Source organism: Enterobacter sp. FB, from assembly GCF_000805795.1.
GTDB classification, from domain to species: Bacteria; Pseudomonadota; Gammaproteobacteria; order Enterobacterales; family Enterobacteriaceae; genus Enterobacter; species Enterobacter roggenkampii.
Genome location: NZ_JSZC01000017.1, coordinates 227,333 through 284,564, shown reverse-complemented (window position 1 = coordinate 284,564; position 57,232 = coordinate 227,333). Strand labels below are relative to the sequence as shown.

Annotated in this window: 52 protein-coding genes and 4 tRNA genes (1 of these 56 only partly in view); 41 read left to right on the top strand and 15 right to left on the bottom strand. The window is 56.9% G+C overall.

Annotation, left to right across the window (positions count from 1 at the left end; genetic code table 11):
* Positions 1-1,275, bottom strand: partial view of a YifB family Mg chelatase-like AAA ATPase gene (locus tag PI91_RS23560; protein WP_023345102.1) — the 5' portion only. 246 nt of this gene lie to the left of the window's left edge; the window shows 1,275 of its 1,521 coding nt (coding positions 1-1,275); the start codon lies at positions 1,273-1,275; the stop codon falls past the left edge of the window.
* 340 nt (positions 1,276-1,615) lie between these two features.
* On the opposite strand from PI91_RS23560, the gene ilvL reads away from it, so the two are divergent.
* From ilvL to ilvA, 7 genes are all read left to right on the top strand, one after another.
* On the top strand, positions 1,616-1,714 hold the full coding sequence (gene ilvL / locus PI91_RS25130) for an ilv operon leader peptide (protein WP_001311244.1): 99 nt from the start codon (positions 1,616-1,618) through the stop codon (positions 1,712-1,714).
* Between the two features lie 86 nt (positions 1,715-1,800).
* Entirely contained in the window at positions 1,801-1,851 is a 51-nt protein-coding gene (gene ilvX / locus PI91_RS26255; RefSeq protein WP_198527874.1) for a peptide IlvX, read from the top strand.
* Between the two features lie 2 nt (positions 1,852-1,853).
* Positions 1,854-3,500, top strand: coding sequence for an acetolactate synthase 2 catalytic subunit (gene ilvG, locus PI91_RS23555; RefSeq protein ID WP_039267213.1), 1,647 nt, complete (start codon positions 1,854-1,856; stop codon positions 3,498-3,500).
* Positions 3,497-3,760: an acetolactate synthase 2 small subunit gene (gene ilvM / locus PI91_RS23550; RefSeq protein ID WP_003860184.1), complete on the top strand. Its 264-nt coding sequence runs from the start codon at positions 3,497-3,499 to the stop codon at positions 3,758-3,760. Before ilvG ends, ilvM begins: the two co-directional genes overlap by 4 nt.
* An 18-nt stretch (positions 3,761-3,778) precedes the next feature.
* Entirely contained in the window at positions 3,779-4,708 is a 930-nt protein-coding gene (gene ilvE, locus PI91_RS23545; protein ID WP_023326297.1) for a branched-chain-amino-acid transaminase, read from the top strand.
* A 60-nt stretch (positions 4,709-4,768) separates the two neighbouring features.
* Positions 4,769-6,619, top strand: coding sequence for a dihydroxy-acid dehydratase (gene ilvD / locus PI91_RS23540; protein WP_039267212.1), 1,851 nt, complete (start codon positions 4,769-4,771; stop codon positions 6,617-6,619).
* 2 nt (positions 6,620-6,621) lie between these two features.
* A complete protein-coding gene (gene ilvA, locus PI91_RS23535) occupies positions 6,622-8,166 on the top strand; it encodes a threonine ammonia-lyase, biosynthetic (RefSeq protein ID WP_039267211.1) in 1,545 nt (514 codons plus the stop codon).
* A gap of 45 nt (positions 8,167-8,211) precedes the next feature.
* Here the strand turns inward: ilvA and ilvY are convergent, their stop codons facing one another.
* Complete coding sequence (gene ilvY, locus PI91_RS23530) at positions 8,212-9,102, bottom strand: HTH-type transcriptional activator IlvY (RefSeq protein WP_023293577.1); 891 nt, start codon at positions 9,100-9,102, stop codon at positions 8,212-8,214.
* Between the two features lie 152 nt (positions 9,103-9,254).
* On the opposite strand from ilvY, the gene ilvC reads away from it, so the two are divergent.
* Positions 9,255-10,730, top strand: a complete 1,476-nt coding sequence (ilvC, locus tag PI91_RS23525) for a ketol-acid reductoisomerase (protein WP_008501571.1) — start codon at positions 9,255-9,257, stop codon at positions 10,728-10,730.
* An 86-nt stretch (positions 10,731-10,816) separates the two neighbouring features.
* Here the strand turns inward: ilvC and ppiC are convergent, their stop codons facing one another.
* Positions 10,817-11,098, bottom strand: coding sequence for a peptidylprolyl isomerase PpiC (ppiC, locus tag PI91_RS23520; RefSeq protein ID WP_008501570.1), 282 nt, complete (start codon positions 11,096-11,098; stop codon positions 10,817-10,819).
* An 85-nt stretch (positions 11,099-11,183) separates the two neighbouring features.
* Between ppiC and rep the strand changes: the two genes are divergently transcribed.
* Complete coding sequence (rep, locus tag PI91_RS23515; protein WP_039267210.1) at positions 11,184-13,208, top strand: DNA helicase Rep; 2,025 nt, start codon at positions 11,184-11,186, stop codon at positions 13,206-13,208.
* Positions 13,209-13,259: 51 nt separating this feature from the next.
* Here the strand turns inward: rep and gppA are convergent, their stop codons facing one another.
* Together gppA and rhlB are read right to left on the bottom strand one after the other, a co-directional pair.
* A complete protein-coding gene (gppA, locus tag PI91_RS23510) occupies positions 13,260-14,744 on the bottom strand; it encodes a guanosine-5'-triphosphate,3'-diphosphate diphosphatase (protein WP_039267208.1) in 1,485 nt (494 codons plus the stop codon).
* A 6-nt stretch (positions 14,745-14,750) separates the two neighbouring features.
* Entirely contained in the window at positions 14,751-16,019 is a 1,269-nt protein-coding gene (rhlB, locus tag PI91_RS23505; protein WP_021242834.1) for an ATP-dependent RNA helicase RhlB, read from the bottom strand.
* Positions 16,020-16,163: 144 nt separating this feature from the next.
* Here rhlB and trxA point away from each other — a divergent pair, with 144 nt between their 5' ends.
* From trxA to PI91_RS23420, 17 genes are all read left to right on the top strand, one after another.
* Positions 16,164-16,493, top strand: coding sequence for a thioredoxin TrxA (gene trxA / locus PI91_RS23500; protein WP_006179218.1), 330 nt, complete (start codon positions 16,164-16,166; stop codon positions 16,491-16,493).
* 345 nt (positions 16,494-16,838) lie between these two features.
* On the top strand, positions 16,839-18,098 hold the full coding sequence (gene rho / locus PI91_RS23495) for a transcription termination factor Rho (RefSeq protein ID WP_008501566.1): 1,260 nt from the start codon (positions 16,839-16,841) through the stop codon (positions 18,096-18,098).
* Between the two features lie 238 nt (positions 18,099-18,336).
* Positions 18,337-19,440 (top strand): UDP-N-acetylglucosamine--undecaprenyl-phosphate N-acetylglucosaminephosphotransferase, encoded by a 1,104-nt coding sequence (gene wecA / locus PI91_RS23490; protein ID WP_008501564.1) that lies wholly within the window; start codon positions 18,337-18,339, stop codon positions 19,438-19,440.
* Between the two features lie 13 nt (positions 19,441-19,453).
* Positions 19,454-20,500, top strand: coding sequence for an ECA polysaccharide chain length modulation protein (gene wzzE / locus PI91_RS23485; RefSeq protein ID WP_008501563.1), 1,047 nt, complete (start codon positions 19,454-19,456; stop codon positions 20,498-20,500).
* A gap of 56 nt (positions 20,501-20,556) precedes the next feature.
* The gene (gene wecB / locus PI91_RS23480) at positions 20,557-21,687 is read left to right on the top strand and encodes a non-hydrolyzing UDP-N-acetylglucosamine 2-epimerase (RefSeq protein WP_039267207.1); all 1,131 of its coding nucleotides are present in this window, start codon (positions 20,557-20,559) and stop codon (positions 21,685-21,687) included.
* Positions 21,684-22,946 (top strand): UDP-N-acetyl-D-mannosamine dehydrogenase, encoded by a 1,263-nt coding sequence (gene wecC / locus PI91_RS23475; RefSeq protein WP_039267206.1) that lies wholly within the window; start codon positions 21,684-21,686, stop codon positions 22,944-22,946. Before wecB ends, wecC begins: the two co-directional genes overlap by 4 nt.
* The gene (rffC, locus tag PI91_RS23470) at positions 22,943-23,620 is read left to right on the top strand and encodes a dTDP-4-amino-4,6-dideoxy-D-galactose acyltransferase (RefSeq protein ID WP_021242837.1); all 678 of its coding nucleotides are present in this window, start codon (positions 22,943-22,945) and stop codon (positions 23,618-23,620) included. The genes wecC and rffC overlap by 4 nt, the downstream gene beginning before the upstream one ends.
* A gap of 4 nt (positions 23,621-23,624) precedes the next feature.
* A complete protein-coding gene (rffA, locus tag PI91_RS23465) occupies positions 23,625-24,755 on the top strand; it encodes a dTDP-4-amino-4,6-dideoxygalactose transaminase (protein WP_039267205.1) in 1,131 nt (376 codons plus the stop codon).
* Between the two features lies 1 nt (position 24,756).
* On the top strand, positions 24,757-26,007 hold the full coding sequence (wzxE, locus tag PI91_RS23460; RefSeq protein ID WP_008501558.1) for a lipid III flippase WzxE: 1,251 nt from the start codon (positions 24,757-24,759) through the stop codon (positions 26,005-26,007).
* Positions 26,004-27,083 (top strand): TDP-N-acetylfucosamine:lipid II N-acetylfucosaminyltransferase, encoded by a 1,080-nt coding sequence (locus PI91_RS23455; protein ID WP_039267204.1) that lies wholly within the window; start codon positions 26,004-26,006, stop codon positions 27,081-27,083. The genes wzxE and PI91_RS23455 overlap by 4 nt, the downstream gene beginning before the upstream one ends.
* Positions 27,080-28,432 carry an ECA oligosaccharide polymerase gene (wzyE, locus tag PI91_RS23450; RefSeq protein ID WP_021242840.1) on the top strand — a complete coding sequence of 451 codons (1,353 nt, stop codon included), beginning with the start codon at positions 27,080-27,082 and terminating at the stop codon, positions 28,430-28,432. The genes PI91_RS23455 and wzyE overlap by 4 nt, the downstream gene beginning before the upstream one ends.
* A 12-nt stretch (positions 28,433-28,444) precedes the next feature.
* The gene (wecG, locus tag PI91_RS23445) at positions 28,445-29,185 is read left to right on the top strand and encodes a lipopolysaccharide N-acetylmannosaminouronosyltransferase (RefSeq protein WP_039267203.1); all 741 of its coding nucleotides are present in this window, start codon (positions 28,445-28,447) and stop codon (positions 29,183-29,185) included.
* A 197-nt stretch (positions 29,186-29,382) separates the two neighbouring features.
* A complete protein-coding gene (locus PI91_RS23440) occupies positions 29,383-30,768 on the top strand; it encodes an amino acid permease (RefSeq protein WP_021242842.1) in 1,386 nt (461 codons plus the stop codon).
* Positions 30,769-30,870: 102 nt separating this feature from the next.
* A tRNA-Arg gene (locus PI91_RS23435) sits at positions 30,871-30,947 on the top strand.
* A 67-nt stretch (positions 30,948-31,014) separates the two neighbouring features.
* Positions 31,015-31,090, top strand: a tRNA-His gene (locus PI91_RS23430).
* A 21-nt stretch (positions 31,091-31,111) separates the two neighbouring features.
* Positions 31,112-31,197, top strand: a tRNA-Leu gene (locus PI91_RS23425).
* A 45-nt stretch (positions 31,198-31,242) separates the two neighbouring features.
* Positions 31,243-31,319: transfer RNA gene (locus PI91_RS23420), tRNA-Pro, on the top strand.
* Positions 31,320-31,825: 506 nt separating this feature from the next.
* On the opposite strand, the gene PI91_RS23415 is transcribed toward PI91_RS23420, so the two are convergent.
* The 5 genes from PI91_RS23415 to hemC all read right to left on the bottom strand — a co-directional run bounded on the left by PI91_RS23415 (position 31,826) and on the right by hemC (position 37,307).
* Positions 31,826-33,037 (bottom strand): MFS transporter, encoded by a 1,212-nt coding sequence (locus PI91_RS23415; RefSeq protein ID WP_039025155.1) that lies wholly within the window; start codon positions 33,035-33,037, stop codon positions 31,826-31,828.
* A 172-nt stretch (positions 33,038-33,209) separates the two neighbouring features.
* Positions 33,210-34,409, bottom strand: a complete 1,200-nt coding sequence (gene hemY, locus PI91_RS23410; protein ID WP_023293568.1) for a protoheme IX biogenesis protein HemY — start codon at positions 34,407-34,409, stop codon at positions 33,210-33,212.
* 2 nt (positions 34,410-34,411) lie between these two features.
* Entirely contained in the window at positions 34,412-35,608 is a 1,197-nt protein-coding gene (hemX, locus tag PI91_RS23405) for a uroporphyrinogen-III C-methyltransferase (RefSeq protein WP_008501550.1), read from the bottom strand.
* A gap of 20 nt (positions 35,609-35,628) precedes the next feature.
* Positions 35,629-36,369, bottom strand: a complete 741-nt coding sequence (gene hemD / locus PI91_RS23400; RefSeq protein WP_039267202.1) for a uroporphyrinogen-III synthase — start codon at positions 36,367-36,369, stop codon at positions 35,629-35,631.
* The gene (gene hemC / locus PI91_RS23395; protein ID WP_032635435.1) at positions 36,366-37,307 is read right to left on the bottom strand and encodes a hydroxymethylbilane synthase; all 942 of its coding nucleotides are present in this window, start codon (positions 37,305-37,307) and stop codon (positions 36,366-36,368) included. Before hemC ends, hemD begins: the two co-directional genes overlap by 4 nt.
* A 349-nt stretch (positions 37,308-37,656) precedes the next feature.
* On the opposite strand from hemC, the gene cyaA reads away from it, so the two are divergent.
* The gene (gene cyaA, locus PI91_RS23390) at positions 37,657-40,200 is read left to right on the top strand and encodes a class I adenylate cyclase (RefSeq protein WP_008501547.1); all 2,544 of its coding nucleotides are present in this window, start codon (positions 37,657-37,659) and stop codon (positions 40,198-40,200) included.
* An 89-nt stretch (positions 40,201-40,289) separates the two neighbouring features.
* Here cyaA and cyaY read toward each other — a convergent pair whose 3' ends face one another.
* Positions 40,290-40,610 carry an iron donor protein CyaY gene (gene cyaY, locus PI91_RS23385; RefSeq protein ID WP_008501546.1) on the bottom strand — a complete coding sequence of 107 codons (321 nt, stop codon included), beginning with the start codon at positions 40,608-40,610 and terminating at the stop codon, positions 40,290-40,292.
* A gap of 135 nt (positions 40,611-40,745) precedes the next feature.
* Here cyaY and PI91_RS23380 point away from each other — a divergent pair, with 135 nt between their 5' ends.
* The 8 genes from PI91_RS23380 (at position 40,746) to corA (ending at position 47,705) form a co-directional block, all read left to right on the top strand.
* A complete protein-coding gene (locus tag PI91_RS23380) occupies positions 40,746-40,949 on the top strand; it encodes a lipoprotein (RefSeq protein WP_021242847.1) in 204 nt (67 codons plus the stop codon).
* Between the two features lie 35 nt (positions 40,950-40,984).
* Positions 40,985-41,809: a diaminopimelate epimerase gene (gene dapF, locus PI91_RS23375; protein ID WP_008501545.1), complete on the top strand. Its 825-nt coding sequence runs from the start codon at positions 40,985-40,987 to the stop codon at positions 41,807-41,809.
* Positions 41,806-42,513 carry a DUF484 domain-containing protein gene (locus PI91_RS23370; RefSeq protein WP_008501544.1) on the top strand — a complete coding sequence of 236 codons (708 nt, stop codon included), beginning with the start codon at positions 41,806-41,808 and terminating at the stop codon, positions 42,511-42,513. Before dapF ends, PI91_RS23370 begins: the two co-directional genes overlap by 4 nt.
* Positions 42,510-43,412 (top strand): tyrosine recombinase XerC, encoded by a 903-nt coding sequence (gene xerC, locus PI91_RS23365; protein WP_039267200.1) that lies wholly within the window; start codon positions 42,510-42,512, stop codon positions 43,410-43,412. The genes PI91_RS23370 and xerC overlap by 4 nt, the downstream gene beginning before the upstream one ends.
* A complete protein-coding gene (yigB, locus tag PI91_RS23360; RefSeq protein ID WP_008501542.1) occupies positions 43,412-44,128 on the top strand; it encodes a 5-amino-6-(5-phospho-D-ribitylamino)uracil phosphatase YigB in 717 nt (238 codons plus the stop codon). Before xerC ends, yigB begins: the two co-directional genes overlap by 1 nt.
* Positions 44,129-44,235: 107 nt before the next feature.
* A complete protein-coding gene (uvrD, locus tag PI91_RS23355) occupies positions 44,236-46,398 on the top strand; it encodes a DNA helicase II (protein WP_039267199.1) in 2,163 nt (720 codons plus the stop codon).
* 149 nt (positions 46,399-46,547) lie between these two features.
* Positions 46,548-46,604 (top strand): YsgD/CorL family protein, encoded by a 57-nt coding sequence (gene ysgD, locus PI91_RS26525; protein WP_212743980.1) that lies wholly within the window; start codon positions 46,548-46,550, stop codon positions 46,602-46,604.
* A gap of 150 nt (positions 46,605-46,754) precedes the next feature.
* A complete protein-coding gene (gene corA / locus PI91_RS23350) occupies positions 46,755-47,705 on the top strand; it encodes a magnesium/cobalt transporter CorA (RefSeq protein WP_008501540.1) in 951 nt (316 codons plus the stop codon).
* 83 nt (positions 47,706-47,788) lie between these two features.
* On the opposite strand, the gene rarD is transcribed toward corA, so the two are convergent.
* Positions 47,789-48,685, bottom strand: a complete 897-nt coding sequence (rarD, locus tag PI91_RS23345; RefSeq protein ID WP_008501539.1) for an EamA family transporter RarD — start codon at positions 48,683-48,685, stop codon at positions 47,789-47,791.
* Between the two features lie 51 nt (positions 48,686-48,736).
* Positions 48,737-49,204, bottom strand: a complete 468-nt coding sequence (gene yigI, locus PI91_RS23340; RefSeq protein ID WP_008501538.1) for an acyl-CoA thioesterase YigI — start codon at positions 49,202-49,204, stop codon at positions 48,737-48,739.
* 163 nt (positions 49,205-49,367) lie between these two features.
* On the opposite strand from yigI, the gene pldA reads away from it, so the two are divergent.
* From pldA to rhtC, 3 genes are all read left to right on the top strand, one after another.
* Entirely contained in the window at positions 49,368-50,237 is an 870-nt protein-coding gene (gene pldA, locus PI91_RS23335; protein WP_008501537.1) for a phospholipase A, read from the top strand.
* Positions 50,238-50,327: 90 nt separating this feature from the next.
* Entirely contained in the window at positions 50,328-52,157 is a 1,830-nt protein-coding gene (gene recQ, locus PI91_RS23330) for an ATP-dependent DNA helicase RecQ (RefSeq protein ID WP_021242852.1), read from the top strand.
* 61 nt (positions 52,158-52,218) lie between these two features.
* Positions 52,219-52,839, top strand: a complete 621-nt coding sequence (gene rhtC / locus PI91_RS23325) for a threonine export protein RhtC (protein WP_010426287.1) — start codon at positions 52,219-52,221, stop codon at positions 52,837-52,839.
* Here the strand turns inward: rhtC and rhtB are convergent.
* Entirely contained in the window at positions 52,836-53,456 is a 621-nt protein-coding gene (rhtB, locus tag PI91_RS23320; RefSeq protein WP_008501533.1) for a homoserine/homoserine lactone efflux protein, read from the bottom strand. The genes rhtC and rhtB overlap by 4 nt on opposite strands.
* 109 nt (positions 53,457-53,565) lie before the next feature.
* Between rhtB and pldB the strand changes: the two genes are divergently transcribed.
* The 3 genes from pldB to PI91_RS23305 all read left to right on the top strand — a co-directional run bounded on the left by pldB (position 53,566) and on the right by PI91_RS23305 (position 56,372).
* A complete protein-coding gene (pldB, locus tag PI91_RS23315; RefSeq protein WP_008501532.1) occupies positions 53,566-54,558 on the top strand; it encodes a lysophospholipase L2 in 993 nt (330 codons plus the stop codon).
* A 31-nt stretch (positions 54,559-54,589) separates the two neighbouring features.
* Entirely contained in the window at positions 54,590-55,390 is an 801-nt protein-coding gene (yigL, locus tag PI91_RS23310; protein WP_021242854.1) for a sugar/pyridoxal phosphate phosphatase YigL, read from the top strand.
* Between the two features lie 82 nt (positions 55,391-55,472).
* Positions 55,473-56,372, top strand: a complete 900-nt coding sequence (locus PI91_RS23305) for a carboxylate/amino acid/amine transporter (RefSeq protein WP_008501530.1) — start codon at positions 55,473-55,475, stop codon at positions 56,370-56,372.
* Here the strand turns inward: PI91_RS23305 and metR are convergent.
* Complete coding sequence (gene metR, locus PI91_RS23300; RefSeq protein WP_039267198.1) at positions 56,260-57,213, bottom strand: HTH-type transcriptional regulator MetR; 954 nt, start codon at positions 57,211-57,213, stop codon at positions 56,260-56,262. The genes PI91_RS23305 and metR overlap by 113 nt on opposite strands.
* Positions 57,214-57,232: the final 19 nt, after the last annotated feature.

Genomic DNA, 57,232 nt, shown 5'->3' with positions numbered 1-57,232 from the left:
ATTCAGCCTGTTTTGACGGGCGTATTGTCGTGCCTGGGCAGCGATCACCCGCCCGCGCACTTTTGCTGAGCTCTCACCCGTTATGCCCGTCTGCCTGAGCAGGCCCGGCGGCGGAAGGGGGATTTCGAGAGACAAATCGAAACGGTCGAGGAATGGGCCGGAAAGCTTTCCCAGATAGCGCAGCGTCTGCTCTGGCGTACAGCGGTTATGGTTGCCCTGATAATGCCCCGTGGGGCTGGGGTTCATCGCAGCGACCAGTTGAAACTGCGCGGGATAGCTTATTTTGGCCCGCGTGCGCGAGATATGTATTTCACCAGATTCAATAGGTTCTCTCAGTGCATCCAGCACGCGACGCTCAAACTCAGGCAACTCATCAAGAAACAGAATGCCATTGTGTGCCAGTGAAATCTCACCCGGTCCGGGGATAGACCCACCGCCGACCATTGCCGTCAGTGAAGCGCTATGATGTGGGGAACGAAAAGGGCGACGGCGCCACTGTTTATGCAACGATGCCGAACTGATGAGGCTATATATGGCGGCGCTTTCCAGCGCTTCATGATTATTGAGCGGCGGGAGCAACCCGCTCAGCCTGCTCGCCAGCATCGTTTTACCTGTACCAGGCGGGCCAATCAGCAGGAGATTGTGTCCACCTGCAGCCGTAATCTCCAGCGCCCGTTTACCTTGCTCCTGTCCCATGATCTCACTGAGATCTTCTGGCGCATCTGCTACAGCCTCGTCGCACTCCTCCGGCTCGGACAGTTCATGTCGGCCTTCCAGCCAGGCACACACTTCCTGAAGATGCCCGGCGATGAGACACCCCTTTTCGGCAATAAGACTCACTTCTGATGCGTTTTCATTGGCGACAATGATTTGCCGCCCTGCACGAATGGCTTCCAGCGCTCCCGATATCGCACCGGGAACGCCTCTCAATGCGCCTGTGAGCGCGAGTTCACCCACGAACTCGTACGAGCCTAGCCTGGTCGTAGTAAGCTGCTCAGAAGCCGCGAGAAGCGCAATTGCGATAGGTAAATCGTATCGCCCGCCCTCTTTGGGCAGATCGGCGGGGGCAAGGTTGATGGTGATCTTCTTCGCGGGGAAGGTATAACCGCTATTTATTATTGCGCTGCGAACGCGATCCCTGGCCTCTTTAACCGTCGTTTCAGGTAACCCGACAAGCGTGAGTCCGGGCAGCCCATTACTCAAATGAACCTCTACGGAAACAAGCGGTGCCTTTACCCCGAGAGCCGCACGCGTATAAACAACCGACAGTGACATTTGCACTACCTCCTGGTGTGACTATGCCAGTGCGCGTTATGCCTGTTTAGCGCTATTTAGCGAATTTACGCTGCCTGTTCAGGGATTTTAAACGCACACTGAAACTATTGCACAATCGTGGAACCCTCCTCGCAAAGCGAAAAAAACCTGTTTTGACGGTTAGCGGAGGAGTAAAAAAGTGAAAAATATTCATTTTCTAATTTCCGTATATAAAACAACGATTTTAAGAAATATGATTCGCGGGCTAACCAAATCCGTCATAAATAAATCTTGTGTTTGATTTAAAAACTGTGATAACTCTTTAGGTATTCCTTCGAACAAGATGCAAAAAGAACTGAAAATGACAGCCCTTCTACGAGTGATTAGCCTGGTCGTGATTAGCGTGGTGGTGATTATTATCCCACCGTGCGGGGCTGCACTTGGACGAGGAAAGGCTTAGAAATCAAGCCTTAACGAACTAAGACCCCCGCACCGAAAGGTCCGGGGGTTTTTTTATGACTAAAAAACGTAAATGAGGAGCAGAGAATGGCGACTAGCACAAAATTCTGTTTCTCCCGATTTATGACGGGGAACTAACTATGAATGGGGCACAGTGGGTAGTACATGCGTTGCGCGCGCAGGGAGTCGAGACAGTATTCGGTTATCCGGGTGGCGCAATTATGCCGATTTACGATGCACTGTATGACGGCGGCGTGGAGCACCTGTTGTGCCGACACGAGCAGGGCGCAGCGATGGCCGCCATCGGTTATGCCCGTGCCACCGGTAAAACCGGTGTCTGTATGGCGACCTCAGGTCCGGGCGCAACGAACCTGATCACCGGTCTGGCTGATGCACTGCTGGATTCTGTTCCCGTTGTTGCCATCACCGGACAGGTTGCCTCTCCGTTCATCGGCACCGACGCGTTCCAGGAAGTCGATGTACTCGGTTTATCGCTGGCCTGCACCAAACACAGTTTTCTCGTTCAGTCACTGGAAGAGCTGCCGCGCGTAATGGCGGAAGCATTCGAGGTTGCCAGCTCCGGTCGCCCTGGTCCGGTTCTGGTCGATATCCCGAAAGATATCCAGGTCGCACACGGCGAACTGGAGCCGCACTTCTCCACCGTTGGAAACGACGACGCGTTTCCGCATGCGGAAGTCGAAGAGGCCCGTCAGATGCTGGCGCAGGCGAAACAGCCGATGCTGTACGTTGGTGGTGGCGTAGGTATGGCGCAGGCGGTTCCTGCCCTGCGCGAATTTATCGCGGCAACGCAAATGCCTGCCACCTGCACGCTGAAAGGGTTGGGTGCGGTAGATGCCGATTACCCCTACTATCTGGGCATGCTGGGGATGCACGGCACCAAAGCGGCAAACCTGGCGGTGCAGGCGTGCGATCTGCTCATCGCCGTCGGTGCCCGTTTTGACGACCGCGTCACCGGTAAGCTGAATACCTTTGCGCCGAACGCCAAAGTTATCCATATGGATATCGACCCGGCGGAAATGAACAAGCTGCGTCAGGCGCACGTCGCGCTGCAGGGCGATCTCAACGCGCTGTTACCGGCATTGCAGCAGCCGCTGGATATCAACGCATGGCGTCAGCATACCGCCGACATGCGCACCGAGCACGCCTGGCGTTACGACCATCCCGGCGAGGCCATCTACGCGCCGCTGCTGTTGAAGCAGTTGTCCGACCGTAAGCCCGCCGACAGCGTGGTGACGACCGATGTCGGCCAGCATCAGATGTGGTCCGCCCAGCACATGACCTACACCCGTCCGGAAAACTTCATCACTTCCAGCGGGTTAGGGACGATGGGCTTCGGTCTGCCAGCCGCGGTTGGCGCACAGGTTGCCCGCCCGAACGATACCGTTATCTGTATCTCCGGTGACGGCTCCTTCATGATGAACGTTCAGGAGCTCGGCACCGTGAAGCGCAAGCAGTTACCGCTGAAGATCGTGTTGCTCGATAACCAGCGTTTAGGGATGGTTCGCCAGTGGCAACAGCTGTTCTTCCAGGAACGTTACAGTGAAACCACCCTGACCGATAACCCCGATTTCCTCACCCTGGCCAGCGCCTTCGGCATTCCTGGCCAGCACATCACCCGTAAAGACCAGGTTGAAGCGGCACTCGACACCATGCTGTCAAGCGAAGGGCCATACCTGCTTCATGTCTCAATCGACGAGCTTGAGAACGTCTGGCCGTTGGTACCGCCCGGTGCCAGTAACTCACAAATGCTGGAGAAATTATCATGATGCAACATCAGGTCGCCGTGCAGGCTCGCTTCAACCCGGAAACATTAGAACGCGTTTTGCGCGTGGTGCGTCATCGTGGTTTTCAGATTTGCTCTATGAATATGGAGACGGCCACCGACGCGCAAAACATCAGTATCGAATTAACCGTTGCCAGCCCGCGGCCGGTCGACTTACTGTTTAGTCAGTTATCAAAGCTGGTAGACGTTGCCCATGTTGCCATCTGCCAGAGCACAACCACATCACAACAAATCCGCGCTTAAGCGTGACAGGACGAAAAAATGACGACAAAAAAAGCTGATTACATTTGGTTCAACGGTGAGATGGTTCGCTGGGAGGACGCGAAGGTCCACGTGATGTCCCACGCGCTGCATTACGGTACCTCCGTGTTTGAAGGCATCCGCTGCTACGATTCTCACAAAGGGCCAGTGGTGTTCCGCCATCGCGAACACATGCAGCGTCTGCATGACTCAGCCAAAATTTATCGTTTCCCGGTTTCTCAGAGCGTGGATGAGCTGATGGAAGCCTGCCGCGACGTGATCCGTAAGAACAACCTGACTAGCGCCTATATTCGTCCGCTGGTCTTCGTGGGCGACGTCGGCATGGGCGTGAACCCGCCAGCCGGTTACAACACCGATGTGATCATTGCCGCGTTCCCATGGGGTGCCTACCTGGGTGCTGAGGCCCTGGAGCAGGGGATCGACGCAATGGTCTCTTCCTGGAACCGCGTTGCACCAAACACCATCCCGACCGCGGCGAAAGCGGGCGGTAACTACCTTTCTTCCCTGCTGGTCGGCAGCGAAGCGCGCCGTCACGGCTACCAGGAAGGTATCGCGCTCGACGTGAATGGCTACATCTCCGAAGGCGCAGGTGAAAACCTGTTTGAAGTGAAAGACGGCATTCTGTTTACGCCGCCATTCACCTCGTCCGCGCTGCCGGGCATCACCCGTGACGCCATCATCAAGCTGGCGAAAGACCTCGGTATCGAAGTGCGCGAGCAGGTGCTGTCCCGCGAATCCCTCTATCTGGCCGATGAAGTATTTATGTCCGGTACCGCGGCTGAAATCACCCCGGTGCGCAGCGTAGACGGTATCCAGGTGGGCGAAGGCCGCTGTGGCCCGGTGACCAAACGCATTCAGCAAGCGTTCTTTGGCCTCTTCACCGGCGAGACAGAAGATAAATACGGCTGGTTGGATCAGGTTAATCACTAAATATAAATTTGGGACGGCACGCACCGTCCCATTACATAGTCAGACGGGAGTAAATAAAGCATGCCTAAGTATCGTTCAGCCACCACCACCCACGGCCGTAACATGGCCGGTGCCCGCGCACTGTGGCGCGCCACCGGAATGACCGACGCCGATTTCGGCAAGCCAATTATCGCCGTGGTGAACTCCTTCACCCAGTTCGTACCGGGCCACGTGCACCTGCGCGATCTCGGTAAGTTGGTTGCCGAGCAAATCGAAGCCTCCGGCGGCGTGGCGAAAGAGTTCAACACCATTGCGGTGGATGACGGTATCGCGATGGGCCACGGGGGCATGCTCTATTCACTCCCGTCGCGCGAGCTGATCGCCGACTCGGTAGAGTACATGGTTAACGCCCACTGCGCCGATGCGATGGTCTGTATCTCCAACTGCGACAAAATCACCCCGGGGATGCTGATGGCCTCCCTGCGCCTGAACATTCCGGTGATCTTCGTCTCCGGTGGCCCGATGGAAGCGGGGAAAACCAAGCTCTCCGACAAAATCATCAAGCTCGACCTGGTCGATGCGATGATTCAGGGCGCGGACCCGAAAGTCTCTGACGAGCAGAGTGACCAGGTGGAGCGCTCCGCGTGCCCGACCTGCGGCTCCTGTTCCGGTATGTTCACGGCGAACTCCATGAACTGCCTGACCGAAGCGCTGGGTCTGTCTCAGCCGGGCAACGGCTCGCTGCTGGCGACCCATGCCGACCGTAAGCAGCTGTTCCTCAACGCCGGTAAACGCATCGTTGAACTGACTAAGCGCTACTACGAGCAGGACGACGCCAGCGCGCTGCCGCGCAGCATCGCCAGCAAAGCGGCATTCGAGAACGCCATGACCCTGGATATCGCCATGGGCGGTTCCACCAACACCGTTCTGCACCTGCTGGCCGCCGCGCAGGAAGCCGAAATCGACTTCACCATGAGCGACATCGACAGGCTCTCCCGTAAAGTGCCGCAGCTGTGTAAGGTCGCACCGAGTACCCAGAAGTACCACATGGAAGACGTGCACCGTGCCGGTGGCGTCATCGGTATCCTCGGCGAGCTGGATCGCGCCGGGCTGCTGAACCGTGACGTGAAAAACGTGCTCGGCCTGACGCTGCCGGAATCGCTGGACCAGTACGACGTGATGCTGACCAAAGACGACGCGGTGAAAAAAATGTTCCGCGCGGGCCCTGCTGGTATTCGTACCACGCAAGCATTCTCGCAGGACTGCCGCTGGGATACCCTGGACGATGACCGCGCTGAAGGTTGCATCCGCTCGCTGGAGCACGCCTACAGTAAAGACGGCGGCCTGGCCGTGCTGTACGGTAACTTTGCGGAAAATGGCTGCATCGTGAAGACCGCTGGCGTGGACGACAGCATCCTGAAATTCACCGGTCCGGCGAAGGTGTACGAAAGCCAGGATGAAGCGGTAGACGCCATCCTCGGCGGCAAAGTGGTGGAAGGCGACGTGGTGGTCATTCGCTACGAAGGGCCAAAAGGCGGGCCGGGCATGCAGGAGATGCTCTACCCGACCACCTTCCTGAAATCGATGGGCCTCGGTAAAGCCTGTGCGCTGATCACCGACGGGCGTTTCTCCGGCGGCACCTCCGGCCTCTCTATCGGCCACGTCTCGCCGGAAGCGGCAAGCGGCGGCAACATCGCCATCATCGAAGACGGCGACATGATCGAAATCGACATTCCGAATCGCGGCATTCAGCTCAAGCTGAGCGACCAGGAGATCGCGGCCCGTCGTGAAGCGCAGGAAGCGTGCGGCGATAAAGCCTGGACGCCGAAAGACCGCCAGCGTGAAGTTTCCTTCGCCCTGCGCGCCTACGCGAGCCTTGCCACCAGTGCAGATAAAGGCGCGGTGCGCGATAAATCGAAACTTGGGGGCTAACGATGGCCGAGTCGCAACCCTTATCCGCCGCCCCTGAGGGGGCGGAATATCTCAGGGCGGTGCTTCGCGCGCCGGTCTATGAAGCCGTGCAGGTCACCCCCCTGCAGAAAATGGAAAAACTCTCTTCGCGCCTGGACAACGTCATCCTGGTGAAGCGCGAAGACCGCCAGCCGGTGCACAGCTTCAAGCTGCGCGGTGCCTACGCGATGATGGCCGGGCTGACCGACGAGCAGAAAGCGCGCGGGGTGATTACCGCATCGGCGGGCAACCACGCGCAGGGCGTGGCGTTCTCGTCTGCCCGTCTGGGGCTGAAAGCGCTGATCGTGATGCCGGTTGCTACCGCCGATATCAAGGTCGACGCGGTGCGCGGTTTCGGCGGCGAAGTCTTGCTCCACGGGGCCAACTTTGACGAAGCAAAAGCCAAAGCGATTGAGCTGGCGCAGCAGCAGGGGTTCACCTGGGTGCCGCCGTTCGACCACCCGATGGTGATTGCCGGGCAGGGGACGCTGGCGCTTGAACTGCTGCAGCAGGATGCCCATCTCGACCGCGTCTTTGTCCCGGTGGGCGGCGGTGGTTTAGCCGCAGGCGTGGCGGTGCTGATCAAACAGCTGATGCCGCAGATCAAAGTCATTGCCGTGGAAGCGGAAGACTCCGCCTGCCTGAAAGCGGCGCTGGATGCCGGGCATCCGGTCGACCTGCCGCGCGTCGGGCTGTTTGCCGAGGGCGTGGCGGTGAAGCGTATTGGCGATGAAACGTTCCGCCTGTGCCGGGAATATCTCGACGATATCGTCACGGTGGACAGCGATGCCATCTGCGCGGCGATGAAAGATCTGTTCGAAGACGTGCGTGCGGTGGCGGAACCGTCCGGCGCGTTGGCGCTGGCGGGCATGAAAAAATACATCGCGCAGCACAACATCCGCGGCGAGCGTCTGGCGCACGTGCTTTCCGGTGCCAACGTGAACTTCCACGGCCTGCGCTACGTGTCCGAGCGCTGCGAGCTCGGCGAACAGCGTGAAGCGCTGCTGGCGGTGACCATTCCGGAAGAGAAGGGCAGCTTCCTGAAGTTCTGTCAGCTGCTGGGCGGTCGTTCGGTGACGGAGTTTAACTACCGCTTTGCCGATGCCAAAGACGCCTGCATTTTTGTCGGCGTGCGTCTGAGCCGCGGCGTGGAGGAGCGCAAAGAGATCCTCAACCTGCTGCATGAGGGCGGCTATAGCGTAGTCGATCTCTCCGACGACGAGATGGCGAAGCTGCACGTGCGTTACATGGTCGGTGGTCGTCCTTCGAAGCCGCTCAGGGAACGCCTGTTCAGCTTTGAGTTCCCGGAATCGCCGGGCGCGTTGCTCAAGTTCCTGCACACGCTGGGCACGCACTGGAACATCTCTCTGTTCCACTACCGCAGCCACGGCACCGACTACGGCCGCGTGCTGGCGGCGTTCGAACTGGGCGAGCACGAGCCGGATTTCGAAACGCGGCTGAACGAGCTGGGCTACGAGTGCCATGACGAAACCCACAACCCGGCGTTCCGCTTCTTCCTGGCAGGCTAAGGGCTGAGCGGCATGTAGGCCGGGTAAGCGCAGCGCCACCCGGCTTTAGTGGTTCGGCAGTATCGTCCAGAACGCATCAATAAGCGGCTCATGCAGCCGCTTTTTTTGTGCGCACACGCCAAGCTCAAACGGCGTTTTCTCGTCGCTGCGCTCTAAAATCATCACGCGATTGCGCACCGGCTCCGGGCTGTTGTCCAGCACCACTTCCGGCAGCAGCGCCACGCCGCAGCCCAGCGCCACCATCGACACCATCGCCTCATGGCCGCTGACGGTGGCGTAAATCGACGGGTTGCTGATTTTCTGACGGCGGAACCACAGCTCAATGCGGCGGCGAACCGGGCCCTGATCGGCCATGATAAACGGCACCGTGGACCAGTCCGGTTTTTCCACCGATACCTGGTTACGCACCGGGCAGGGCAGCGCCGGGGCAATCAACACCACCGCCAGATTTTCCAGCATCGAGAACGCTACCGCGCCCGGCAGGGTTTCCGGCTTCCCGGCAATGGCGAGATCCGCTTCGCCCGTCACCACTTTTTCCATCGCGTCGGCAGCGTCGCCGGTAGTGAGCTTAATTTCAACCGACGGATGCGCCGCGCGAAAGCGGTCAAGGATGGGCGGCAGATGGCTGTAGGCGGCGGTCACGGAGCAGAAAATATGCAGCTCACCGGAGAGTGACGGCCCCTGCTGATCGATAGAGTGCCGCAGCTGCTGGTACTGCAACAGCGTCTGCTGGGCAAAAATACGCAGCTCTTCGCCCGCTTCCGTGAGGGTGACGGTGCGGTTATCGCGCACGAACAGCGGCTGGCCGAGGTCTTCCTCAAGGCGCTGGATCTGGCGCGACAGCGTGGAGGGGCTGACGTGCATCGCCCGGGCGCTGCGGCCAAAGTGACGGCTTTCCGCCAGGTGCAGGAACATTTTCAGATCGCGTAAATCCACCGATTCCACTCCCTCTTTTTACATTGCATAAATTGCAATGTGACGTTGTGAATATATCAATTTCCGCAATAAATTTCCTGTTGTAATGTGGGTACATTCTCGCTGAAACGCGAACCGAAAAATAAGACACACAACATCACGAGGTATCACCCATGGCTAACTACTTTAATACACTGAACTTGCGCCAGCAGCTGGCGCAGCTGGGCAAATGCCGCTTCATGGCGCGCGATGAATTTGCCGATGGCGCGAGCTACCTTCAGGGTAAAAAAGTGGTCATCGTCGGCTGTGGCGCACAGGGTCTGAACCAGGGCCTGAACATGCGTGACTCCGGTCTGGATATCTCCTACGCACTGCGCAAAGAAGCGATTGCCGAGAAGCGCGCTTCATGGCGTAAAGCGACCGAAAACGGCTTCAAAGTGGGTACCTACGAAGAGCTGATCCCGCAGGCGGATCTGGTGGTTAACCTGACGCCGGACAAGCAGCACTCTGACGTTGTGCGTTCCGTACAGCCGCTGATGAAAGACGGCGCGGCGCTGGGTTACTCCCACGGCTTCAACATCGTTGAAGTGGGCGAGCAGATCCGTAAAGACATCACCGTAGTGATGGTGGCACCGAAGTGCCCGGGTACAGAAGTCCGTGAAGAGTACAAGCGTGGTTTCGGCGTGCCGACGCTGATCGCGGTTCACCCGGAAAACGATCCGAAAGGCGAAGGCATGGCGATTGCCAAGGCATGGGCAGCGGCGACCGGCGGCCACCGTGCGGGCGTGCTGGAATCGTCCTTCGTTGCCGAAGTGAAATCCGACCTGATGGGCGAGCAGACCATTCTGTGCGGCATGCTGCAGGCCGGTTCTCTGCTGTGCTTCGATAAGCTGGTTGAAGAGGGCACCGACCCGGCATACGCGGAAAAACTGATTCAGTTCGGCTGGGAAACCATCACCGAAGCGCTGAAGCAGGGCGGTATTACGCTGATGATGGACCGTCTGTCTAACCCGGCAAAACTGCGTGCTTACGCGCTGTCTGAACAGCTGAAAACCATCATGGCGCCGCTGTTCCAGAAACATATGGACGACATCATCTCCGGCGAGTTCTCTTCCGGCATGATGGCGGACTGGGCAAACGACGACAAGAAACTGCTGACCTGGCGTGAAGAGACCGGTAAAACCGCGTTCGAAACCGCGCCACAGTACGAAGGTAAAATCGGCGAGCAGGAGTACTTCGATAAAGGCGTCCTGATGATCGCGATGGTGAAAGCAGGCGTTGAGCTGGCGTTCGAAACCATGGTGGATTCCGGCATCATTGAAGAGTCTGCGTACTACGAATCACTGCACGAGCTGCCGCTGATCGCGAACACCATCGCCCGTAAGCGTCTGTACGAAATGAACGTGGTTATCTCGGATACCGCAGAATACGGTAACTACCTGTTCTCTTACGCCTGCGTACCGCTGCTGAAAGAGTTTATGACCACTCTGCAGCCGGGCGATCTGGGTAAAGCGATTGCAGAAGGTGCCGTGGATAACGCGCAGCTGCGCGACGTGAACGAAGCCATTCGCAGCCACCAGATCGAGAAAGTGGGTCACAAACTGCGTGGCTACATGACCGACATGAAGCGTATCGCGGTAGCGGGTTAACAACCTTGTCGGGTGGCGCTTCGCTTATCCGACCTACAAAACCGTAAGATGTAGGCCGGGTAAGGTGCAGCCGCCACCCGGCTTGTTTATTTGCGGTACAGCACTTTAATCACGTGGTAGCCGAACTGCGTGTGCAGCGGGCCGGTTGGCTCCAGCACCGGGCAGGAGAAGACCACTTTATCGAATGCCGGTACCATCTGACCCTGGCGGAATTCACCCAGATCGCCGCCGCGTTTGCCTGACGGACAGATAGAGTGCTTCTTCGCCAGCTTGCCGAAGTCGGCGCCGTTTTTGATCTGCTCCAGAAGATCCAGAGCCAGTTTCTCTTCTTTAACAAGAATATGCAGTGCTGCTGCTGTTTTTGCCATGATCGTGCCTTGAGTGGTATGGATTAGGCTCGCTATACTACCACGCTGTTATTCTCCCCTCCTGACTTTCATTGAGTGATCATTTATGCGTTTAAACCCCGGACAACAACAAGCCGTCGAATTTGTCACCGGACCGTGTCTGGTGCTGGCGGGTGCAGGATCCGGCAAAACGCGCGTTATCACCAATAAGATTGCGCACCTGATCCGCGGCTGTGGCTATCAGGCCCGGCACATTGCGGCGGTGACGTTTACCAATAAAGCGGCGCGTGAGATGAAAGAGCGTGTCGGTCAGACGCTGGGACGAAAAGAGGCGCGCGGCCTGATGATCTCCACCTTCCACACGCTGGGGCTGGATATCATCAAACGCGAGTATGCGGCGCTGGGAATGAAGTCCAACTTCTCGCTCTTCGATGACACCGACCAGGTGGCGTTGCTCAAAGAGCTCACCGAGGGGTTGATCGAAGATGACAAGGTGCTGTTGCAGCAGCTGATCTCAACGATCTCAAACTGGAAAAACGATCTGATGACCCCGGCCCAGGCCGCGGCGATCGCCAAAGGCGAACGGGATCGGATCTTCGCCCACTGCTACGGTCTGTACGATGCGCACATGAAAGCGTGCAACATGCTGGACTTTGACGACCTGATTCTGCTGCCCACGCTGCTGCTGCAGCGGAACGAAGAGGTTCGCGAGCGCTGGCAGAACAAAATCCGTTACCTGCTGGTGGATGAGTATCAGGACACCAACACCAGCCAGTACGAGCTGGTGAAGCTGCTGGTGGGGCAGCGCGCGCGTTTCACCGTGGTCGGCGACGACGACCAGTCAATTTACTCCTGGCGCGGCGCGCGTCCGCAAAACCTGGTGCTGCTGAGCAAAGATTTTCCGGCGCTGCAGGTGATAAAGCTGGAACAGAACTACCGCTCATCCGGGCGTATCCTGAAGGCAGCAAATATCCTGATTGCCAATAACCCGCACGTGTTTGAGAAGCGTCTCTTCTCCGAGCTGGGTTACGGTACTGAATTGAAGGTGCTCAGCGCCAATAATGAAGAGCATGAGGCGGAGCGCGTGACGGGTGAACTGATCGCCCACCACTTCGTCAATAAAACCGAATATAAGGATTACGCGATCCTCTATCGCGGCAATCACCAGTCGCGCGTCTTTGAAAAGATGCTGATGCAGAACCGTATCCCGTACAAAATTTCGGGCGGTACGTCGTTCTTCTCACGGCCAGAGATTAAAGATCTGCTGGCCTATCTGCGCGTCCTCACGAACCCGGATGACGACAGCGCGTTTCTGCGCATCGTGAATACGCCGAAGCGCGAGATTGGCCCTGCGACGCTGCAAAAGCTGGGCGAGTGGGCGATGACGCGTAATAAAAGCCTGTTTACCGCCAGCTTCGACATGGGGCTGAGCCAGACGTTAACCGGCCGCGGTTACGATTCGTTAACACGATTCACCCACTGGCTCGGCGAAGTGCAGCGTCTCGCGGAGCGCGAGCCGGTGGCGGCGGTGCGCGATCTTATTCACGGCATCGACTATGAGTCCTGGCTGTACGAAACCTCGGCCAGCCCGAAAGCGGCTGAGATGCGGATGAAAAACGTTAACCAGCTCTTCAGCTGGATGACCGAAATGCTGGAAGGCTCTGAAATCGACGAGCCGATGACCCTGACGCAGGTCGTCACCCGCTTTACCCTGCGCGACATGATGGAGCGCGGCGAGAGCGAAGAAGAAGCCGATCAGGTTCAGCTGATGACGCTGCATGCGTCCAAAGGGCTGGAGTTCCCGTATGTGTATCTGGTTGGTATGGAAGAGGGATTGTTACCGCACCAGAGCAGCATTGACGAAGATAACGTCGACGAGGAACGCCGCCTGGCCTACGTGGGGATTACTCGCGCGCAGAAAGAGCTGACGTTCACACTGTGTAAAGAGCGCCGTCAGTATGGCGAACTCGTCCGCCCGGAGCCGAGCCGTTTCCTGCTGGAGCTGCCGCAGGATGACCTGATCTGGGAACAGGAACGCAAAGTGATTACCGCAGAAGAGCGGATGCACAAGGGGCAGGCTAACGTGGCGAACATTCGCGCCATGCTGGCAAAAGCCAAAGAGAAAGGATAATGATGAGTAGGCCGGGTAAGGCGAAGCCGCCACCCGGCAATGTTCAGCGTATTACTTCACTTCCAGCACCCAGTGCACATAGCTCTGCCACTGGCACTCCTGCTCGATCATCTCTGCCCCAAGCGGGTGACGTTCAATCCAGTTTTCCGGCAGCGTCAGCGACAGTTTTTCGTCATCGGCCACCAGATTGATTGCAGGCAGCAAATCATCGCGACGGCGGCTGGCAAACAGAATCGCCAGACGCAGCAGGCGGCACAGATGTTCGGCCACGCGCGGCGGTACGGCGTTTTGCTGATGCAAAGATGAAAGATCAACGGCGTTGGTCTGGTTCAGCAGCAGCGTTGCCAGCAGCTTTTTCTGTGCGGGCGTGTAGCCCGGTAAATCCAGGTTGCGAACCAGATACGCTGCGTGAGCGGGGGCCTGCTTAAAATCAATGCTCAGCCCCACTTCATGCAGCGCACAGGCGCTCAGCAATAAATCGCGGCTCAGATGATCAAGATCCCAGACGTTAGCGACCTGATCGGCGAAGCGAGATGCCAGCTGCGATACGCGTCCTGCCTGATCGATATCAACCAGAAAACGACGCTGTACGTTGCGCAGGGTTCGGCTGCGGATATCCTGATCGACCGACAGATGCAGCATCCCGTAGACCAGGCCTTCGCGCAGCGCGCCGCCGGCAAGGGTCATACACTGGATGTTGAGCTCGGTGAAAATGGCGATCAGAATGGCCAGCCCGCTCGGGAAGACCAGCGCGCGTTCCAGCGTCAGGCCTTCAATTTCCAGTTCTTCCAGGCGTCCGCACTGGATGGCGCGCTGTTTTAGCTGCTGAAGTTTGGGAAGCGTAATCCGCTCGTCCATTCCCTGCGCCATCATGATTTCCTGCAGGGCCTGCACGGTCCCCGACGCACCCACGCACACTTTCCAGCCGTGATAGCGCAGTTCGTCCATCACGGGACGTAATACCTCGCGCGCGGCATTTTCTGCCTCGTCGAAGTTCTCTTTACCCAGATTACGATCGGTAAAATAGCGCTCAAGCCAGGTCACGCAGCCCATCGACAGGCTGAACAGCGACGTAGCCTGCGCGCCGGTGCCGGTCACCAGCTCGGTACTGGCTCCGCCGATATCCACCACCAGGCGGCGATCGTCACCCCCCGTGGTGTGTGCAACACCCTGATAAATCAGACGAGCTTCTTCTTCACCGCTGATAACCTGAACCGGGCAACCGAGAATCTCCTGCGCTCTGGCAATAAAATCCACGGCGTTAACCGCCAGGCGAAGTGTCGCAGTGGCGACAACGGTGATTTGGGCGTGCGGGATATCCTGCAGACGCTCGGCAAAGAGTCGCAGGCACTGCCAGCCACGTTCCATGGCTTCAGGCGAGAGGTGATTGTCGCTGCTCAGGCCCGCCGCGAGGCGGACCTTGCGCTTAATGCGCGTCAGCGTTTGTATGCTTCCCGCCACCTCGCGCACAACCAGCATATGAAAACTATTCGAACCGAGATCAATTGCCGCATAAAGCGAGGTGGAGCTGAGCATATTTTCTTAACCTGAACGACGACGATTACGCGGTGCGCCGCCTGAACGACGCGGACCATTGCCGGAGCGTGGGCGGGTAAGACGCTTAGGCGGCGGCAGTTCGCTTAACAGCGCTTCCGGATTGTATTTGCTCTGCGGAATAGAGTGACCGATGTAGGTCTCAATGGCCGGAAGGTTCAGCGCATACTCTTCACACGCAAGGCTAATAGAGTGACCGCTTGCGCCCGCGCGACCGGTACGACCGATACGGTGTACGTAGTCTTCGCAGTCGTCTGGCAGATCGTAGTTAAAGACGTGCGTTACGGCTGGAATGTGTAAACCACGTGCAGCCACGTCGGTGGCGACCAGAATATCGAGATCGCCGCGGGTAAACTCTTCGAGAATACGCAGGCGTTTTTTCTGCGCCACGTCGCCGGTCAACAGGCCAACACGGTGACCATCGGCAGCCAGGTGGCCCCAGATGTCTTCACAACGGTGTTTGGTGTTCGCAAAGATGATGGCGCGATCTGGCCACTCTTCTTCAATCAGCGTTTGCAGCAGGCGCATTTTCTCTTCATTAGAAGGATAGAAGAGCTCTTCTTTAATGCGGTGACCCGTTTTCTGCTCCGGTTCCACTTCTACGTATTCAGCGTTGTTCATCTGTTCGAACGCCAGCTCGCGAACGCGGTAGGAGAGGGTTGCAGAGAACAGCATATTCAGGCGCTGATTAGCCGGAGGCATACGGCGGAACAGCCAGCGGATGTCTTTAATGAAGCCCAGATCGTACATGCGGTCAGCTTCATCGAGCACCACAACCTGGATGGCACCGAGATTAATGTGGTTCTGTTTGGCGTAATCGATAAGACGGCCAGTGGTACCGATCAGGATATCCACACCGCTTTCCAGCACTTTCAGCTGTTTATCGTAGCCGTCGCCGCCATAGGCCAGGCCCAACTTCAGGCCGGTAGCCTGCGCCAGGGGTTCAGCGTCTGCGTGGATCTGTACCGCCAGTTCTCGCGTCGGGGCCATAATTAGCGCGCGCGGCTGGTTAACTTTGCGGTCTGCAATCGCTGGGTGAGAAAGTAAATAATGAAACGTTGACGTTAAAAACGCCATCGTTTTGCCGGTACCGGTTTGCGCCTGCCCGGCAACATCGCGACCGGCCAGCGTCAGCGGCAGCGCGAGGGCCTGAATGGGCGTGCAGTTATGAAACCCTTTATTTTCAAGGGCTTCAATCACCTTCGGGTGCAGCGCGAAGTCGGAAAACTTCTGTTCTGTTAAATGTGTTTTGCTCATAGTGTGGTAGAATATCAGCTTACTATTGCTTTACGAAAGCGTATCCGGTGAAATAAAGTCAACCTTTAGTTGGTTAATGCGACATCAACGCGTCGTTGGTGGAGACAAAACCAACGTACCAGGCTTATTCCTGTGGAGTTATATATGAGCGATAAAATTATTCACCTGACTGACGACAGTTTTGACACGGACGTACTTAAGGCTGACGGGCTGATCCTCGTCGATTTCTGGGCTGAATGGTGTGGTCCTTGCAAAATGATCGCCCCGATTCTGGATGAGATCGCCGACGAATATCAGGGCAAACTGACCGTTGCCAAGCTGAACATCGACCAGAACCCGGGCACCGCACCAAAATACGGTATCCGTGGTATTCCGACCCTGCTGCTGTTCAAAAACGGCGAAGTGGCGGCGACCAAAGTGGGCGCGCTGTCCAAAGGTCAACTGAAAGAGTTCCTCGACGCTAACCTGGCGTAAGGTTTCTCCGCTGTGCGTTCAGAGCCCCCGGCTAAATGATTCGGAACTCTGGACGCCCGGCTGAAGTCGTGCTAAGTTAGCTATGACTTCGTTTTAAACATATCTTGTTGTTTGAATCTTGTTTTACCCGATACTTCCCGTTGTTAACATGAACAGTGCGTGAAGTGGCTAAATTCCGGGCTTGTCACTCAATCCGTCTTGTCGTTTCAGTTCTGCGTTCTTTCCCTGTGACCAGACAGCGAACAGACATGAGTTGATGGCCGCTAAACAGGCATGGATGACCCTGCCATACCATTCACAACATTAAGTTCGAGAATCACCCCGAGTTTAAGAACCCACACCATTATGAATCTTACCGAATTAAAGAATACGCCGGTTTCTGAGCTGATCACTCTCGGCGAAAATATGGGGCTGGAAAACCAGGCTCGTATGCGCAAGCAGGACATCATTTTCGCCATCCTGAAGCAGCACGCTAAGAGTGGCGAAGATATCTTTGGCGACGGTGTGCTGGAGATATTGCAAGACGGATTTGGTTTCCTCCGCTCTGCAGACAGCTCCTACCTCGCCGGCCCTGACGACATCTACGTATCCCCCAGCCAAATCCGCCGTTTCAACCTCCGCACTGGTGACACCATTTCAGGTAAGATTCGTCCTCCTAAAGAGGGTGAACGCTACTTTGCGCTGTTGAAAGTCAATGAAGTTAACTTCGATAAGCCAGAAAACTCGCGCAATAAGATCCTCTTTGAGAACTTAACGCCGCTGCATGCGAACTCTCGCCTGCGTATGGAGCGTGGTAACGGTTCTACCGAAGACTTAACCGCGCGCGTTCTGGATCTGGCCTCACCAATCGGTCGTGGTCAGCGTGGTCTGATTGTGGCGCCGCCAAAAGCGGGTAAAACCATGCTGCTGCAGAACATCGCGCAGAGCATTGCTTACAACCACCCTGACTGTGTGCTGATGGTGCTGCTGATTGACGAACGTCCGGAAGAAGTGACCGAGATGCAGCGTCTGGTTAAAGGTGAAGTGGTTGCTTCTACCTTCGACGAACCAGCATCTCGCCACGTTCAGGTTGCGGAAATGGTTATCGAGAAGGCAAAACGCCTGGTTGAGCACAAGAAAGACGTGATCATCCTGCTCGACTCTATCACCCGTCTGGCGCGTGCCTACAACACCGTGGTCCCGGCGTCTGGTAAAGTCCTGACCGGTGGTGTGGATGCTAACGCCCTGCATCGTCCAAAACGTTTCTTCGGTGCTGCACGTAACGTCGAAGAGGGCGGCAGCCTGACCATCATCGCGACCGCGCTGATTGATACCGGCTCCAAAATGGACGAAGTGATTTACGAAGAGTTTAAAGGGACAGGCAACATGGAACTGCACCTCTCTCGTAAGATCGCTGAAAAACGCGTCTTCCCGGCAATCGACTACAACCGTTCCGGTACCCGTAAAGAAGAGCTGCTCACCACCCAGGAAGAGCTGCAGAAAATGTGGATCCTGCGCAAAATCATTCATCCAATGGGTGAAATCGACGCGATGGAGTTCCTCATTAACAAACTGGCAATGACCAAAACCAACGACGATTTCTTCGACATGATGAAACGCTCGTAACGCAAATAAAGCCAGCGAACGCCACGTTTTTACGTGGCGTTTTTCTTTTATGGACTATACGCTAGTACCACCTACTCCCAATTTTGACGTGTAGGTGCGACAATAAGACGATTCGTAGAGTAAAAACATTAATAGCTTGAATAATATACAAATGAGGTCACAAGAGGTTTACTTTTACCTTCGGGCTATGAGCCTTCGTGGTTATACTTCCGAGACTAACATTTGTTGAGAATCCATTGTGAACCTATTCGATACGTTTACTGATCTAACCAGTATTTTTTTATTCACCACCTGTTTTTTGTTTATTGCGCGTAAGGTGGCGAAATACGTGGGGTTAGTGGATAAACCCAACTTCCGGAAGCGTCATCAGGGCATGATCCCCCTGGTGGGTGGTATTTCCGTTTTTGCCGGCATTTGCTATGCCTTCGCAATTGCTAACTACTATGTCCCACATGTCAAATTATATCTGATGTGTTCAACGGTACTGGTTATCGTCGGCGCGCTTGACGATCGTTATGACATCAGCGTTAAAATCCGCGCCTTTGTGCAGGCGGCAGTTGGCATTGCCATGATGGTCTCAGCAAAACTCTACTTGAGTAGCCTGGGCTATATTTTTGGTTCGTGGGAGATGGTGCTCGGCCCGTTCGGATATTTTCTGACGCTTTTCGCCGTATGGGTTGCTATAAATGCCTTCAACATGGTCGATGGTATTGATGGCTTGCTGGGGGGACTCTCCTGCGTCTCGTTTGCCGCGATCGGTTTTATTTTGTGGTTTGACGGTCAATATAGTCTTGCTATGTGGTGCTTCGCCATGATTGCCGCCATCCTGCCTTATATCCTGTTAAACCTCGGTGCGCTGGGGCGTCGCTATAAAGTCTTTATGGGTGATGCGGGCAGCACACTCATTGGGTTTACCGTCATCTGGATTTTGCTGGAAACGACTCAGGGGCAAGTCCATCCTATCAGCCCTGTCACCGCGTTGTGGATTATCGCAATCCCGTTAATGGATATGGTTGCGATTATGTATCGCCGCTTGCGCAAAGGAATGAGTCCCTTCTCAGCCGACCGACAGCATATTCATCATTTGATCATGCGCGCTGGATTCACCTCCCGGCAGGCATTTGTTTTGATAACCGTGGCGGCCGCCATCCTTGCGGGAGTGGGTGTTGCCGCGGAGTATGCTCATTTTGTGCCAGAATGGGTTATGTTGGCATTATTTTTGCTAGCGTTTTTCCTTTACGGCTACTGCATTAAGCGCGCATGGAAAGTAGCGCGGTTCATTAAACGTATTAAACGCAGGATGCGTCGTAACAGTGGCAAAAACACAACATTAACTAAGTAAAACCGGGACTATGATGACTCAACCGTTGGCGGGAGCGAAATCAGTGGTAACTGAGAATGAACTGGATATTCGGGGTTTGTTTCGCGTGTTATGGGCAGGCAAACTTTGGATTGCGGGGATCGCGCTGGGGTTTGCACTGTTAGCGCTGGCCTATACGTTCTTTGCAAAACAAGAGTGGAGCGCCACGGCAATCACTGACAAACCAACGGTTAACATGCTTGGGGGGTTCTATTCCCAACAGCAATTCCTGCGAAACCTGGATATCAAAGCTAACCTCGCCACGCCAGATCAGGTCTCCGTTATGGATGAGGCCTATAAAGAGTTTGTGATGCAACTGGCTTCGTGGGATACGCGCCGCGACTTCTGGTCCCAGACGGATTACTACAAGCAGCGTCGGGTTGATAACACCAAAGCCGATGCCGCTCTGCTGGACGATCTGATTAACAATATTCAATTTATGCCGGGCGACGCGCTGCGTAACGTGAATGACAGCGTCAAGCTGATTGCAGAAACCGCGCCGGACGCCAACAACCTGCTGCGTCAGTATGTCGCGTTTGCCAGCCAGCGTGCCGCAAGCCATCTTAACGAAGAGCTTAAAGGCGCCTGGTCGGCTCGTACCATCCAGATGAAAGCGCAGGTGAAACGTCAGGAAGAGGTGGCTAAAGCGATTTTCGCTCGCCGTGTACACAATATTGAGCAGGCGCTGAAAATTGCGGAACAGCACAATATTTCCCGTACTGAGACGGACGTGCCGGCTGATGAACTGCCTGATTCAGAGATGTTCCTCCTTGGCCGCCCCATGTTGCAGGCACGTCTGGAAAACCTTCAGGCCGTCGGTCCTGATTTTGACCTCGATTACGATCAAAATCGCGCGATGCTCAATACGCTTAATGTCGGTCCATCTCTGGACCCGCGTTTTCAGACCTATCGTTATTTGCGAACGCCTGAAGAACCTGTAAAACGCGATAGTCCGCGTCGTGCATTCCTGATGATCATGTGGGGGATTGTAGGCGCACTGACGGGCGCTGGCGTGGCGTTAACGCGTCGTCGCACAAACTAAGAATGCCGTCTACGATGAAGGCTGCGGCCTTCATCGCCTAATCGAAGAGAATCGATGTGAAAGTACTAACCGTATTTGGCACCAGGCCGGAGGCCATTAAGATGGCACCTCTGGTTCATGCGCTGGCCAGCGATCCTGATATTGAAGCGAAAGTGTGCGTCACGGCCCAGCACCGTGAGATGCTCGATCAGGTGTTAACGCTCTTTTCCATCGTCCCGGATTACGACCTCAATATTATGAAACCGGGGCAAGGATTGACGGAGATAACCTGTCGCATTCTGCAAGAGCTGAAGCCTATCCTGGAGTCATTCAAGCCTGACGTGGTGCTGGTACACGGCGACACCACCACGACCGTGGCGACCAGCCTGGCCGCGTTTTACCAGCGAATTCCCGTGGGGCATGTTGAGGCGGGTCTGCGTACCGGCAATCTTTATTCGCCGTGGCCGGAGGAGGCCAACCGCACGCTAACGGGCCACCTGGCGATGTATCACTTTGCGCCTACGGAAAACTCGCGTCAGAACCTGCTGCGTGAAAATATCGCCGATAACAAGATCTTTGTGACCGGCAATACGGTCATCGATGCGTTAATTTGGGTACGTGACCGGGTCCTGGCAAACCACGAGCTTAAGAACGAACTCGCTGCCCGCTATCCATTCCTGCACAACGGCAAAAAAACCATTCTGGTCACCGGCCATCGTCGCGAAAGCTTTGGCCGGGGTTTTGAGCAAATCTGTCACGCGCTGGCTGAAATCGCGGCGCAGAACGACGACGTGCAGATTGTCTATCCGGTCCATCTCAATCCTAATGTCAGCGAGCCGGTTAACCGCATCCTGGGTCATATCGAGAATGTCCTTCTGATTGAACCTCAGGACTATCTGCCGTTTGTCTGGCTGATGAACCATGCCTGGCTGATCCTTACCGATTCCGGCGGCATTCAGGAAGAAGCGCCTTCTCTTGGAAAACCGGTGCTGGTGATGCGTGAAACCACCGAACGTCCGGAAGCGGTCAAAGCCGGTACGGTGCGTCTGGTCGGCACCAACGCGGCACTCATCGTCGAAGAGGTCACGCGCCTTCTGCATGACGACGAAACGTATCAGGCGATGAGCCGGGCTCATAATCCGTATGGAGACGGGCAGGCTTGTGGCCGTATTTTGCATGCACTTAAACACAATCGGGTATCGCTATGAGTTTTACTACCATCTCTGTCATTGGTCTTGGCTACATTGGCTTGCCCACCGCGGCGGCGTTTGCCTCTCGTCAGAAACAGGTTGTCGGTGTGGATATCAACGCCCGTGCGGTGGAAACCATTAACCGTGGCGAGATTCATATTGTCGAGCCCGATTTGGATCGCGTAGTGAAAGAGGCGGTGGAGGGCGGCTTCCTGCGCGCCAGTACCACGCCGGTTGAAGCGGATGCTTACCTGATTGCCGTTCCAACGCCCTTTAAAGGTGACCACGAGCCCGACATGGTCTACGTCGAGGCGGCGGCAAAGTCCATTGCCCCTGTGCTGAAGAAAGGGGTGCTGGTGATTCTGGAATCAACCTCTCCGGTCGGTGCTACCGAGCAGATGGCGCAGTGGCTGGCCGACGCGCGCCCTGATTTAAGCTTCCCGCAACAGGCGGGGGAGCAGGCGGATATCAACATTGCCTACTGCCCGGAGCGCGTGCTACCGGGCCAGGTCATGGTCGAACTGATTAAAAACGACCGCGTCATTGGCGGTATGACGCCCGTCTGTTCCGAGCGTGCCAGCGCGCTGTACAAGATTTTCCTGGAAGGGGAGTGTGTGGTGACAAACTCCCGCACCGCCGAGATGTGCAAGCTGACGGAAAACAGCTTCCGTGACGTTAATATCGCCTTTGCGAACGAACTGTCGCTGATTTGCGCCGATCAGGGGATTAACGTCTGGGAGTTGATTAGCCTGGCGAATCGCCATCCGCGTGTAAACATTCTCCAGCCAGGCCCGGGCGTGGGTGGACACTGCATCGCCGTCGATCCGTGGTTTATTGTGGCTCAGAATCCGGCGCAGGCGCGCCTGATTCGCACCGCGCGTGAAGTGAACGACAGCAAACCTCACTGGGTGCTCAATCAGGTCAAAACCACGGTAGCGGATTGTCTGGCAGAGAGCGGAAAGCGCGCCAGCGAGTTGAAAATTGCCTGCTTTGGTCTGGCCTTCAAACCCAACATTGACGACCTGCGCGAAAGCCCGGCAATGGAAATTGCTCAGATGATTGCCGAATGGCACAAGGGTGAAACGCTGGTGGTTGAGCCGAATATCCATGAGTTGCCGGCAAAACTGGCGGGGCACTGCACGCTGGCTGCGCTGGATGAGGCGCTGGCGACGGCGGACGTGCTGGTGCTGCTGGTGGATCATCAAGAGTTTAAAGCGACGTCCGGTGATGCGGTGCGTCAGAAGTATGTCGTTGATACCAAAGGTGTCTGGCGTTGAACAGCCTGAACGGGGTACTTGAGCCCCTGCAGTGGGAGAGTGCCTTTTTCGGCCTGCCGTCGGCCATTGTGCGTCTGCGCGATGATGCGCCGGTACTGGCTGAATCGGATTTCATCGCCTGGCAACGGATTCAGGCGAAGATCCCGGCGGACCGTACCGACCTGCTTGATGCGCTCCAGCAACGCGGCTTTCAGCTGGTGGAAGGTGAGGCAGACCTTTCCATAACCCTCACCCGGCATGATGCACCCGGCGCTGAAATCGCAACCGAACAGGATATTCCCGTGCTGCGTCAGATGGCGGCTCAGGCGTTTGCGCAGAGTCGCTTTCGTACGCCCTGGTACGCACCTGACGATAGCGGCCGTTTCTATGCCCAGTGGATAGAGAATGCGGTTAAAGGCACCTTTGACCACGTCTGCCTGGTTTTCCGCGCAGGGGACGGTCAACTCCAGGGGTTCGTCTCGCTTCGCAAGCTCAACGTGCGCGAGGCGCGTATTGGCTTATTAGCCGGGCGCGGCATGGGTGAGAAACTTATGCAGGCGGCGCTGCACTGGGCGCAGCAGCAGCAGGTTGAGACGCTGCGGGTGGCGACCCAGGTGGGCAACACCGCCGCGCTTAAACGTTATATTGCGAGTGGTGCCAACATCGACGCCACCGCCTACTGGTTATACAGGTGACAAGATGATTCCATTTAACGCACCACCCGTCGTCGGAACGGAACTCGACTATATGCAGTCTGCCATGGGCAGCGGCAAACTCTGCGGTGACGGCGGTTTCACCCGTCGCTGTCAGCAGTGGATGGAACAGCGTTTTCGCAGCGCCAAAGTACTGCTGACCCCGTCCTGTACGGCATCGCTGGAAATGGCCGCACTGCTGCTGGATATCCAGCCCGGCGATGAAGTGATCATGCCGAGCTACACCTTCGTTTCCACGGCGAATGCGTTTGTCCTGCGCGGGGCGAAAATCATCTTTGTGGATATCCGCCCGGATACCATGAACATTGATGAGACGCTGATTGAAGCGGCGATCACCGACAAAACGCGCGCGATCGTGCCGGTTCACTACGCAGGTGTGGCCTGTGAAATGGACACCATCATGGCCATCGCCAAAAAACATAACCTGTTTGTGGTGGAAGATGCCGCGCAGGGCGTGATGTCGACCTACAAGGGACGCGCACTGGGCACCATCGGCCACATCGGCTGCTTTAGCTTCCACGAAACCAAAAACTACACGGCAGGCGGAGAGGGTGGCGCGACGCTGATTAACGACCGGGCACTCGTGGAGCGTGCGGAAGTGATCCGCGAAAAAGGCACCAACCGCAGCCAGTTCTTCCGCGGCCAGGTAGACAAATACACCTGGCGCGATATTGGCTCCAGCTATCTGATGGCGGATCTGCAGGCCGCGTACCTCTGGGCGCAGCTGGAAGCCGCGGATCGCATCAACCTGCAGCGTCTCTCCCTGTGGCAAACCTATTACGATGCGCTGGAACCTCTGGCAAAAGCCGGGCGTATTGCGCTGCCAACGATTCCGGCGGATTGCGTCCACAACGCACACATGTTCTACATCAAGCTGCGCGATAACGACGACCGCAGCGAGTTCATCGCCTGGCTGAAAGAAGCTGAAATTATGGCGGTGTTCCACTATATCCCGCTGCACTCCAGCCCGGCGGGCGAAGCGTTTGGAACGTTCGCGGGTGAAGACCGTTACACCACCAAAGAAAGTGAGCGGTTGCTTCGTCTGCCACTGTTCTACAACCTCGCGCCAGTTAACCAGCGTACGGTGATTAATACCCTCCTGAGTTATTTCGGCTGATATGTCTCTGGCAAAAGCATCGGTGTGGACCGCCGCGTCCACGCTTGTAAAAATTGGGGCCGGGCTGTTGGTCGTCAAGCTCCTGGCCGTCTCATTTGGCCCGTCAGGAGTGGGGCTGGCGGGTAATTTCCGTCAGCTTGTCACCGTTCTTGGCGTGCTGGCCGGTGCCGGTATCTTCAACGGCGTCACCAAATACGTTGCGCAGTATCATGATGATGCGGCCCAGCTCCGCAGGGTGGTGGGCACCTCGTCGGCGATGGTCACGGGTTTTTCGACCCTGATGGCGATTATCTTTCTGCTGGCGGCGGCGCCCATCAGCCAGGGATTATTCGGTCACACCCACTATCAGGGGCTGGTGCGTCTGGTCGCATTGGTTCAGATGGGAATTGCCTGGGCTAACCTGCTGCTGGCGCTGATGAAAGGGTTTCGTGATGCTGCCGGGAACGCGCTTGCGTTGATCCTGGGCAGCGTCATCGGCGTGATTGCCTATTATTTCTGCTATCGCCTGGGTGGCTATGAAGGCGCACTGCTGGGGCTGGCGCTGGTTCCTGCGCTGGTGGTTGTGCCTGCGGCATTTATGCTGATGCGTCGGGGCGTCATTCCGCTGAGCTACCTGAAACCGCAATGGGACTCGATGCTTGCCAGCCAACTGGGTAAATTTACCCTGATGGCGCTCATCACCTCCGTCACGCTGCCGGTGGCCTACGTGATGATGCGAAACCTGCTGGCGGCGCACTATAGCTGGGATGAGGTCGGGATCTGGCAGGGCGTAAGCAGTATTTCCGATGCTTATCTTCAGTTTATTACGGCTTCCTTTAGCGTTTACCTGCTGCCAACCCTGTCGCGTCTGACGTCCAGACAGGACATAACGCGCGAGATTTTCCGATCGCTGCGCTTTGTATTGCCGGCCGTCGCGGCTGCCAGCTTTACCGTCTGGTTATTGCGCGATGTCGCCATCTGGCTGCTGTTCTCGGCGAAGTTCACCGCCATGCGCGATCTCTTTGCCTGGCAGCTGGTGGGTGATGTACTGAAAGTGGGGGCTTACGTTTTCGGCTATCTGGTGATCGCGAAAGCGTCCCTGCGGCTCTATATCCTGGCGGAAATTAGCCAGTTTGTTTTACTGACGGCATTTTCACACTGGCTGATACCGACGCACGGTGCGCTGGGGGCGGCTCAGGCCTACATGGCAACCTATATCGTTTATTTCGCCGCCTGTTGCGGTGTATTTTTATTGTGGCGTAAACGCGCATGACTGCACTGATTCACATCCTGGGATCGGATATCCCACACCATAACCAGACCGTTTTGCGGTTCTTCAACGACGAGCTGGCATCGGGAGATCCTGATGCGCGTGAGTTTATGGTTGCAGGTCAGGATAAGGGCCTGAGCGAGGCGTTTCCGGCACTGACGATTCGCTTCTGGCCGGATAAGGCCTCACTGGCGAAGGCGGTGGTTGCCAAAGCCAAAGCGGATCGTAAGCAACGTTTCTTTTTCCACGGGCAGTTCAATACCGGCCTGTGGCTGGCGCTTCTCAGCGGAGGGATTAAACCCTCCCAGTGCAGCTGGCATATCTGGGGAGCCGATCTTTATGAAGTCTCCCGCGGCTGGAAATTCCGTCTTTTTTATCCCCTGCGCCGCATGGCTCAGGGGCGCGTAGGCTGCGTTTTTGCTACCCGCGGCGATCTCAACTATTTTGCTAAACAGCACCCGAACGTGCGCGGCGAGTTGCTCTATTTCCCCACTCGCATGGATCCGGCGCTGAACGCCATGGCGAATGACGCGGTGCGAGAAGGCAAGCTGACGATTCTGGTGGGGAATTCCGGCGATCGCAGTAACGAACATGTCGCGGCGCTCAGGGCGGTGCATCAGCAGTTTGGCGACACGGTGAACGTGGTGGTGCCGATGGGCTATCCCGCCAACAACAACGCCTATATCGACGAGGTTCGCCAGCAGGGGCTGGCGCTGTTTAGCGCGGAAAATCTGCACATCCTCAGCGATAAGCTGGAATTTGATGAATATCTTGCGCTGCTGAGAAAATGCGATCTCGGTTATTTCATCTTTGCCCGGCAGCAGGGGATTGGCACGCTGTGCCTGCTGATTCAGGCAGGTGTACCGTGCGTGCTCAACCGCGACAACCCGTTCTGGCAGGACATGGCCGAGCAGCATATTCCGGTGCTGTTTACCTCAGACACGCTGAATGTCGAGGTGGTACGTGAAGCTCAACGTCAGCTCACGCTGGTGGATAAAAACAGCATCGATTTTTTCAGCCCGAATTATCTCACGCCGTGGCACCGCGCGCTGCGTATCGCTGCAGGAGACAAAGCATGAGTCAGTTGCAATTCAGCGGCTTACTGGTTGTCTGGCTTCTGAGCAGCCTGTTTATCGCCACGCTCACCTGGTTTGAATTCCGCCGCGTGCGCTTCAACTTTAACGTCTTCTTCTCGTTACTGTTTCTGCTAACGTTCTTTTTCGGCTTCCCGTTGACCAGCATACTGGTCTTCCGTTTTGACGTGAGCGTCGCGCCGCCGGACATTCTGCTCCAGGCGCTTCTGGCGGCGACCTGCTTCTATGCGGTTTACTACGTCACCTATAAAACGCGTCTGCGTTCAGCGCAGACAGCTGCCCCACGCCGGGCGCTCTTTACCATGAATCGGGTGGAAACCCACCTGACATGGGTGATGCTGATGACTATCGCCCTGGTCAGCGTTGGCATCTTCTTCATGCATAACGGCTTCCTGCTTTTTAAACTCCACTCCTACAGCCAGATTTTTTCGGCAGAAGTCTCGGGCGTGGCGCTTAAGCGTTTCTTCTACTTCTTCATCCCGGCGATGCTGGTGATCTTCTTCCTGCGCCAGGACAGCAAAGCGTGGCTGTTCTTCCTGGTCAGTACCGTCGCATTTGGCATCCTGACCTACATGATTGTGGGCGGTACGCGCGCGAACATCATCATCGCCTTCGCGATCTTCCTGTTTATCGGCATTATCCGCGGCTGGATTTCGCTCTGGATGCTGGTTGCAGCAGGCGTGTTTGGCATTGTGGGGATGTTCTGGCTGGCGCTGAAGCGCTACGGGATGAACGTGGCGGGTGATGAGGCGTTTTATACGTTCCTTTACCTCACGCGCGATACCTTCTCGCCATGGGAAAACCTGGCACTGCTGCTGCAAAATTACGACAAGATTGATTTCCAGGGGCTGGCGCCGATTGTTCGCGACTTCTACGTCTTTATTCCTTCCTGGCTATGGCCGGACCGTCCTGGCGTGGTGCTGAATACGGCGAATTACTTCACCTGGGAAGTGCTGAACAACCATTCCGGTCTGGCAATTTCACCCACGCTGCTCGGTTCCCTGGTGGTGATGGGCGGGGCATGGTTCATTCTCCCCGGAGCGGTTGCCGTGGGGCTGATTATCAAGTGGTTCGACTGGCTTTACCTGCGTGGCAATGAAGAGACCAACCGCTATAAAGCGGCCATTTTGCACAGTTTCTGCTTTGGTGCCATTTTCAATATGATCGTTCTGGCGCGCGAAGGTCTGGACTCGTTCGTTTCGCGCGTGGTGTTCTTCATGGTCGTTTTCGGCATCTGCCTGTTACTGGCCAAACTGTTGTACTGGCTGTTTGACAGCGCCGGGCTTGTGCACAGGCGCGAGCGGCAGGGCAGCACAACGCTGTCTCAAGTCTGAGTAAGGATAGTAATGACTGATAGAATTTCTGCACCGCGCTATGCGCTACGTGGTCTGCAGCTGATTGGCTGGCGCGACATGCAGCACGCGCTGGATTTTCTGTTCGCCGACGGCCAGATGAAATCCGGTACGCTGGTGGCCATCAACGCGGAAAAGATGCTGGCGGTTGAGGATAACGCGGAAGTCAAAAGCCTGATAGACGCGGCCGAATTTAAATACGCGGACGGGATCAGCGTGGTTCGCTCTATCCGTAAAAAGTATCCTGACGCTAATGTTTCCCGCGTGGCGGGTGCCGATCTCTGGGAGCAGCTTATGGCCCGTGCAGGCTCGCAGGGAACGCCCGTGTTCCTGATTGGCGGGAAGCCGGAGATACTGGCCCAGACGGAAGAGAAACTGCGTCGTCAATGGAATGTTAATATTGTCGGCAGCCAGGATGGTTACTTCAAACCGGAAGATCGGCAGGCGCTGTTTGAGCGCGTTCGTGACAGCGGGGCGAAGATTGTCACCGTGGCGATGGGGTCCCCGCGCCAGGAGATCCTGATGCGTGACTGTCGTCTGGTCTGCCCGGATGCCCTCTACATGGGCGTTGGCGGCACATATGACGTCTTTACCGGCCACGTCAAGCGTGCGCCAGCGGTCTGGCAACATCTGGGGCTGGAGTGGCTGTATCGGCTGCTATCGCAGCCGACACGCATTAAACGACAGATCCGTCTGCTTCGCTACCTCGCCTGGCATTACACCGGGAAAATGTAATCAAAATGTAGCGCGATATGCTATTCGCGCTGCAACTCGCCTGCAAAACTGCTGATAATCTGTGCAATGCATTCATTTTTTTTATGCATCGTTTGCCATTTGGCACATTTTAAGAAACCATTCGCTCCGTATTTTAGTCCCCCTAAAAAACAATACCCGGTCTTAAGTCGGGAAACAGCAAACACAATCGAGGATCTATGGCAGAGAAAAAACAGGAGCTACAGCGTGGGCTGGAAGCTCGTCATATTGAACTGATAGCGCTGGGCGGCACTATCGGCGTGGGCCTGTTTATGGGCTCCGCAAGCACGCTCAAGTGGGCAGGCCCTTCCGTATTACTGGCGTACATTATTGCCGGGCTGTTTGTTTTCTTCATCATGCGTTCCATGGGCGAAATGCTCTTCCTGGAGCCGGTAACCGGCTCCTTCGCCGTTTACGCGCACCGGTATATGAGCCCCTTTTTCGGCTACCTGACAGCCTGGTCATACTGGTTCATGTGGATGGCGGTGGGCATCTCCGAGATCACCGCGATAGGGGTCTACGTCCAGTTCTGGTTCCCGGACATGGCCCAGTGGATACCCGCGCTTATTGCCGTGGGGCTGGTGGCGCTGGCAAACCTGGCCGCCGTGCGTCTTTATGGTGAGATCGAGTTCTGGTTCGCGATGATTAAAGTCACCACCATCATCGTGATGATTGTTGTTGGCCTGGGCGTGATTTTCTTCGGCTTTGGCAACGGTGGACACGCTATCGGTTTCGGTAACCTGACCGAAAACGGCGGCTTCTTTGCCGGCGGCTGGAAGGGTTTCCTGACGGCGCTGTGTATCGTTGTGGCTTCGTATCAGGGCGTAGAGCTGATCGGTATTACTGCCGGTGAAGCGAAAAATCCTCAGGTCACGCTGCGTAGCGCGGTGGGCAAAGTGCTGTGGCGCATCCTGATTTTCTATGTGGGCGCGATCTTCGTTATCGTAACCATCTTCCCGTGGAACGAAATTGGCACGACGGGCAGCCCGTTTGTATTAACCTTTGCCAAAATTGGTATCACGGCGGCGGCGGGCATCATTAACTTTGTGGTCCTGACGGCAGCGCTGTCAGGGTGTAACAGCGGGATGTACAGCTGTGGGCGTATGCTCTATGCGCTCTCGAAGAATAACCAGCTGCCTGCGGCGATGAGCAAAGTGTCACGTGCTGGCGTGCCGGTGGCGGGCGTGGCGGTTTCGATTGCGATCCTGCTGATTGGTTCTTGCCTGAATTACATCATTCCCAATCCGCAGCGGGTGTTTGTTTACGTCTACAGCGCCAGCGTCCTGCCGGGCATGGTGCCGTGGTTTGTTATCCTCATCAGCCAGCTGCGTTTCCGTCATGCGCATAAAAAGGCGATTGAAAGCCATCCGTTCCGTTCAATTCTGTTCCCGTATGCGAACTATTTAACGATGGCGTTCCTGATTTGCGTATTAATCGGAATGTACTTTAATGAAGATACCCGCATGTCGCTGTTTGTCGGGATGATCTTCCTGGCCGCTGTAACGGCTGCCTATAAGCTTTTTGGTCTCGGTCGCCGTGCCACCACGCAGAAAGTGGAGGAATAAGCGGCAAAATGTGCAAACGATAACCAAACGCGCATTTTTTTCAAAAAAGCACTAGACAGCGGGGACGGAGGTACGTAATATCCAGCCCCGCAACGGCGCTAAGCGCCCGTAGCTCAGCTGGATAGAGCGCTGCCCTCCGGAGGCAGAGGTCTCAGGTTCGAATCCTGTCGGGCGCGCCATTTTAGTCCCGGCGCTAGAGCTGCGGTGGTCTGAGAAGTAGTCAGTACCGCGTGAAAGAATACAGTGGTGGCTATAGCTCAGTTGGTAGAGCCCTGGATTGTGATTCCAGTTGTCGTGGGTTCGAATCCCATTAGCCACCCCATTATTGAAAGAGTTGTGAATTGCGAAGGTGGCGGAATTGGTAGACGCGCTAGCTTCAGGTGTTAGTGTCCTTAGGATGTGGGGGTTCGAGTCCCCCCCCTCGCACCACGACTTTTTAAATGAATTGAACTAAAAATTCAAAAAGCAGTACATCGGCGAGTAGCGCAGCTTGGTAGCGCAACTGGTTTGGGACCAGTGGGTCGGAGGTTCGAATCCTCTCTCGCCGACCAATTTTGAACCCCGCTTCGGCGGGGTTTTTTGTTTTATGCCACTTTTCACCCCTGTAGTGATTCCCCGACAGCGCCCTGTTTCATTGTCGCGATTCAGCGACATATAATGCATTGAAAATAAACATATTTACTATCCATAGGTTTTGCTGTCTCCTCCTGGCGACATATTTCTGCGTTGACCGATATGTTGTAGCGATTAAGACGACGCTTAATAGCATAATTTCCTTTTATCTTAAAATGTTGCGTCATGTAAAAGTTCTGCGTGTCATGTTGGCACGTTACGTGCAATAATATGCGTGTAGATGCTCATTCCATCTCTTATGTTCGCCTTCGTGCCTCATAAACTCCGGAATGACGCAGAGCCATTTACGGTGCTTATCGTCCACTGACAGATGTCGCTTCGGCCTCATCAGACACCATGGACATAACGTTGAGTGAAGCACCAAATATGTTGTCTTACAGACCTGTTTTAACGCCTGCTTTTATAGCAGGCGTTTTTTTATGCCTTATTCCCGATACCGGCGCACGATCAGGGCAACCATCACCAGGGCCGCTGACGAGACAGCATAGAGTGCGGCTACTGAGCCAAACCCGGCAGCCACTGCCGCTGCAATGCCGGTGAAAAGAGAGGCGCTGAGCGTTTGCCAGCGCCAGGCTTTACCACTGGCCGAAGCGGTTTGCGTAATATGAAAACTACTGAGAACGCCAAACGTCCCGGCCGCGAACAGAACATTCGAAGCCAGATGCGCGATAAAGATCATCCCCAGCGCACATGCCATCCACCCGGACAACAACGGCAGCATTCCATAAGCGGCCAGAAAGATGCCGAGACAAACGATGATGCGTGGCGTGCGAGCGGCAAAGCGCGTCAGGCTCTCTTTTTTTAGCAACATGGGGCCGCAAAGCTGTCCCAGGCTCCTGGCGAAAAGCAGCGGCAAAGCAAGGCCCGCCGCATCCTGAGGATGGAGTTGCTGTGCCAGTGCCGGAAGCAGTGCCATGGCCGGCGAGCCGACGGCCGCCAGCGCTGGCAGGATGAGCAGACTGCGTTTCTGCCGAACGGTCAACGTCCGCCAGCGTAATGCCGCAGGGGCTTCCTCTTCCTCGAGGGACGGGAGTGATGGCGCTGAAAACCGGCGTCCAGCCAGCCATAGCATGAGCAGTGACCCGAGAAAGCTGGCGGCATCAATGGCCAGCAGGGTAAATACGGATATCTTCTGAAACAGCACCACGCCCAGGCCGGTCCCCAGCAAAACCTGAGAAGCAAAAATCACATTTTCCAGACAGGTCGCAGCAGGCAGCTCCGCTTCGCTGAGACCGCGCTTGAAGAGCAACGTCAGCGCGGGCCAGCTCATCCCGCTGAGCAGCGCTTCGGTGGATTGCACGGCGAGTAACGCGGTAACGCTGTGATAACCCACACCAAGGAGGGGAAAGAGCAGGGCGAGCAATCCCAGCGCCTCGGTCAGTATCAGCAGGGCGATCGGAGAACATCGGGAGCACAGCTTTTCGCCGATCGTACTCCCGATAAACCCCGGTACCGTAGCGAAAAGAAAAGCGAGGGTGAGCAGTGCGGGCGGGGCTGACCATGCTAACAGCAAGCCGAAGACCACGACCTGGGTTAAGCCATTCCCCAGCGAAGAAAAGATAAAAGCACAAGCAAGGAGGCGCAGCCAGCGGTGGCAGCGCAGCACTTCAATCAGCGCATACAGAAGCGAATTCATGACGATTTCCTTTCAAAAACGATTAAATCCACGCTGCAGAATGTGCGCGTGTGTGAGAAAAAGTTAATGAAAAGAGATCGTTACATTGGCGGGCTCGTTTGCGGATGCAGGTGTAAAGAATGTAGCAGCAGAAAGGCGATAAAAAAAGGAGGCCGTCTGGCCTCCTTTTTATTTACTGCTGGGTACCGTTGTTTTGCAGGGTCAGCAACAGCCCGTCACGGCGCATGGCGGCGGCCTCTTCCGGCTTATGCTGCTTGTCCAGCGTATCGGCAAGCCAGGCGTAGTCGAAGGCGTCCGGACGCTGCTTCAGCGCTGCACGGAAGGCGAGGCTCGCCTCCTGCCATTCGCCGTGCTTCATCAACGACTGGCCGAGCGTGCTCCACAGCAGCGGTCGATCGCCGACGGTTTTAATCTGCTGACGCAGCACTTTTTCGATTTGCTCAGGATTGTTGGTTTTCAGGCGCGGGATCACCATCACCAGACGATCGTCGTACTGACGCTTCAGACCGTCGAGGAGGATCGCCTGAGCCGTGTCGTGATCGTCACATTCGATGAGATGTTCCGCCATCGCCACCTGCAGAGGAACCTGCTGACGCGTTTTACGGCTCTGATTCTTCCACCACGTTTTCAGACCGTCGCTGCCCAGGTCTGCGCGCGCCTGATCCATCAGGCCAATCCACGCCAGACGCTGAAGCTCATCACGATGTTCATCGTCGCCCACCTCGGCCTTCGCCATCGACGGAATGATGTCCAGCAGTGAGCCCCAGGCGCCGGTACGAATATAGGCCTGCTCGGCAAGACGCAGCACTTCCGGATGACGCGGCGCGACTTCCAGCAGACGGTCGATGCCGTGGCGAGCCGCGTGATTCTCATTGCGTGCCAGCTGCAGACGAACGCGCGTGATTTCCACCGGAATCGGGTCGCCGTGAGCCAGCTCAGCCGCTCGCTCCAGATGCTGATTAGCGCGGGCTTCATCACCGCGCTGCTGCGCCGCTTCGGCCGCCAGCAGATAGTTCACCACCGGCTGTTCGGCATGGTCGGCGTTTTTCGACATCAGCTTTTCAACCTGCTGATAGTCACCCTCTGCGAGCTTAAGCAGCGCCTGCTCGGTCTGTTTACGGGCGCGACGGCGCTTACGGCCAACGAACCAGCCGCGGGTATGGGCACCGGTACGGAAAATACGGCGCAGGATCCACTCGATCGCAAACAGCACCACCACGCCAAGGATCAGAATGATCGTCAGACCCGTTACGCTGGTTTCAATGTTGTAGTTATCGGTCTGGATCAGGACATAACCCTGATGACCCGCAAGCATAGGCCCCAGGACGATCCCGGCGATCAGCAGGATAAAGAGTAAGAGGACTTTTAGCATCGTTACTCTCCCTGCGGTGCGCTTTCAGGCGCAGGAGCCGGAGCAGGTGCCGCTCCGCTCGTCTGCTCAGCCGGAACGCCCGGCTGCGCCAGCAGGTTACGCACGCGCGTCTGCATCAGTTTCTCCAGAATCGGCTGGCTGGTCAGCTTGTCCGGCACGTTCATGGTGATGTTCTGCTGACTCAGCTTATCAATGTCTTCGAGGAAGGCGGTGGTCGTCGCATCATCGGTGTTGTAGTAAGCGCGTACCCACGTTGAGACGTTATCCAGCGCCTGTTTATAGGTCTCTTCCTGATGACGCGGCACGGCCTGGGCCGCCACCAGCAGGCGGGAACGAATGTTCTCGCGCAGATAGATGTCCTGGTTCGGCGCGAGCAGCGGTACGGCCGTTTCGTCGCGACGGCGGATAGTGATAAAGCTGTCCATAAAGTTCTGCCAGCTTTTCTGCAGGTTTATGCGCCATTCGCTCAGCGAGCTGGAAAGCTCGGTACCGTCGGAATCCATCGGGGAGTCGTCGTCGTTGTTATCCGCCAGCTGCAGGTTATCAATCTGATTCGACAGCTGATTCACTTTAAGGATAATGCCGTCGTAATCCACCTGCGAAACGGCGGAGAGGCTGGCGATGTCTTCGGTAATCGCGCGACGGGCGGTAATGAGGCTTGGGTCGTTCATGTCCGCCAGGCTTGCATCGGCGCTTTTCAGCAGCGCGGCGGCAGTGGTGACGTCCTGATCGCTCCAGAGCTTACGTCCGGCGAGCTTCACCAGGAAGTCAGCCTGCGAGAGCAGCCAGGTTTTGGCATCGGTGCCGGAAATCGTGGCGACTTTCTGCTGAACTTCACCCAGCTGTTTGGTCAGCTCTTCCTGTTTGCTGTTCGCTTCGGCAAGCGCGGCGGCCTGCTGCTTAATCACGGCTTCCAGCTCGGTTTTCTGCGTCTCCTGCTCTTTTTGCAGGGCAGTGAGCTGATTCACCAGCGCATCGCTGGTGGACGTCTGGTTAGCGCTCTGTTGCTTCACCAGCCCGTATAGGCCAGCCCCCGCTGCCAGCGCAATGGCGATGGCAATCGCGCTCAGCGTGAGGCTTGTTTTGTTGCTGCCGTTTTTCTTCTCAGCGGTTTTCTCAGTCGTCTCTGGCTGTGGCGTCGTCTCCACAGTCTCCCTGGTCTCTTCAACCACGGCGGAGGATTTGTCGTGTTCCGTCATTATGGCTTCCCATTTGAGAGTTATTGTAATGCGCGCAGCAGCGCATCGTTGTCGGCGTTATCAGCGATCCGAATATCCTGCCAGCCCAGTTCCCGGGCCTGGTTCGCCAGACGCTCACTGACGACCAGAAGCCGACAGCGGAGTAACCAGTTTTCGCGATACCAAAGCGGTATCAGCGTCCAAAGCTGTTGTAACATTTCACCGCTGGTGACCACCAGTGTACTGATGCCTCGCGCGTGCCAGCGCATCGCCTCTTCCGCGCCATCGTAGTGTTTTGCACAGCGCTGATAGCACTCAACGAACGTCACGTTCGCACCACGTTCACGCAGCGTTTCGCCCAGCAGCTCGCGCCCCCCATTGCCGCGCAAAATGAGCGCACGCTTTCCGGCAACAGTTTGTAATTCAGGTAATTGTAGCAAGACTTCAGTGATTTCCCGATCTAACGGGTAACGAACGTCCGCGCCGCTTACGGTATGCAGCGCCAGTGCCGTTGTGCGGCCAATCGCGAAATAGCCGGGGGCGGTTGGCCAGGCCATGTCCTGCTGCTGCAGCTGTGCGTGGGCAAATTCCACGGCATGCTGCGACAGCGCAAACAGCAGGTCATCGTCCTGAAGGGTATTCATCTGGTCGGCGAGCGCAGAGAGCTCGCGACCGGGGGAGAATTCAATGAGCGGAAAACTCCAGGCCACCTGCCCCAGTGTGCGCAGACGGCTCACTAACTGCTCTCCTGCGGGAGAAGGGCGGGTGACGAGAATACTCATGCAGGGGGCTCTCCATTATATACGTCAGCCAGGATCTCGCGGGCGCCGTTATCCAGTAACTCTTCCGCCAGCGACACGCCAAGCTGCTCGGCATCTTGCGCGTTACCGCGACGTTCGCCGCGCACCATCTGCGAACCGTCCGGGGCGCCTACCAGCGCGCGCAGCCACAGTTCGCCATTCGTCAATTCAGCATAGCTGCCAATTGGCACCTGGCACCCGCCTTCGAGGCGGGTATTCATCGCCCGCTCCGCTTTTACGCGCGTAGCGGTTTCGTCATGATTCAGTGGGGCAAGCAGCTCGCGGGTACGCACATCGTCCAGACGGCACTCGATGCCGACGGCACCCTGGCCAACAGCGGGCAGTGAGAGCTCTGGCGGCAGCGCTACGCGAATACGTTCTTCCAGCCCCAGACGCTTCAGGCCGGCAACGGCGAGGATAATGGCATCGTAATCGCCATTATCCAGCTTGCCCAGACGCGTGCCGACGTTACCGCGCAGCGAGCGGATGATCAGGTCAGGACGACGCTCCGCCAGCTGACACTGACGGCGTAAACTCGACGTGCCAACCACGCTACCCGCTGGCAGCGCGTCGAGCGAGTCATAGCGGTTAGAGACAAACGCATCGCGCGGGTCTTCGCGCTCGCAGATGGTCACTAGCCCCAGCCCTTCCGGGAACTCGACGGGCACATCTTTCATCGAATGTACGGCGATATCGGCGCGGTTCTCAAGCAATGCCAGTTCCAGTTCTTTGACAAACAGGCCCTTGCCGCCCACTTTCGCCAGCGGCGTATCGAGGATCACGTCACCGCGCGTGACCATCGGCACCAGCTCGACGCGCAATCCACTGTGGCAGGCTTCCAGGCGCTGCTTCACATAATGTGCCTGCCAGAGCGCGAGAGGGCTTTGGCGTGTGGCAATTCTCAAAACATTGTCTAACATGCTTGTTACCGTCATTATCAATCGCTAACCATCCTAACATTGTTGACTCTGGGATGGCAGTTTTACGGTTGATGAAGAGTGAGAGGGACAAGGCGGCGTATTCGTCAGCCAGAGCCGTATTCAGGAATTTACACGTACAGAACGGTGCTACACTTGTATGTAGCGCATCTTTCTTTACGGTCAATCGGCAAGGTGTTAAATTGATCACGTTTTAGACCATTTTTTCGTCGGTACCACCAAAAATGATAAGGGCGAAAAAGGGTAACGGTTATCTTTTTGAAATACTGCGGGTCCGCTGTTACTCGTGTTTTGAATAGCTGCGACACCCGGAAACATCAGGCGATACGTCTTGTACCTCTATATTGAGACTCTGAAACAGAGACTGGATGCCATAAATCAACTGCGTGTGGATCGCGCGCTTGCTGCTATGGGCCCTGCTTTCCAGCAGGTATACAGTCTGCTGCCGACATTATTGCACTATCACCACCCGCTGATGCCTGGCTACCTTGATGGTAACGTTCCCCAGGGCATTTGTCTTTTCACGCCTGATGAAACCCAACAGCATTATTTGAACGAGCTGGAACTCTACCGGGGCATGCCGCCACAGGAGTCCCCGAAAGGTGAACTGCCGATTACCGGCGTTTACTCTATGGGGAGCACCTCATCGGTAGGGCAAAGCTGTTCTTCTGACCTGGACATCTGGGTCTGTCATCAGTCCTGGCTCGATAACGAAGAGCGTCAGCTGCTGCAGCGTAAATGCAGCCTGCTGGAGAGCTGGGCGGCCTCGCTCGGCGTGGAAGTGAGCTTCTTCCTGATTGATGAAAACCGTTTCCGCCATAACGAAAGCGGCAGTCTGGGTGGTGAGGACTGCGGCTCGACCCAGCACATCTTATTGCTGGATGAATTCTACCGTACTGCCGTTCGTCTGGCCGGGAAACGTATTCTGTGGAATATGGTCCCGTGCGAAGAAGAAGAGCATTACGACGATTACGTCATGTCGCTTTATGCGCAGGGCGTACTGACGCCAAACGAATGGCTGGACCTCGGCGGTCTCAGCTCACTGTCTGCGGAAGAGTATTTCGGCGCAAGCCTCTGGCAGCTCTATAAGAGTATCGACTCACCGTACAAAGCGGTGCTGAAAACGCTGCTGCTTGAAGCCTACTCCTGGGAATACCCGACGCCGCGCCTGCTGGCGAAAGACATCAAGCAGCGCCTGCACGACGGGGAGATCGTCTCCTTCGGGCTGGACGCTTACTGCATGATGCTCGAGCGCGTAACCGAATACCTGAAAGCCATTGATGACACCACGCGTCTGGACCTGGTACGTCGATGTTTCTATCTCAAAGTCTGTGAGAAGTTGAGCCGCGAACGCGCCTGCGTGGGCTGGCGTCGTGAAGTGGTCAGCCAGTTAGTAAAAGAGTGGGGATGGGACGACGCGCGTCTGTCCATGCTCGACAACCGGGCCAACTGGAAAATCGATCAGGTGCGTGAAGCGCACAACGAACTGCTCGATGCGATGATGCAAAGCTACCGTAATCTGATCCGCTTTGCGCGCCGCAACAACCTCAGCGTTTCCGCCAGCCCGCAGGACATCGGGGTATTGACCCGTAAGCTGTACGCCGCGTTTGAAGCGCTGCCGGGTAAAGTCACGCTGGTTAACCCGCAGATTTCGCCTGACCTGTCAGAACCGAACCTGACGTTTATCTACGTGCCGCCGGGCCGCGCGAACCGCACCGGGTGGTATCTGTACAACCGTGCGCCAAGCATGGATTCCATCATCAGCCATCAGCCGCTGGAATATAACCGCTATCTGAACAAGCTGGTGGCCTGGGCCTGGTTTAACGGCCTGCTGACCTCGCGCACGCGCCTGTTTATCAAAGGCAACGAGGTGGTCGATCTCGCTAAGCTGCAGGAGATGGTCGCGGATGTGTCGCACCACTTCCCGCTGCGTCTGCCTGCGCCGACGCCAAAAGCGCTCTACAGCCCGTGCGAGATTCGCCATCTGGCGATCATCGTCAACCTGGAATACGACCCGACGGCGGCCTTCCGCAATCAGGTGGTCCATTTTGACTTCCGCAAGCTGGACGTCTTTAGCTTTGGCGAGCAGCAAAACTGCCTGGTGGGCAGCGTGGACCTGCTGTACCGCAACTCGTGGAACGAAGTGCGTACCCTGCACTTCAACGGCGAGCAGGCGATGATCGAAGCGCTGAAAACCATTCTTGGCAAGATGCACCAGGATGCCGCGCCGCCGGACAGCGTGGAAGTGTTCTGCTACAGCCAGCACCTGCGCGGGTTGATTCGTACCCGCGTGCAGCAGCTGGTCTCCGAGTGTATCGAGCTGCGTCTCTCCAGTACCCGTCAGGAAACCGGGCGCTTTAAAGCGCTGCGCGTCTCCGGCCAGACCTGGGGTCTGTTCTTTGAACGTCTCAACGTCTCGGTACAGAAGCTGGAAAACGCCATTGAATTCTACGGCGCGATTTCGCATAACAAGCTGCATGGCCTGTCGGTGCAGGTGGAAACCAACCACGTTAAGCTCCCGCAGGTAGTGGACGGCTTTGCCAGTGAAGGGATTATTCAGTTCTTCTTTGAAGAGTCGGGCGACGATGCCGGGTTCAACATCTACATTCTGGATGAGACCAACCGCGCCGAGGTGTATCACCATTGTGAAGGCAGTAAAGAGGAGCTGGTGCGCGACGTCAGCCGCTTCTACTCCTCTTCGCATGACCGCTTTACCTACGGCTCAAGCTTTATCAACTTTAACCTGCCGCAGTTCTACCAGATTGTGAACGTCGATGGCCGTGCGCAGGTGATCCCGTTCCGCACTCAGGCCGTCACGCCTGCCGCGCCTGCCAATCAGGACACCGCGCCGCTGTTGCAGCAGTATTTCTCCTGAGCCTTTTCGCCGGGTGGCTAATGCTTACCCGGCCTACGGTTCGAGCCGTTGTAGGCCCGGTAAGGCGCAGCCGCCACCGGGCAACAAAACTACCTGAAACGCACTTCCTCACCCGCCTGCGCGGTCGCGGCCTGTTCCAGCAGATCCCAGAACGGTACGCCGCTACGGTCGCACACCCACTCATCACCCTTCAGATCGAAGTGATAGCCGCCCTGTTTGGCCGCCAGCCACACCTGGTGAAGCGGCTCCTGGCGGTTAATAATAATTTTGCTGCCATTTTCGAAGCTCAGGGTCAGAATACCGCCGTTGATTTCACAATCGATATCGCTGTCGCCGTCCCAGTCGTCAAGACGCTCTTCGATGGTCATCCACAGGTTGTCGGCAAGGCGATGGAATTCACTGTCGTTCATGGTTTTGTTCCTGTTTTTCGTGATGCCGGCAGTATAACCCTAAATAATTCCCGTTGCAGGAAAGCGGCAAACTCTTGCTTTTGTGTCTTCTCCTGCGATGATAGAAACAGATTTGAACTTACGGGCAACTTTATAATGAAAAACGCTTTCCGAACGCTTGCCGTTCTCATCACGCTGTTTAGCCTGACTGGCTGCGGACTGAAGGGACCCCTGTACTTTCCGCCTGCGGATAAAACCGCACCGCCGCCGACGAAACCGGTTAACAGCGGCATTGAGTCTTCCACGCCAGATACTAACGACCGTGGCGACAACGGCGGCCCGACTCAGGTTAATCTCTGACGACAACGTTCTGTACCCGCGCAATGGAGCAAATGATGCAGTTCTCTAAAATGCATGGCCTTGGCAACGATTTTATGGTCGTCGACGCGGTAACGCAGAATGTGTTTTTCTCACCGGAACTGATCCGTCGTCTGGCGGATCGGCATCTGGGCGTGGGGTTCGATCAGCTGCTGGTGGTTGAGCCGCCGTACGATCCCGACCTCGATTTCCACTACCGTATTTTTAACGCGGACGGCAGCGAAGTGAACCAGTGCGGCAACGGCGCGCGCTGTTTCGCCCGCTTTGTCCGCCTGAAAGGGCTGACTAACAAGCGTGATATTCGCGTCAGTACAGCCAATGGTCGCATGGTGCTCAGCGTCACCGATGATGAGCTGGTGCGCGTGAACATGGGCGAGCCTAACTTCGAGCCTTCCGTCGTGCCGTTTCGCGCAAACAAAGCGGAAAAGACCTATATTATGCGGGCGGCCGAGCAGACAGTATTGTGCGGCGTCGTCTCTATGGGTAACCCACACTGCGTGATTCAGGTTGATGATGTGGAAACTGCCGCGGTCGAAACGCTCGGCCCGGTGCTGGAAAGCCACGAACGTTTCCCGGAGCGCGCGAACATCGGTTTTATGCAGGTGGTGAAGCGCGAGCACATTCGTCTGCGGGTTTACGAGCGCGGTGCGGGCGAGACGCAGGCCTGCGGAAGCGGAGCCTGTGCGGCAGTGGCCGTGGGTATCTCCCAGGGGTTACTGGCTGAAGAGGTTCGCGTGGAATTACCGGGCGGTCGGCTTGATATCGCCTGGAAAGGACCGGGTCATCCACTGTATATGACGGGCCCGGCGGCACATGTCTATGACGGGTTTATCCATCTATGAAACAACCAGGGGAAGAACTGCAGGAAACAGTGACGGAACTGGACGACAGAGCTGTTGTTGATTATCTGCTGCGCAATCCTGAGTTTTTTATTCGCAATGCACGCGTCGTCGAAGAGATGCGCGTGCCGCATCCGGTTCGCGGAACCGTGTCGCTGGTGGAATGGCACATGGCGCGCGCGCGCAACCACATCAGCCAGCTTGAAGAGAACATGACGCTGCTGATGGAGCAGGCCAGCACCAATGAAAGCCTGTTCTATCGTCTGCTGCATCTGCAGGCGCGTCTGGCGTCGGCGCACAGTCTTGACGAGTTCCTCAGCCGCTTCCACCGCTGGGCCCGCGAGCTGGGGCTGGCGGGTGCAACGATTCGTCTTTTCCCTGACCGCTGGCGCATCGGTGCACCGTCGGGATTTACCCATCTGGCACTGAGCCGTCAGGCGTTTGAACCGCTGCGCATTCAGCGTCTGGGCCATGAGCACCACTATCTGGGGCCGCTTAACGGTCCTGAGCTGCTGGTGGTGTTACCGGAGGCCAAAGCGATTGGCTCGGTGGCGATGTCGCTGATGGGGCGCGATGGCGATCTGGGCGTCATCTTATTTACCAGCCGCGACGCGCATCACTATGAGCAGGGGCAAGCCACGCACCTGCTGCAGGAGATCGCCCTGATGCTGCCTGAGCTGCTGGAGCGCTGGATTGAGCGCGTATGACGGACGGACTGCTCGCCACTGACGTCTCGCGCTTTCTGCGCTATCTCGGCGTGGAACGCCAGCTTAGCCCCATTACGCTGCTTAACTATCAGCGTCAGCTTGATGCCATCATGCAGATCGCCGACGAGATCGGCCTGAAAAGCTGGCAACAATGTGATGCTGCGACGGTACGCGGGTTTGTTGTGCGTAGCCGCAAAAAAAACCTCAGCCCGGCGAGCCTGGCGCTCAGGCTCTCTGCGCTGCGCAGTTTCTTCGACTGGCTGGTCAGCCAGGGCGGCATAAAAGCCAACCCGGCAAAAGGGATCGCCACGCCGAAAGCGCCGCGCCATCTGCCTAAAAATATTGACGTTGATGACGTAAACCGCCTGCTTGATATCGATCTGAACGATCCGCTGGCCGTCCGCGACCGCGCGATGCTGGAGGTGATGTACGGTGCCGGGCTGCGTCTGTCTGAACTCGTCAAACTCGACCTGAAGCATCTCGACCTGGAATCTGGCGAAGTGTGGGTAATGGGGAAGGGCAGCAAAGAGCGCCGCCTGCCGATTGGCCGCAATGCGGTTTCCTGGATTGAGCACTGGCTTGACCTGCGCGGGCTGTTTGGCACCGACGAAGATGCGCTGTTCCTGTCGAAACTCGGCAAGCGGATCTCGGCGCGTAACGTGCAGAAGCGCTTTGCGGAGTGGGGCATTAAGCAGGGGCTAAACAGCCACGTGCATCCGCACAAGCTGCGCCACTCCTTTGCAACACACATGCTTGAGTCAAGCGGCGATCTGCGCGGCGTGCAGGAACTGCTTGGCCACGCGAACCTGTCGACCACACAAATTTATACCCACTTAGACTTCCAACACCTTGCCTCGGTGTATGACGCGGCGCATCCACGCGCCAAACGGGGGAAATAATGCGTTTTTACCGCCCACTCGGTCAGATCTCAGCCCTGACGTTTGACCTTGATGACACTCTTTATGACAACCGCGAGGTGATCCTGCGTACCGAGCAGGAGTCCCTGGCGTTTGTGCAGAACTATCATCCCGCGCTGAAGACGATGCAGAACAAGGACTTCCAGAAGCTGCGTCAGTCCCTGCGGGAGACCGAGCCGGACATTTACCACGACGTGACCGAATGGCGTCGTCGCGCGGTTGAGCAGGCGATGCTGAATGTAGGCCTGAGCGCGCAGGATGCCGCGATTGGGGCGGAAGCGGCCATGGAAAACTTCGCCAAATGGCGCAGCCGTATCGACGTGCCGCAGGAAACTCACGACACGCTGGCGACGCTTGCCGAAAAGTGGCCGCTGGTGGCCATCACCAACGGCAATGCCCAGCCGGAGCTGTTCGGCCTCAGCGATTACTTTGAATTCGTGCTGCGTGCGGGTCCTCACGGGCGCGCGAAGCCGTTCAGCGACATGTACCATCTGGCGGCGGATAAGCTTAACCTGCCGCTGGGTGAGATCCTGCACGTGGGGGATGACCTGACCACAGACGTGGCGGGCGCCATCCGCTGCGGCATGCAGGCCTGCTGGATCAAGCCGGAAAATGCTGACCTGATGATCGCCTCCGATAGCCGTCTTCTGCCGCACGTGGAAATTTCGCGGTTGGCATCCCTCACGACGCTGATATAATCACCAGTAATATTGTATAAATTACCAGGGTTTTGCAGTTGTAGGCCCGGTAAGCGAAGCGCCACCGGGCGTTTTGCTCTGTTCCTGAATACTATGTGACGGTGCCAATGGACGTTTCTTACCTGCTCGACAGCCTTAATGACAAACAGCGTGATGCGGTTGCCGCCTCGCGCACCAACCTGCTGGTGCTGGCTGGAGCGGGCAGTGGTAAGACGCGCGTGCTGGTTCACCGTATCGCCTGGCTGCAGAGCGTGGAAAACTGCGCGCCGTACTCCATCATGGCGGTCACGTTCACCAACAAGGCGGCGGCGGAGATGCGCCACCGCATCGCCCAGCTGATGGGCACCAGCCAGGGCGGCATGTGGGTTGGCACCTTCCACGGTCTGGCGCACCGCCTGCTGCGTGCGCACCACATGGACGCCAACCTGCCGCAGGATTTCCAGATCCTCGACAGCGAAGACCAGCTCCGTCTGCTGAAGCGCCTGATCAAGGCGATGAACCTCGACGAGAAGCAGTGGCCGCCGCGTCAGGCGATGTGGTACATCAACGGTCAGAAAGACGAGGGGCTGCGCCCGCACCATATTCAGAGCTTCGGCAACCCGGTCGAGCAGACCTGGCAGAACGTCTACAAGGCCTATCAGGAAGCGTGCGATCGCGCCGGCCTGGTGGATTTTGCCGAGCTGCTGCTGCGCGCTCACGAGCTGTGGCTCAACAAGCCGCACATCCTGCAGCACTACCGTGAACGCTTCACCAACATTCTGGTGGACGAATTCCAGGATACCAACAACATCCAGTACGCATGGATCCGCCTGCTGGCCGGCGATACCGGCAAGGTGATGATCGTGGGCGATGACGACCAGTCGATCTACGGCTGGCGCGGGGCGCAGGTGGAGAACATTCAGCGCTTCCTCAACGATTTCCCCGGCGCGCAAACCATCCGTCTGGAGCAGAACTACCGCTCTACCAGCAATATCCTGAGCGCGGCTAACGCCCTGATTGAGAACAACAACGGGCGTCTGGGTAAAAAGCTGTGGACCGACGGCGTCGACGGCGAACCGATTTCGATTTACTGCGCCTTCAACGAGCTCGACGAAGCGCGCTTCGTGGTCAACCGCATCAAAACCTGGCAGGACAACGGCGGCGCGCTGGAGCAGTGTGCCATTCTCTATCGCAGCAACGCCCAGTCGCGCGTGCTGGAAGAGGCGCTGCTGCAGGTGGGGATGCCGTACCGCATTTACGGCGGTATGCGCTTCTTCGAACGTCAGGAAATCAAAGATGCGCTCTCGTATCTGCGTCTGATTGCCAACCGTAACGACGACGCGGCGTTTGAACGCGTGGTCAACACGCCGACCCGCGGGATTGGCGACCGCACGCTGGACGTGGTGCGTCAGGCCTCGCGCGACCGTCAGCTGACGCTGTGGCAGGCGTGCCGCGAGCTGCTGCAGGAAAAAGCGCTTGCCGGACGCGCGGCCAGCGCCCTGCAGCGCTTCCTTGAACTGATTGACGCCCTGGCGCAGGAAACCGCCGACATGCCGCTGCACGTGCAGACCGACCGGGTGATTAAAGACTCCGGCCTGCGCACCATGTACGAGCAGGAAAAAGGCGAGAAGGGCCAGACCCGTATTGAGAACTTAGAGGAACTGGTCACGGCAACGCGCCAGTTCAGCTACAACGAAGAAGACGAAGACCTGATGCCGCTGCAGGCGTTCCTCTCCCACGCCGCGCTGGAAGCGGGCGAAGGGCAGGCGGACACCTGGCAGGATGCGGTTCAGCTCATGACGCTGCACTCCGCCAAAGGTCTGGAGTTCCCGCAGGTGTTTATCGTTGGCATGGAAGAGGGGATGTTCCCGAGCCAGATGTCGCTGGATGAAGGCGGACGTCTGGAAGAGGAGCGTCGTCTGGCCTACGTGGGCGTGACGCGAGCGATGCAAAAGCTGACGCTGACCTACGCTGAAACCCGCCGTTTGTATGGCAAAGAGGTCTATCACCGTCCGTCGCGCTTTATCGGTGAACTGCCGGAAGAGTGTGTCGAAGAGGTACGTCTGCGGGCGAGCATCAGCCGTCCGGTCAGCCATCAGCGCATGGGCTCGCCGATAGCGGAAACCGACACCGGCTACAAGCTGGGCCAGCGCGTGCGCCATTCGAAGTTTGGCGAAGGCACCATTGTGAATCTGGAAGGCAGCGGCGAGCACAGCCGCCTGCAGGTGGCGTTCCAGGGGCAGGGGATCAAATGGCTGGTGGCCGCCTACGCGAAGCTGGAAACAGTCTAACTTTCAGAAAAATATCATTATTTTGTAATAATCTGCTAGCCTTATACGTTGAAGGTCAATTAATGCCCTTCAGCGTTTCGTTGCGTGTTGACGCCACAGTTATAGCTGGCGTAACATGCGCGCACGATTACGCTAAGAGGACATTCGCCTTGGACACACCCAGTAGATACTGGCTCAATTCCCTGTCATCCAGGAACAACTCCTAAGGCTATCTCCTCTTGCTGATGGCCTTAGTGGTTGTCAGCGACTGCATTATTCCCGTCGCGCTGAGTCAGGCTGTTTAATGGTCTGAAACCCAATTTGTTTCTGTGTGCCCACCGAACTGTCCGATATTTTTTGCATTGGGAGTCCCGGTCATGTTGAGCGCATTTCAACTCGAAAATAACCGACTGACTCGGCTTGAAGCCGAAGAGTCACAGCCCCTCATTGATGCCGTATGGGTGGATCTGGTCGAGCCGGACGACGATGAGCGCCTTCGCGTACAATCTGAGCTGGGGCAAAGCCTGGCAACGCGCCCGGAACTGGAAGACATCGAAGCATCCGCCCGTTTTTTTGAAGACGAAGACGGCCTGCACATTCACTCCTTCTTCTTTTTCGAAGATGCCGAAGACCACGCGGGCAACTCCACCGTGGCATTTACCATTCGCGACGGCCGCCTGTTTACCCTGCGTGAGCGCGAGCTACCGGCATTCCGCCTCTACCGCATGCGCGCCCGCAGCCAGGCGATGGTGGACGGCAACGCCTATGAGCTGCTGCTCGATCTGTTCGAGACCAAAATTGAACAGCTGGCGGACGAGATTGAAAACATCTACAGCGATCTGGAAAAGCTGAGCCGGGTGATCATGGAAGGCCATCAGGGCGATGAGTATGACGAAGCGCTCTCAACGCTGGCGGAGCTGGAAGATATCGGCTGGAAGGTGCGCTTGTGTCTGATGGATACCCAGCGCGCGCTGAACTTCCTGGTGCGCAAGGCGCGTCTGCCGGGCGGTCAGCTGGAGCAGGCGCGCGAGATCCTGCGCGATATCGAATCCCTGCTGCCGCACAACGAATCCCTGTTCCAGAAGGTGAACTTCCTGATGCAGGCGGCGATGGGCTTTATCAACATCGAGCAGAACCGCATCATCAAGATCTTCTCGGTGGTGTCCGTGGTGTTCCTGCCGCCGACGCTGGTGGCCTCCAGCTACGGGATGAACTTCGAGTTTATGCCGGAGCTGAAGTGGAGCTTTGGCTACCCGGGGGCGATTATCTTCATGATCCTCGCCGGGCTGGCGCCGTATCTCTACTTTAAGCGTCGTAACTGGCTTTGAGAATCCGCCCGGTGGCGCTACGCTTACCGGGCCTACAGATCTTGTAGGCCGGATAAGGCGCAGCCGCCATCCGGCAAAAAGGCCTACAGCCCTTTGCGCCCCCTGCGCTGGGTATAAATCGCATCCGCAACAAAGATCGCCAATGCCACCCAGATAAAGGCGAACGTCACCATCTTATCCGCGCCCGGCACTTCGCCGTAAAACACCACTGCCAGCAGGAACATCAGCGTCGGGCCAATGTACTGGAAGAAGCCCAGCGTGGAGAGACGCAGGCGCGTCGCTGCACCGGTGAAGCACAGCAGTGGAATGGTGGTTACCACGCCCGCCGCCATCAGCATCAGGTTCAGCGACCACGGATTGCTGCCCATGTGGCTGGTTGGGCTGTCGGCGATGCCGAAGAGATAAATCGCCGCCACCGGCAGCAGCCACAGGGTTTCAAACAGCATCCCCGTCTGCGCTTCCACCGCAATCTTCTTACGCACCAGGCCGTAGAAGGCAAAGCTGAACGCCAGACCGAGGGCGATGATTGGCAGCGAGCCGAACGTCCACAGCTGCACCAGCACGCCGCAGAAGGCCAGAATCACCGCCACCCACTGCATCCGGCGGAAGCGCTCACCGAGGAAAATCATCCCCAGCACGATGTTCACCAGCGGGTTAATGAAGTACCCCAGGCTCGCTTCGAGCATGTGATGGTTATTCACTGCCCAGATAAACAGCAGCCAGTTACCGCCAATCAGCACGGCAGAGAGCGCCAGCAGGAAGATCTTCTTCGGGGTCTGCAGCAGCGTTTTGACGCCCGACCACTGACGGCTGAGGCTCATCAGCGCAATCATAAAGAAAAACGACCAGATGACGCGGTGAGTGAGGATCTCATCAGCCGGAACGTAGGCGATTAGCTTGAAGTACGCCGGGGCGATACCCCAAATAAAATAAGCGGCAAGGGCGAGTAAAACGCCCTGCCGCGTCTGTTTAGCATCCATCGGGAAAATCCGTTACAAAAAAGTGAATCAATTTTACCCGATTTTGCCGCCTCAACCCACCATATAAGTGGCGGTTGCGCTGGCGATATAAACCTGTTCTTCGTTGTGTAATTCCACGCGCGCCACGGCAACTTTATTCCCGGCGCGCAGCAGGCTGCTGGTACAGGTGAAGCGGTTTCCGCGCCCCGGGCGAAGATAGTCGACGCGCAAATCAATGGTGCCCATGCGCGCCAGACGCTGGCGAAGTTCGTCTTCGTTGATGGTGTCATGGCGCGTCAGCGTACTGCCCACGCAGACCAGTCCTGCTGCCACGTCCAGCGCGGAGGCAATCACCCCGCCATGCAGAATACTTTGCGCCCAGTTCCCGACCATCATCGGCTGGTTATTGAAACTCAGCTGGGCAAAGTCTTTCTCGTAGCGCTCCAGCTCCAGTCCCAGCGCACGGTTAAACGGCATATGGTAAACAAATATCTCGCCCACGAGTTTTAACACTTCTTCGGCGGTAAGCATGGCTGACATGAGGCATCACATCCTTATTGTTAACGAAATGTTGATTTTATGCCTCAGCAACAAGGAATGCTACTTTCAGAAACGAGGATGCAGCAGTTGTCTCAGAAGTCTGTAGAATGTTCGCCACATAACTATTCAGGTAATTTTACTCTTTTGCAGGAGAACACCACCGATGCGGACGTATCTGGCCTGGTTACTGGCGGCGATTTCGCTGCCCCTCACAGCCTATGCGCAGGAAGCGACAATTAAAGAGGTGCATGATAAGCCTGCCGTGCACGGTAGCATTATCGCGAACCTTCTTCAGGAGCATGACAATCCGTTCACGCTCTATCCGTACGACACCAACTACGTGATTTACACCCAGACCAGCGACCTCAACAAAGAGGCGATAAGCTCCTATAACTGGTCTGATAATGCGCGTAAAGATGAGGTGAAGTTCCAGCTCAGCCTCGCGTTCCCGTTCTGGCGCGGCATTCTGGGGCCGAACTCGGTGCTCGGTGCGTCTTACACGCAGAAGTCCTGGTGGCAGCTCTCTAACAGCGGGGAATCCTCGCCGTTCCGCGAAACCAACTACGAGCCGCAGCTGTTCCTCGGCTTCGCAACGGATTATGAATTCGCCGGCTGGACGCTGCGCGACGTCGAAGTGGGCTTTAACCATGATTCTAACGGACGTTCCGATCCGACATCCCGTAGCTGGAACCGCGCCTATACGCGCCTGATGGCGCAGAACGGTAACTGGATGGTGGAGGTGAAGCCGTGGTATGTGGTCGGCAGCACTGATGACAACCCGGACATCACCAAATACATGGGCTACTACCAGCTCAAAGTCGGCTATCAGCTGGGCGATGCCGTACTGAGCGCGAAGGGGCAGTATAACTGGAATACCGGTTACGGCGGCGCGGAAGTGGGCTTAAGCTATCCTATGACGAAGCACGTTCGCATCTATACGCAGGTCTACAGCGGTTACGGCGAGTCGCTTATCGATTACAACTTCAACCAGACCCGCGTCGGCGTGGGCGTGATGCTGAACGATATTCTCTAGGTTGCTCGAATGTTTTTGCGTTAAACGTTGAAGTTTCTCTCTCAGGCGCTGAAAATAGCGCCTGTTTTATTTTTCGCATATGGGGTTAATGTGGCGCAGGCGGAAGTATTGAATCAGGAGTCGCTGGCTAAACAGGTTTTGCATGAAACCTTTGGCTACCAGCAGTTCCGCCCTGGCCAGGAAACCATCATTGAAACGGTGCTGCAAGGCCGTGACTGCCTGGTGGTGATGCCGACCGGCGGCGGTAAGTCCCTCTGTTATCAGGTGCCCGCGCTGGTGCTCAACGGCCTGACGGTCGTGGTATCCCCGCTCATTTCGCTAATGAAAGACCAGGTTGACCAGCTGCTCGCCAACGGCGTCGCGGCGGCCTGTCTGAACTCGACGCAAACCCGGGAGCAGCAGCAAGAGGTGATGGCCGGGTGCCGCACCGGGCAGATCCGCCTGCTGTATATCGCGCCGGAACGCCTGATGCTGGATAACTTCCTCGACCATCTCGCGCACTGGAATCCGGTTCTGCTGGCGGTGGATGAAGCGCACTGTATCTCCCAGTGGGGACACGATTTCCGCCCGGAATACGCCGCCCTCGGCCAGCTGCGTCAGCGCTTCCCCGAGCTGCCGTTTATGGCGCTTACCGCCACGGCGGATGACACCACGCGCCTGGATATCGTTCGCCTGCTGGGGCTGAACGACCCGTATATTCAGGTCAGCAGCTTCGACCGTCCGAACATCCGCTACATGCTGATGGAAAAATTCAAGCCGCTGGATCAGCTCCTGCGCTACGTCCAGGAGCAGCGCGGCAAGTCCGGCATCATCTACTGCAATAGCCGCGCAAAGGTGGAAGACACCGCTGCGCGTCTGCAAAACCGTGGCTTTAGCGCGGCGGCATACCATGCCGGGTTAGAGAACCACATCCGCGCCGACGTGCAGGAAAAATTCCAGCGCGACGACCTGCAAATCGTCGTCGCGACGGTGGCGTTCGGGATGGGGATCAACAAGCCCAACGTGCGCTTTGTGGTGCACTTCGACATTCCGCGCAATATCGAATCCTACTATCAGGAAACCGGTCGCGCCGGGCGTGACGGCCTGCCTGCAGAAGCGATGCTGTTTTACGATCCGGCCGATATGGCGTGGCTGCGTCGCTGTCTGGAAGAGAAGCCGCAGGGCCAGTTGCAGGATATCGAGCGCCACAAGCTCAACGCGATGGGCGCGTTTGCCGAAGCGCAAACCTGCCGTCGTCTGGTGCTGCTCAACTACTTTGGTGAAGGACGGCAGGAGCCGTGCGGTAACTGCGATATCTGCCTGGATCCCCCAAAACAGTACGATGGCCTGATGGACGCGCGTAAGGCGCTCTCGACCATTTACCGCGTGAACCAGCGCTTCGGGATGGGCTACGTGGTGGAAGTGCTGCGCGGTGCCAACAACCAGCGTATCCGCGACATGGGCCACGACAAGCTGCCTGTCTACGGTATTGGCAAGGACCAGAGCCACGAGCACTGGGTCAGCATCATTCGTCAGCTGATTCACCTCGGCTTCGCTACGCAGAACATTGCTCAGCACTCCGCGCTACAGCTGACCGAAGCGGCGCGTCCGGTGCTGCGCGGTGACGTTGAACTGAAGCTCGCCGTGCCGCGCGTGGTCGCCCTCAAGCCGCGCGTGATGCAGAAATCCTATGGCGGCAACTACGACCGCAAGCTGTTCGCCAAACTGCGCAAGCTGCGTAAGGCCATCGCTGATGAAGAGAACATCCCGCCATACGTGGTGTTCAACGACGCGACGCTCATTGAGATGGCCGAGCAGATGCCGCTCAGCGCCAGCGAAATGCTCAGCGTCAACGGCGTCGGTACGCGCAAGCTGGAGCGCTTCGGTAAAGAGTTTATGGCGCTCATCCGTTCCCACGTTGATGGTGATGATGAGGAGTAGTCAGCCGGGCGAAAAAGTGCCAGGATGATGACTCACTGAATTATTTCCCCGCGAGCTAATTATGTTAATGCTATTTCTCACCGTGGCGTTAGTGCACATCGTTGCGCTGATGAGCCCGGGACCTGACTTTTTCTTCGTGTCGCAAACGGCCGTCAGCCGCTCCCGCAAGGAGGCGATGATGGGTGTGCTCGGTATCACCATGGGCGTTATGGTCTGGGCGGCGGTCGCGCTGCTCGGTCTGAACCTGATCCTGGCGAAGATGGCCTGGCTGCATAACATCATTATGGTCGGCGGCGGGCTGTACCTGTGCTGGATGGGCTACCAGATGCTGCGCGGGGCGCTGAAAAAAGAAGAGAAAAAACCGGAAGAGCCAAAGGTCGAGCTGGCAACGGGCGGCCGCAGCTTTGTAAAAGGGCTGCTGACCAACCTGGCGAACCCGAAAGCGATTATCTATTTCGGCTCCGTGTTCTCGCTGTTTGTGGGTGATAGCGTCGGTGCGGGCGCACGCTGGGGCATCTTCCTGCTGATCGTCGTTGAAACCTTTGCCTGGTTTACCATCGTGGCCAGTCTGTTCGCCTTACCGGCGATGCGCCGCGGCTACCAGCGTATTGCGAAGTGGATCGACGGCTTCGCCGGCGCGCTGTTCGCCGGCTTCGGCATTCATCTCATCATTTCTCGCTAAGCATGACGCGCTGACGCAAGCAGCGCGCCAACCAGCATAAACAGCGAACCAAAGACTTTATTCAGGGCCTTCATCTGCTTAGGCCCTTTAATCCACGCCGCAATCCGCTGCGCCAGCGTCGCGTAACCAATCATGACGATAATATCGACGATAATGGTGGTCGCGCCCAGCACTACGTACTGCATCACCTGCGGCTGATGCGGCACGATAAACTGCGGGAACAGCGCGGCGAGGAAAACGATGCTCTTCGGGTTGGTCAGGTTGACGAAAACCGCACGCTTAAACAGATGACCGCGGTTTTGCGTCTGAGCGAGCGTATTCAGGTTAATGGAGCCTGCCGCGCGCCACTGCTGGATGCCGAGCCAAATCAGATAGGCCGCCCCGGCCCATTTCAGCACTTCAAAGGCCAGTACGGAGCGGGAGAACAGGGTGCCCAGACCAATCCCGACCAGCACGATATGAATGCCCAGCCCGGTCTGCAAACCGGCAATGGACGCCGCCGCGCCGCGATAGCCGTGGTTGATGGAGGTGGTCATGGTGTTAATGGCGCCCGAGCCCGGTGAAAGGCTAAGGATGATGGATGTCAGCAGGTAAGCGAACCACCACTCGAAGGTCATTTGAAACTCCCGAATTGTCTGTTTTTATGCCACAATACGCTATTGTTGAGTCATTTTGTGACCGGTTACGAAAAAACGATATTCCTTGGCTTAGGTGAGTAGAAACCCAATGTTTCAGCAGAAAAAGGACTGGGAAACACGAGAAAACGCATTTGCTGCTTTCTCCATGGGGCCGCTGACCGATTTCTGGCGCCAGCGTGAGGAAGATGAGTTTACGGGCGTCGGCGATATTCCAGTACGCTTTGTGCGTTTTCACGACAAGAAAAATGACCGGGTCATTGTGGTCTGCCCCGGACGTATTGAGAGCTACATCAAATATGCCGAACTGGCCTATGACCTGTTCCATCTGGGCTTCGATGTGCTGATTATCGATCACCGCGGGCAGGGGCTGTCAGGGCGACTGTTATCGGATACCCATCGCGGCCACGTGGATAACTTCAGCGATTACGTCGACGATCTCGCCGCGTTCTGGCAGCAGGAGGTCGAGCCAGGCCCCTGGCGGAAGCGCTATATTCTGGCGCACTCAATGGGCGGTGCGATTTCAACGCTGTTTTTACAGCGCCACGCTCACCAGTGCGACGCCATTGCGCTCACCGCGCCGATGTATGGCATCGTCATGCGTTTTCCTGACTGGATGGTACGCCATATTCTCGACTGGGCTGAGGGCCATCAGCGCATTCGGGAAGGCTATGCCATCGGGACGGGACGCTGGCGGGCGCTGCCGTTTGCGATGAACGTGCTGACGCACAGTCGCCAGCGCTATCGTCGTAACCTGCGTTTTTATGCCGATGAGCCCCGCCTGCGCGTGGGTGGCCCGACATATCACTGGGTACGGGAAGGTATCCTTGCCGGTGAGCAGGTGCTGGCTGGTGTCGACAACGACGACACGCCAACACTCCTGATTCAGGCGGAAGAAGAGCGTGTGGTGGATAACCGCATGCATGACCGCTATTGTGAACTGCGCGCTGCCGCCGGTCACCCTTGTGAAGGGGGAAAACCGCTGGTCATTAACGGCGCGTACCATGAGATCCTTTTTGAAAAGGACGCTATGCGCTCAGTCGCGCTCAACGCCATTGTTGAATTTTTCAACAGGCATAATTGATTTTTGTTTTCCACCAGAGGTTGAAATCCCTATGTACCAGGTTGTTGCATCTGATTTAGATGGCACGCTGCTTTCCCCTGACCACACGCTGTCGCCATACGCGAAAGAGACCCTGAAGCTTCTGACCGCCCGTGGCGTGAACTTCGTATTTGCCACTGGCCGCCACCACGTCGACGTGGGGCAGATCCGCGATAATCTTGAGATCAAATCGTACATGATCACCTCCAATGGTGCGCGTGTGCATGATACCGACGGCAACCTGATTTTTACCCACAACCTGGATCGCGATATTGCCGCCGATCTGTTCGGCGTGGTGCACAACAACCCGGCTATCGTTACGAACGTTTACCGCGACGACGACTGGTTCATGAACCGCCACCGCCCGGATGAGATGCGTTTCTTCAAGGAAGCCGTATTCAACTACTCCCTGTACGAGCCAGGCCTGCTGGAGCCGGAAGGGATCAGCAAGGTGTTCTTCACCTGCGACAGCCACGAAGAGCTACTCCCGCTGGAACAGGCGATCAACGCCCGCTGGGGCGATCGCGTCAACGTCAGCTTCTCAACCCTGACCTGTCTGGAAGTGATGGCGGGAGGCGTCTCCAAAGGGCACGCGCTGGAAGCGGTCGCGAAACGTCTGGGCTTCGAGCTGAAAGACTGTATCGCCTTTGGCGACGGCATGAACGATGCTGAAATGCTGTCGATGGCGGGTAAGGGCTGCATCATGCAGAACGCGCATCAGCGTCTGAAAGATCTGCACCCGGAGCTGGAGGTGATTGGTTCTAACGCTGACAACGCGGTACCGAAATACCTGCGCAAGCTGTTCCTTGAATAATCTTTATTCGGTTGTTTATTGCTCAGTTGTCAACTAAAGAGTTCGCTACAATGCCTGTCCTTCTTTCTGAGAGACAAGCATTGTGGCGCTACTCATTATCACCACTATCCTGTGGGCCTTCTCCTTTAGCCTGATTGGCGAATACCTTGCCGGTTCGGTCGACAGCTACTTCTCGGTGCTGATGCGCGTGGGGCTGGCGGCGCTGGTGTTCCTGCCGTTTCTGCGCACGCGCGGGCAGTCGCTGAAAACGATTGTGCTGTATATGCTGGTGGGGGCGATGCAGCTCGGCATCATGTACCTGTTCAGCTTCCGGGCTTACGTCTACCTGTCCGTCTCGGAATTCCTGCTGTTCACCGTGCTAACGCCGCTCTATATCACGCTGATCTACGATTTGCTTAGCAAGCGCCGCCTGCGTTGGGGATATCTGCTGAGTGCGGCGCTGGCGGTGATTGGCGCGGCAATTATTCGCTACGACAAAGTGAGCGATCACTTCTGGACCGGGCTGATGTTCGTCCAGCTCGCCAACATCAGCTTCGCCATCGGCATGGTGGGCTACAAACGCCTGATGGAAACCCGTCCGATGCCCCAGCATAACGCGTTTGCGTGGTTCTACATGGGGGCCGCGATCGTCGCGGTGGCGGCGTGGTTTATGCTGGGTAACCCGCAAAAGCTGCCTACCACCACCGTACAGTGGGGTGTTCTGGTCTGGCTGGGCGTCGTGGCTTCCGGGTTGGGGTACTTCATGTGGAACTACGGCGCGACGCAGGTCGACGCCGGTACGCTCGGGATCATGAACAACGTACATGTTCCTGCAGGGCTGCTGGTCAACCTTGCCATCTGGCAACAACAGCCGCACTGGCCAAGCTTCCTTATTGGGGGAGCGGTGATCCTGGCTTCGCTGTGGGTCCATCGACGCTGGGTCGCTCCGCGCTCCGCACAAACGGAAGATGGTCGCACGCGTGGTTCCGCGCTGAGCGAATAAACGCCTCCGTAATCGGCTGACGCTGCTCGCCATCGCGCACGGCGGCGTACAGCCGGCTCCACAGTCCTTCACCCAGGGTTTTGGTGACCACCAGGCCCTGGCGTTCAAAACTCTCCACCACCCAGTGCGGCAGCGCCGCGATACCCATGCTGGCCGCCACCATCTGAATCAACAGCAAGGTGTTATCCACGCTTTTCAGCTGCGGGCTAATGCCTGCCGGCTGCAGGAAGTGACGCCAGATATCCAGACGACTGCGCTGCACCGGGTAAATCAGCAGCGTTTCCGTTGCCAGGTCTTCCGGCGTGATGCGCGTTTTGGTCGCCAGCGGATGGTCCGGTGCCAGCACCAGGCGCACCTCATAATCAAACATCGGTGAATAGTACAGGCCGCTGCGCGGCAGAATATCGGACGTCATCACCAGATCCAGCTCGCCCTGCTGCAGCGAGGGCTGCGGGTCGAACGTCACGCCGGATTTAAAGTCCATCTCCACCTGCGGCCACTTCTGGCGGAAGTTCTCAAGCGCGGGGGTCAGCCACTGAATACAGCTGTGGCACTCAATGGCGATACGCAGCGTGGTCTGCTGCGGTTCGTTACACGCCTGCAGCGCGCTGGCGATCTGCGGCAGAACCTGATTCGCCAGCTGAAGCAAAATTTCGCCCTGCGGCGTAAAGCGCAGCGGCTGGCTCTTACGCACAAAAAGACGGAAGCCGAGGCGTTGTTCCAGATCGCTGAACTGGTGAGAAAGGGCGGACTGGGTCTGGTGCAGCGTGGCCGCCGCTGCCGCGAGCGATCCGCAGTTCCGCAACGCTTGCAGCGTTTTCAGGTGTTTTATCTCGATCATGAAAGTCCTTCACTTCGCC

What these genes read in the sequence shown, in the direction of transcription:
- ilvL (WP_001311244.1), top strand. Translation starts at nt 1,616, where the DNA reads ATGACAGCCCTTCTACGAGTGATTAGCCTGGTCGTGATTAGCGTGGTG.
- ilvG (WP_039267213.1), top strand. Translation starts at nt 1,854, where the DNA reads ATGAATGGGGCACAGTGGGTAGTACATGCGTTGCGCGCGCAGGGAGTC.
- ilvM (WP_003860184.1), top strand. Translation starts at nt 3,497, where the DNA reads ATGATGCAACATCAGGTCGCCGTGCAGGCTCGCTTCAACCCGGAAACA.
- ilvE (WP_023326297.1), top strand. Translation starts at nt 3,779, where the DNA reads ATGACGACAAAAAAAGCTGATTACATTTGGTTCAACGGTGAGATGGTT.
- ilvD (WP_039267212.1), top strand. Translation starts at nt 4,769, where the DNA reads ATGCCTAAGTATCGTTCAGCCACCACCACCCACGGCCGTAACATGGCC.
- ilvA (WP_039267211.1), top strand. Translation starts at nt 6,622, where the DNA reads ATGGCCGAGTCGCAACCCTTATCCGCCGCCCCTGAGGGGGCGGAATAT.
- ilvC (WP_008501571.1), top strand. Translation starts at nt 9,255, where the DNA reads ATGGCTAACTACTTTAATACACTGAACTTGCGCCAGCAGCTGGCGCAG.
- ppiC (WP_008501570.1), bottom strand. Translation starts at nt 11,098, where the DNA reads ATGGCAAAAACAGCAGCAGCACTGCATATTCTTGTTAAAGAAGAGAAA.
- rep (WP_039267210.1), top strand. Translation starts at nt 11,184, where the DNA reads ATGCGTTTAAACCCCGGACAACAACAAGCCGTCGAATTTGTCACCGGA.
- gppA (WP_039267208.1), bottom strand. Translation starts at nt 14,744, where the DNA reads ATGCTCAGCTCCACCTCGCTTTATGCGGCAATTGATCTCGGTTCGAAT.
- rhlB (WP_021242834.1), bottom strand. Translation starts at nt 16,019, where the DNA reads ATGAGCAAAACACATTTAACAGAACAGAAGTTTTCCGACTTCGCGCTG.
- trxA (WP_006179218.1), top strand. Translation starts at nt 16,164, where the DNA reads ATGAGCGATAAAATTATTCACCTGACTGACGACAGTTTTGACACGGAC.
- rho (WP_008501566.1), top strand. Translation starts at nt 16,839, where the DNA reads ATGAATCTTACCGAATTAAAGAATACGCCGGTTTCTGAGCTGATCACT.
- wzzE (WP_008501563.1), top strand. Translation starts at nt 19,454, where the DNA reads ATGACTCAACCGTTGGCGGGAGCGAAATCAGTGGTAACTGAGAATGAA.
- wecC (WP_039267206.1), top strand. Translation starts at nt 21,684, where the DNA reads ATGAGTTTTACTACCATCTCTGTCATTGGTCTTGGCTACATTGGCTTG.
- rffA (WP_039267205.1), top strand. Translation starts at nt 23,625, where the DNA reads ATGATTCCATTTAACGCACCACCCGTCGTCGGAACGGAACTCGACTAT.
- wzxE (WP_008501558.1), top strand. Translation starts at nt 24,757, where the DNA reads ATGTCTCTGGCAAAAGCATCGGTGTGGACCGCCGCGTCCACGCTTGTA.
- PI91_RS23455 (WP_039267204.1), top strand. Translation starts at nt 26,004, where the DNA reads ATGACTGCACTGATTCACATCCTGGGATCGGATATCCCACACCATAAC.
- wzyE (WP_021242840.1), top strand. Translation starts at nt 27,080, where the DNA reads ATGAGTCAGTTGCAATTCAGCGGCTTACTGGTTGTCTGGCTTCTGAGC.
- wecG (WP_039267203.1), top strand. Translation starts at nt 28,445, where the DNA reads ATGACTGATAGAATTTCTGCACCGCGCTATGCGCTACGTGGTCTGCAG.
- PI91_RS23440 (WP_021242842.1), top strand. Translation starts at nt 29,383, where the DNA reads ATGGCAGAGAAAAAACAGGAGCTACAGCGTGGGCTGGAAGCTCGTCAT.
- PI91_RS23415 (WP_039025155.1), bottom strand. Translation starts at nt 33,037, where the DNA reads ATGAATTCGCTTCTGTATGCGCTGATTGAAGTGCTGCGCTGCCACCGC.
- hemY (WP_023293568.1), bottom strand. Translation starts at nt 34,409, where the DNA reads ATGCTAAAAGTCCTCTTACTCTTTATCCTGCTGATCGCCGGGATCGTC.
- hemX (WP_008501550.1), bottom strand. Translation starts at nt 35,608, where the DNA reads ATGACGGAACACGACAAATCCTCCGCCGTGGTTGAAGAGACCAGGGAG.
- hemD (WP_039267202.1), bottom strand. Translation starts at nt 36,369, where the DNA reads ATGAGTATTCTCGTCACCCGCCCTTCTCCCGCAGGAGAGCAGTTAGTG.
- hemC (WP_032635435.1), bottom strand. Translation starts at nt 37,307, where the DNA reads ATGTTAGACAATGTTTTGAGAATTGCCACACGCCAAAGCCCTCTCGCG.
- cyaY (WP_008501546.1), bottom strand. Translation starts at nt 40,610, where the DNA reads ATGAACGACAGTGAATTCCATCGCCTTGCCGACAACCTGTGGATGACC.
- PI91_RS23380 (WP_021242847.1), top strand. Translation starts at nt 40,746, where the DNA reads ATGAAAAACGCTTTCCGAACGCTTGCCGTTCTCATCACGCTGTTTAGC.
- dapF (WP_008501545.1), top strand. Translation starts at nt 40,985, where the DNA reads ATGCAGTTCTCTAAAATGCATGGCCTTGGCAACGATTTTATGGTCGTC.
- PI91_RS23370 (WP_008501544.1), top strand. Translation starts at nt 41,806, where the DNA reads ATGAAACAACCAGGGGAAGAACTGCAGGAAACAGTGACGGAACTGGAC.
- xerC (WP_039267200.1), top strand. Translation starts at nt 42,510, where the DNA reads ATGACGGACGGACTGCTCGCCACTGACGTCTCGCGCTTTCTGCGCTAT.
- yigB (WP_008501542.1), top strand. Translation starts at nt 43,412, where the DNA reads ATGCGTTTTTACCGCCCACTCGGTCAGATCTCAGCCCTGACGTTTGAC.
- uvrD (WP_039267199.1), top strand. Translation starts at nt 44,236, where the DNA reads ATGGACGTTTCTTACCTGCTCGACAGCCTTAATGACAAACAGCGTGAT.
- corA (WP_008501540.1), top strand. Translation starts at nt 46,755, where the DNA reads ATGTTGAGCGCATTTCAACTCGAAAATAACCGACTGACTCGGCTTGAA.
- rarD (WP_008501539.1), bottom strand. Translation starts at nt 48,685, where the DNA reads ATGGATGCTAAACAGACGCGGCAGGGCGTTTTACTCGCCCTTGCCGCT.
- yigI (WP_008501538.1), bottom strand. Translation starts at nt 49,204, where the DNA reads ATGTCAGCCATGCTTACCGCCGAAGAAGTGTTAAAACTCGTGGGCGAG.
- pldA (WP_008501537.1), top strand. Translation starts at nt 49,368, where the DNA reads ATGCGGACGTATCTGGCCTGGTTACTGGCGGCGATTTCGCTGCCCCTC.
- rhtC (WP_010426287.1), top strand. Translation starts at nt 52,219, where the DNA reads ATGTTAATGCTATTTCTCACCGTGGCGTTAGTGCACATCGTTGCGCTG.
- rhtB (WP_008501533.1), bottom strand. Translation starts at nt 53,456, where the DNA reads ATGACCTTCGAGTGGTGGTTCGCTTACCTGCTGACATCCATCATCCTT.
- pldB (WP_008501532.1), top strand. Translation starts at nt 53,566, where the DNA reads ATGTTTCAGCAGAAAAAGGACTGGGAAACACGAGAAAACGCATTTGCT.
- yigL (WP_021242854.1), top strand. Translation starts at nt 54,590, where the DNA reads ATGTACCAGGTTGTTGCATCTGATTTAGATGGCACGCTGCTTTCCCCT.
- metR (WP_039267198.1), bottom strand. Translation starts at nt 57,213, where the DNA reads ATGATCGAGATAAAACACCTGAAAACGCTGCAAGCGTTGCGGAACTGC.